A 56328-nucleotide genomic window follows, 5' to 3' on the forward strand; every position below is an offset into this window, starting at 1 on the left:
CGATCGTCTCGGGGTCGTGCTGCAGGTTCTCGGCGAGGCGCTCGAGGTACTGATCCAGCGCCTTCCGCGCGGGATGAGCCGGATCGGCCTTCACCGCAGCGACGAACTTCGTCGCCTCGTGATAGACCGTGTCGTCCACCAGGCGCATCGCGACCGACGGCACCCACGACGGCAGACGCCGCGACACGAGCCCGTCGAAGGATTCGCGGTTCGCGTCGAGCCAGCGGGCGATGCTGTCGACGCCCAGGTCCACCGCGCCGCGGTGGGCGTCGGCGTCCACCACTCGCGACAGCCAGGTGCCGAGCGAAGGACCCCACGACGGGCTCAGCAGGTGCTCGTGGGCCAGGTCGCTGATGAGGTCCTGCACCTCGTCGTCGCTGAGAGCGGTGAGGATGCCGGAGGCCATCGTCGACGCCTCGGCCGCAACCGTCTTCGCATGGGCGGGATCCTGCAGCCACGCACCCGCGGTCCGTGCGATGTTCGTCGACTCGAGCTTCTGGCGGACGACGCCGCCTTCGAGGAAGTTCGTCTCGACGAATTCGCCGAGGGTACGACCGATCTCGTCCTTGCGGCGCGGGATGATCGCGGTGTGCGGGATCGGGATGCCGAGCGGATGCCGGAACAGCGCCGTCACCGCGAACCAGTCCGCGAGCGCACCGACCATGCCGCCCTCGGCCGCCGCGCGGACGTACCCCCACCCCGAGATGTCCTTCTCGAGGATGAACGCGAGGACGAAGATGATCGCCATGAAGACGAGGGCGCCGAGGGCGACCGCTTTCATGGTGCGGAGCCCGCGGTACCGCTGCTGATCAGCGGTGCTCAGCGAGGCGTACGGGATGCGGGCCATTCGGCCATCCTGCCACGGCGCTCCTCAGAGGCCGCGGCGGCTCACGGTTCGATCGGGCCCAACCACGCGTTCGCGAGGGCACTGTGCACCGACTCGGGATCGGAGGGGTGGAACATCCCGGCGAGCACGTCGCGGTACAGCCGGCTCAGCTCATTCCGCGTGAAGAAGGAGGAGCCCCCCGCGACCAGCATCGCCTCGTCGACGACCTGCTTCGCGGTGACGGCGGCGCGGTGCTTGATCGCGGACAGCTTCGGGAACCACATCGCCCCGTGCTCGACGAGGCCGTCGACGTCGGCCGCGAGGGCCTCGACCTGCACCGGGAGGGCGTCGTACGCGAGCGCCATGTCGGCCACGCGCCACCGGATGTCGGGATCCTGGCTGTACGCGCGCCCCGTCTTCTTCGAGGTGCGCGTCCGGGCCGTATCGACGGCGAGGTCGAGTGCTCGCCGGGCGATGCCCGTGTAGACGGAGGCCAGCAGGATCTCGAAGACGCTGAAGATCCCGAAGACGAGCGGGTCCGGACTCGGTCCGACGGGAAGCTTCCGCACGATCCGGTCCGCCGGCGCGACCGCGCCGTGAAGCTCGGTCGTCCGTGACTGGGTGCCCCGCATCCCGAGGGTGTCCCAGTCGTCGCGCGTGACGACGGCGTCGCTCCGCGGGATGAACCCGAAAACGAGTCGGGGGTTGTCGGGGTCGGAGGAGTCGAGGCCGTGGAGCCCCAGGTGCGTCCACACCGGCGCGAGCGACGTGAAGATCTTGGTGCCCGTGAAGGCGTACGAGCCGTCGGGGCGGGGCGCGGCATCCGTGTCGCTGCCGAAGAGGACGAGGTCGTTCCCCGCCTCGCTGATGCCGAAAGCGAAGACCTCACCGCGGGCAGCACTTTCCTGCAGGAACCGGAGCGCGTCGTCGCCGCGGTCCGACATGACCTTCGCGACGCCCGTCCAGACGAGGTGCATGTTGATCGCGAGGGCCGTCGCGGGAGCGGCGCCCGCGAGACGCTGCTGAAGAAGGGAGGCCTCGCGGAGCCCCAGGCCGGCCCCGCCGTGCTCAGCGGGGACGAGGATCGCGAGGTACCCCGCGTCGCGCAGCTCCGCGAGGTCCTCGTCGGGGAACCGGTTCTCGGCGTCCACCGCGGCGGCGCGCGACCGGATGCGTTCGAGCAGGTCGTTCGGCAGGTAGGCCTCGGGTTCGAAGCTCATGGCCGGAGCCCCCACGTGTCGACCGCGTCGAGGAGCGCCTGGGCGGAGGCATCCGGAGCGTCACGGTGGGGTGAGTGGCCCGTGCCCGGAACGACCGACATTGTGACGACCGGGTTTCGGAGGACTTCGTCGGCGAGGGGGCCCGTGAAGATCGAATACACCGCCGGGTCACCGCCGATGACGTGCGTGGGCATGGAGAGTCGGGATGCCGCCTCCCGCACGTCCCACGGGGTGTTCTGCTCACCCGTCTGCTCGACGGCGAAACGGCTCGCCTGGGCGGCGGCGACCGCCTTCAGCTCGATGTCGAGGTCGAGCCACTCGGGGTGAGCGGCGCGGACCGCGGCCTCGGACGTGTCGGCGAAGGCCTGCTCCTGACTGGCGCGCACGGCCTCGCGGTCGGCGTCGACGAGGTGGATCGCGGGGTCGACGAGGACGAGATGGCGGGTCCATGCCGGCGCGCTCGCGGCCGCGAGCGTCGCCGCTGCTCCGCCGAGCGAGTGGCCGAGAACGAGGTCCCACGACGCGGCGCCGACCGGCGCGGTCCGGAGGAGGTCGGTCGCGTACGCCTCGATCGTGTAGTCGAGCGTGCGCGGAGCCGTTCCATGACCACGAAGGTCGACGGCATCGACACGCCATCCGGCGTCGGCGAGGGCGACGGCGTAGCGCCACATGAGGGCGCCGCTCGAGCCGACGCCGTGGACGAGGAGTGCCTGGCGATCGCTGTGGGCGTCGCCCCAGCTCAGCCGGGGGAGTGTGACGGGTGAGGGCATGCTCTCAGCCTAAGACGGGCCGCGCGCTCCCGAGCCAGGACAGGATGGGGGGATGATCTCCACCGACCTGGCACGCGAGCTGCGCGCGAACGGCCTGATCTGGCGCCCCCGCTCCGGCGACCGCTTCCAGCTCGACGAGCCCGAGTTCGAGGCCGATGTCTACACGGTCAGCGACATGACCGTCGAAGCACGCAGCTACCCGACCGGCGACCTGCTCGCCTTCAACGGCACGACCGAATGGGCGCTCGACTCCGTAGCGATCGAGGATGCGCTGTGGCTGCCGTCCGAGACGCAGCTGCGCGAGATGCTCCGTGGCACGTTCCGCTCGCTCCGGCGCCTTCCCGACATCCACGAGGTGGAGATCGAAGTGGATGCCGCGCCCCACGTCTTCCGGCACCCGCAACCGGCTGACGCCTATGCGCAGGCCGTCCTCTTCCTGCTGCATCGCGCCGCGTGAGGCCGGCGGTCCCGCTCAGGTGATGAGCGGGACGGGCTCGGTGTCGGGGATGGGGCTCGCGTCACGGCCGCGGAGATCGGGGAAGCCGCGGACGCAGATGACGGCGACGAGCGCTCCGGCGATGCCGAAGCCGGAGGCGGCGATGAACGCTCCAACCGGTCCGGCGCCGTCGATCAGGAACCCGGCGACGGCCGAGCCGGCGGCCGCGCCGATGAGCTGCCCCGTGCCGATCCAGCCATAGGCCTCAGCCGTTTCGCTGAAGCGCACGCTCGCGCTCGTGATGGCGAACATCACGGCGAGGGCGGGCGCGATGCCGAGTCCGGCGACGAAGAGGGATGCCCCCATCCACCACGCGTTGAGGCTGACGATCACGAGGGTCACGCCGACGGCGACAATCGTGAGGCGGCGCGCCATCGCCCAGCGTCCGATCGGGATGTGCCCGAAGCCGAGCCCGCCGGCGAGACTGCCGACCGCGAAGACAGCGAGCACGATGCCGGCTTCGAGTCCCTCGTGGCCGAAGGTCGCGACGACGCCCGCCTCGACGGCGGCGCACGCACCGATGAGCAGGAACCCGGTGACGGTCGACAGCAGGACGACGGGCTTTCCCAGCACGCGACCGAAGCCGCGGCGGCTGCGCGGGATGCGGACGCGTCCCACCTCGGGCGACGCGATGAACCAGGCGCATCCGCCGATGAGGATGATGACGATCAGGTAAAGCGCGGGAACGGTACCCGCCTGCGTTGCGACGAGGGTGATGAGGACGGGCGCGAAGATCCAGATGATCTCCTGCAGGCTCGCGTCGAGTGAGAAGAGGGGCGTCAGCTGTCGGGAGGTCACGATCTTGGGGTAGATCGTCCGGACGGCGGGCTGGACGGGGGGATTGGCGATTCCGGCGATGAAGCCGAAGACGATGAAGCCGACCATCCCGAACGGGTTGATCGCGAGGGCGAGCACCGCGGCGGCGCAGACGGCGGCCGTGAGGGTGAGGACGCGTCGCATGCCCCAGACGCCCATCCAGCGGCTGGTCACCGGTCCCGAGATCGCCTGGCCGATCGAGAGTGCGGCGAGGACGATTCCGGCGGCGCCGTACGAGCCCGTCGACTGCTCGACGTGGAGGAGGACGGCGAGGCTCGTCATCCCACTGGGGAACCGGGCCGTCAACTGTGCCGCGATGATGCGCGCGACGCCAGGTGCGCGCAGGAGCTCCGAGTATCCCGCCACCCCTCCACCGTACTGCGGGGAGCCGACGTTCCCGATGCCGCTTCCGGGGGCGGTCCGCGACACGCCGACGACACGCCCGGACAGAGGTTTCCCCACGGATGCGATGTCGGAGGCCCCCCGTAGCGTCCCGCCTGTGGACAACTTTCGGAGCCCCGAGTGGTTTCGGGCGGAATCCTGGCCTTTTCGACCCCCGTGCGAAGTTCCGCGATTGGGGATGAATCGGTGGACAACCTGTGTTGTATCTGTGGAGGGATGCGGAAAAACTACACGGATGTAACTACTAGCCCTTGTGGTGCTTCCGGGTGTCCGTACCCATATGTAGTATTGAGCTCCCGGCAGGCCCCAACCCGTCGGAACCAGGCGAACGGGCGGATCACGCCCGCATCCTGCAGACAGATTTCCCCAATCAGACGGACCCGCACCGATGGGTCCACACAGACGAGAGAGAGTCACAGATGGCGATCACCGTGTACACGAAGCCGTCCTGCGTGCAGTGCAACGCGACGTACCGCGCACTGGACTCCAAGGGCATCGACTACGAGATCCTCGACCTCTCCGAGGACCCGGCGGCCCTCGAGCACGTCAAGTCGCTCGGCTACCTCCAGGCTCCGGTCGTCGTCACCGACGAGGACCACTGGTCGGGCTTCCGTCCGGACAAGATCGACGAGCTCGCGTCTCGCCTGGTCTGACCGATGAGCGCGGCCGTCATGACGAACGTGCCGCTGCTCGTCTACTTCTCGAGCGTGTCGGGTAACACCGCGCGGTTCATCGAGAAGCTCGGGATGCCGGCTCGCCGCATCCCGATTCACTCCTCCGACGGCGTTCCTCACATCGAGGAGCCGTACGTCCTGGTCACCCCCACCTACGGGGGAGGCCAAGGCCGGGGAGAAGAGAAGGGCGCGGTACCCAAGCAGGTCGTCCGCTTCCTCAACGATGAGGGCAATCGGAGCCTGATCCGCGGGGTCATCTCCGCAGGGAACAGCAACTTCGGCGAGTCGTTCTGCCTCGCCGGAGAAATCATCAGCCGCAAGTGTCGTGTGCCGCACTTGTATCGCATCGAAGTATTCGGCACGCCTGAGGACGTCGACCGCGTGAGCGGCGGATTGGAAGACTGGTGGAAGCTGCAGTGACCGACAAGGCCTTCAAGACGGAGGTTCGCTTCGAGGGCATGGATTACCACGCCCTCAACGCGATGCTGAACCTGTACGGCGAGGACGGGAAGATCCAGTTCGACGCCGACAAGCGCGCCGCACGGGAGTACTTCCTGCAGCACGTGAACCAGAACACCGTCTTCTTCCACTCCCTGAAGGAGAAGCTCGACTACCTGGTCGAGAAGGAGTACTACGAGGGCGCCGTCATCGACGCGTACCCCTTCGAGTTCATCCAGCAGATCAACGAGCGCGCCTACGCCCAGAAGTTCCGCTTCGACACGTTCCTCGGCGCCTTCAAGTACTACACGAGCTACACGCTCAAGACGTTCGACGGCAAGCGTTACCTCGAGCGCTTCGAGGACCGCGTCGTCATGACCGCCCTCGCCCTCGCCGCCGGTGACCAGGACCTCGCCAACAAGCTCGTCGACGAGATCCTCTCGGGCCGCTTCCAGCCCGCCACCCCGACGTTCCTCAACGCGGGCAAGGCGCAGCGCGGCGAGCTCGTCTCCTGCTTCCTCCTGCGCATCGAGGACAACATGGAGTCGATCGCCCGCGGCATCAACTCCGCCCTCCAGCTCTCCAAGCGCGGCGGCGGCGTCGCCCTGCTCCTGTCGAACATCCGCGAGGCGGGTGCTCCGATCAAGCAGATCGAGAACCAGTCGTCGGGCATCATTCCCGTCATGAAGCTCCTCGAGGACAGCTTCAGCTACGCGAACCAGCTCGGTGCGCGTCAGGGTGCCGGTGCCGTCTACCTGTCGGCGCACCACCCCGACATCATGAAGTTCCTCGACACCAAGCGCGAGAACGCGGACGAGAAGATCCGCATCAAGACGCTGTCGCTGGGTGTCGTCGTCCCCGACATCACGTTCGAGCTCGCCAAGAACGACGAGGACATGTACCTGTTCTCGCCGTACGACGTCGAGAAGGTCTATGGCGTGCCGTTCGGTGACATCTCCGTCACCGAGAAGTACCGCGAGATGGTCGATGACGCTCGCATCAAGAAGACGAAGATCAAGGCGCGCGAGTTCTTCCAGACCCTCGCCGAGATCCAGTTCGAGTCGGGCTACCCGTACATCATGTTCGAAGACACGGTGAACAAGGCCAACCCGATCAAGGGTCGGATCAACATGTCCAACCTGTGCTCGGAGATCCTCCAGGTCAACACGCCGACGACGTTCAACGAGGACCTCTCGTACGACCAGATCGGCAAGGACATCTCCTGCAACCTGGGTTCGATGAACATCGCCCTGGCGATGGACGGCCGCGACCTCGCCGGCACGGTGGAGACCAGCATCCGTGCGCTCAGCGCGGTCAGCGACCAGAGCCACATCCGCTCGGTCCGCTCCATCGAGGACGGCAACGACAAATCGCACGCCATCGGCCTCGGCCAGATGAACCTGCACGGCTACCTCGCCCGCGAGCACGTCCGCTACGGCTCGGAGGAGGGTGTCGACTTCACGAACATCTACTTCTACACCGTGCTGTTCCACGCGCTGCAGGCCTCGAACAAGATCGCCATCGAGCGTGGCCAGGTCTTCGACGGGTTCTGGGACTCGAAGTACGCCAGCGGCGAGTTCTTCGACAAGTACACCGAGCAGGAGTGGAAGCCGGCGACGGCCCGTGTCGAGGAGCTCTTCGAGGGCATCCACGTCCCGACTCAGCAGGACTGGCTCGAACTGAAGGCATCCATCCAGCAGTTCGGCATCTACAACCAGAACCTGCAGGCCGTCCCGCCGACCGGGTCGATCTCGTACATCAACAACTCGACGAGCTCGATCCACCCCATCGCGTCGAAGATCGAGATCCGCAAGGAAGGCAAGATCGGCCGCGTGTACTACCCGGCTCCGTTCATGACGAACGAGAACCTCGAGTACTACGAAGACGCGTACGAGATCGGCTACGAGAAGGTCATCGACACCTACGCCGCCGCTACCCAGCACGTCGACCAGGGCCTGTCGCTGACGCTGTTCTTCAAGGACACCGCCACCACGCGAGACATCAACCGAGCGCAGATCTACGCCTGGCGCAAGGGCATCAAGACGATCTACTACATCCGCCTCCGCCAGATGGCGCTCGAGGGCACCGACATGGCCGAGTGCGTCTCGTGCATGCTCTGACCCGGTCCGAGATTCGATAGAGGAAAAGACATGACTCCCGAACCCCTCAAGCTCCTCGGCTCGGTCCAGGCGATCAACTGGAACCGCATCCAGGACGACAAGGACCTCGAGGTGTGGAACCGCCTCGTCAACAACTTCTGGTTGCCCGAGAAGGTGCCGCTGTCCAACGACATCCAGTCCTGGGCGACGCTCACCCCCGAAGAGCGCCAGACGACGATGCGCGTGTTCACCGGCCTGACGCTCCTGGACACCATCCAGGGCACCGTCGGCGCCGTCTCGCTCATCCCCGACGCGATCACCCCGCACGAGGAAGCCGTCTACACGAACATCGCGTTCATGGAATCGGTGCACGCGAAGAGCTACTCGTCGATCTTCTCGACGCTCGCCTCGACGCCCGAGATCGACGACGCGTTCCGCTGGTCCACCGAGAACGAGAACCTTCAGAAGAAGGCTCGCATCGTCATGGATTACTACCGTGGCGACGAGCCCCTGAAGCGCAAGATCGCCTCGACGTTGCTCGAATCGTTCCTCTTCTACTCGGGCTTCTACCTGCCGCTGTACTGGTCGTCGAAGGCGAAGCTGACGAACACGGCCGACATCATCCGCCTCATCATCCGTGACGAGGCCGTGCATGGCTACTACATCGGCTACAAGTTCCAGCGCGGACTCGAGACCCTCAGCCAGGCCGAGCGCGACGAGCTCAAGGACTACACGTTCTCGCTGCTCTACGAGCTCTACGACAACGAGGTGCACTACACGCAGGACCTCTACGACGGCATCGGCCAGACCGAGGACGTCAAGAAGTTCCTGCACTACAACGCGAACAAGGCGCTCATGAACCTCGGCTACGAGGCGATGTTCCCCGCGACTGTCACCAACGTGAACCCGGCGATCCTGTCGGCCCTGTCGCCGAACGCAGACGAGAACCACGACTTCTTCAGCGGGTCCGGCTCGTCTTACGTCATCGGCAAGGCCGTCGCCACCGAGGACGACGACTGGGACTTCTGAGTCGCACCGTCAGAGCGTGAGCTGCTGACACGACCAACGGCCCCCGGCCCTGCTCTGAGAGCGGATGCCGGGGGCCTTTCGTCGTTCCTGCCCGCATCCTGTCGCGCGCGGCCAGGAGAGCGGCCCTCCGTGCGCGCGGGATCCGGCTCCGCTCGACCTCCCGGCGGGACCGGGGCACTTCGTCCTGTCAAGGCCGCGGATCGCATTCGCACGAATGCTTTAGTCTGGTCTTATCCAACGGGGGGATAAATTCATCGTGTTCTTGCACACATTCGACGCGGACCCATCCACGCTGCTGATCGCCGGTCTGATCGCAGCCGCTTCACTGGTCGGGGTGACGAAAGAAGCGCGACGAGGACGCCGGTTAAGGCGCGCCACGCATCGTGACTGAAGCGCGACACCGCCGCCCTCTCTCTGCCTCGTGGCAGGGCGGGGGCGGTTCTCTGTTCACCGAAGCTGCGGCTGACTCCGATCCGATCTCCGAGACACGCCGCGGGGGGATGCGCGCAGGTCGCCACAGCTGAGACGTAGGCTCTGCGGGGCGGGGGCTCGCTCATCCCCCAAAAGAGCTTCACGACTTAGCGAGACGCGGTCCCCCAACCGCGTTGAGCCCCTCGTCCCCATCTGTCCCGTACATCGTTACGCTTTCGGCGTTGTTCATATCCTGATTTTTTGGGCCGACAGACGTCGACCACTGCTGACACGACAGAAGGCCGCCGGCCCTGCTCCGAGGGCGGATGTCGCGGCCGATCGCTCGTGACGGGTGGGCCCGAACGGCGGGACACGAACCCACACCGACGGTGAGGAGAAAGAATGCCGCCTGAACGGTGGCGTTCAGGCGGCATGGTCAACCATCGACGCTCAGTTCACCGGGTTGACGTTCTTCTTGCAGAGAATCTTCGCGTTCGCCCAGACGCCCTCGACTTGCCCGTCGGAGGGCGAGACGAGAGTGAGCCGGACGCGCATCGAATCGGCGACGCTGATCTTGACGGGTTGGGTCTTGCCGAGCTTCAGTTGCGCGGTGGCGCCCGCCGGCGTGACCCCGTCGACGCTGACGGTGCTCATGCCTGCGCTGTCGGAGGGCGAGTCGTCACTGATACCGACGAGTGCGGAGAGCGACTGGCACTGGAACGACACGTTGAATTCCGACCAGACAACGCGATTGCCGCGTGACTTTCCCAGAATCGCTTCGGGGTAGTACACGCCCGCCATAGTCGTGGGCCGGGAGCGGGGCTCCGCCCACCCCAGAGACGCCTTGTAGTCGACGACCTTCTGTCCCGCGAGCGGGAACCACTTCCACACGGTCGCGGCGCGAGTTGCGGAGGATGCAGCGCGGCTCTTGCTGCCAGCGAAGAGAACCCGATAGCTCGTCGCCCCCACACCGACGGCCTTCACCTTCGCCGCGTACGTCAGCTTCGTCGTCACCGTCGGAGACGCGCTCAGCGTCTGCCATTTGGTGCCGACCTTCGCTTGGACCTTCAGCTTCCACCCCTTGAGGTTGGCGGACGTCTTCCCTGAGATGACGATGTTCTCCCCGGCGACGATCGTCTTGCCGCTCGCGGGTGCGATCTTCGCGACCGTGATCGCCGTTCTCTGTGCCGCCATCGCCGGGCTCGGTGCGGCGAGCAGGCCGATCGCGACGGCTGCGGTGACGCCGGCGACCGCGAAGCGGGATCGCCAGGACGTAGTTGTCTGCATGATGATGCGTTCTCCCCAGAACATGCCGGAGACCCCAGTGACTCCGCGCGCTCGTAGCCTAGGGCTGCGCCGCGCCGCGCCGCCAGCGTTGTTTCGCGGCGCCGCAGTCGCTACCGACTCCGTCGAGCCTCGCGGGGAATCGAGGGCGCGCGTCGCTCGTCTGTGTGACGCACTCGGCTGCGGAACACGATCGCCCCGGCGATGACCGCGACGAGCGAGATGTTGGCCGCAACCCAAGCTGCGGCGATCGTGGACTCAGCGGGCATCGGAGCTCGTGTCGGGACGAAGGATCAAGAAACAGCCTCCGGTTGTGAGCAGGACAGGGCCGACCGGATCCGGTCAACACAGGATTCGGAGCCCTGAAGAGTTCGGATTGGCGTCTCGACAGCGATCCCGGTGTGCGATTTGTTCCCGGCTGGCTGCGCACGCTGCCCGTTGCGTACGCAGCTTCACCGGGATGCCGACGGCTCTGAGCGAGCGCGATGTCGGTCACGTTCGGTGCTCGCTCATCCCCTCAGTGAGCTCCACGATCATCGTGAGCGGCCCCCCAGCCGCGGTGAGCACCTCGACAGAGAATCATTCGGAGTCCGCGGGCGATCGGATTGGATGCCGTTCTCCTCCCGGAGCTCTGTCGCCCCGGCGGTAGCTACAGCCCCAGCTGCGCGCGGACGTCGGCTTTGATGACCTTGCCCGAGGCGGTGCGCGGAAGGTCGGCGACGATCTGGACGCGCTTGGGGAGCTTGTACCGGGCGATCTTGCCTTCGAGGTGGGTGCGCACCGTATCGGTGTCGATCTCCGCGCCGTCCGCGACGGTCACGACCGCGATCGGGACCTCGCCCCAGCGTTCATCCGGAACTCCGATGACGGCGGCGCCGGTGATGCCCGGGATGCCGCTGATCAGCGTCTCGACCTCGGCGGGATACACGTTCTCGCCGCCGGAGATGATCATGTCCTTCGATCGGCCGCAGATGTACAGATAGCCGTCCTCGTCCACGTAGCCGAGGTCGCCGGAGCGGAACCAGCCGTCCGCCGTCCGCGAGGACGCCGTGGCATCGGCGAGCCCGTGGTAGCCGAGGAACACGTTGGGCCCGGAGATCTCGATCTCGCCTGTCTGTCCTGCGGGCAGCACGCTTCCGTCCTCGCCCGTGATGCGGATGTCGGTGAAGAAGTGGGCGAGCCCGACACTGCCCTGCTTGAGGCGGGTCATCTCGGGGGACAGGGACGTGGCTCCCGGCGAGGTCTCGGTCATCCCGTATCCCTGCGAGAACGAGAGCCCGCGCTCCTCCCACGCGACCAGCACGCGCTCGGGGACGGCGGATCCGCCGCACGTCAGGGTGCGCAGGCTCGACACGTCGGAGTTTGCCCACGCCGGGTGATCAGCCATCAGCTGGTACGTGGTGGGGACGCCGGAGATCATCGTGACGCGGTGTCCCTGGATCAGGTCGAGCGCCCGGCCCGCCTCGAAACCTTTCTCGAGCACGAGCGTGCCGCCCTTCAAGAGGATCGGCAGCGCCCCCATGCCGAGGGACGCGACATGGAACAGCGGCGAGATCATGAGGGCGACGTCGGTCGACATCACGTCGTAGTCGATGATCGTGTTGAGCGCGACGGAGGTCAGGTTGTCGTGCGTGAGGACGGCGCCTTTGGCTCGTCCGGTGGTACCCGACGTGTAGATGATCGCGGCCGGCGCGTCCCCGTCGGAGGGGACGGATGCCGGGATGGCCGAAACACCCTCGATCGCGCGCGTGAGGCCGGGCGCGCCGTCGCGACCGGAGACACCGGTGCGGATCACGTGGGCCGGCGTCTCGCCCGCCGCCACCCCTTCGAGCCGGGCGTCGAAGCCCGGGTCGTGGATCAGGACCCGGGCGCCGCTGTCGCTGAGGACGTGCGCGATCTCGGGACCGGCGAGCCGCGTGTTCACCGGGACGAACACGGCGCCGAGGCGCACGGTCCCGAACATCGTCAAGAGGAACTCCGGGCTGTTCTCGCCCAGGAATGCGACTCGGTCCCCGGCACCCACGCCGTGCTCGGCCAAGACGGCGGAGACGCGCTCTGCGCCGTCGGCGAGCTGGGCATACGTGAGGTGCTGGATCTCGCCGAACATCACGGCGACCCGGTCGGGATTGCGGAGACGGCGGCGGGGGAGCCACGCGCCGAGGCCTTGCGTTTTCATCGTGTGCGCATTCCGTGAGATCTCGTCGTTGAGAGCGCAGGCGTCGGGTGCCCGCGGGGTGGTGCGGCCGGGAAGGATGCCCGGCCGCACCGCATCAGCAGAGCTGGATCAGCGGTAGAACCGGTACAGGCCGCGCGCGACGACGGCGGGCTTCGTGCCACCGTCGATCTCGATCGTCTGATCGACGGCGAGCTGGTAACCGCCGGCGACCTCGGCCACCTCGGCTACGACAGCGTTCATGCGGACGCGCGAGCCGACGGTGACGGGAGAGACGAACCGGACCTTGTCGAGGCCGTAGTTGACCTTGGTGCTCACCCCGGTGACGTCGAGGAGCTCGGTCCAGAACGACACGGCCAGCGAGAGGGTCAGGAACCCGTGGGCGATGGCGCTGCCGAACGGACCGTCCTTTGCGCGCTCCGGGTCGGTGTGGATCCACTGGTGATCGTCGGTCGCGTCGGCGAAGCCGTTCACGCGCTCCTGGGTGATCTCCAGCCAGTCCGACCAACCGAGGTCGGTGCCGGCGAGGCCGGCGATGTCGTCGTACGCGATGGTGGTGGTCATGACGTCTCCTTGTCGGGGTGGGGGAGGAGGCCGAACAGCCGTGCCGCGTTGTCGCGGAGGATGCCCGGCATCACCTCGGGCTTGAGTGCGGTCGCCTGGACATCCCGCATCCAGCGGTCGGGGGTGAGGAGGGGGAAGTCGGAGCCGAAGAGGATGCGGCGTTTCAGGAACGAGTTCGCGGCGCGCACCAGCTGGTCGGGGAAGTACTTCGGGCTCCAGCCCGACAGGTCGATCCAGGTGTTGTGTTTGTGCGTCGCGACCGAGATGGCTTCGTCCTGCCAGGGCACCGAGGGGTGCGCCATGATGATCGGCAGGTCGCCGAAGTCCGCGGCCACGGGGTCGAGGAGCATCGGGTTCGACAGTCCGAGCCGCAGGCCCCGGCCGCCCGGCATCCCCGCTCCGATACCGGTCTGACCGGTGTGGAAGAGAGCGACTGCACCGGCACTCTGGAGCACCTCGTACAGCGGGTAGTGCGTCTCGTCGCTCGGGTCGAAGCCCTGCACTGTGGGGTGGAACTTGAACCCGCGCACGCCGGAGTCTTCGATGAGGCGGCGCGCACGATCGACCGCGTCGGGCCGGTTCGGGTCGACGGATCCGAACGGGATGAGGACGTCGTTGTTGCGCGCCGCGCCGTCGGCGATCTCCGCGCTCGACAGCGGCGGGTGGTCGAGATGGGTCCCGGCGTCCACCGTGAAGACGACCGCGGCCATCTTGCGTTCGCGATAGTACGCGGCGACGCCGTCGATGTCGGGCCTCGGCGCGTCCGCGGCGAAGTACGCACTCGCAGCGGCGGCGAGGTCGTCCGGCAAGGACGCGTGGCCGTGACCGTCGACCTCGATGTGCACATGCACGTCGATCGCGGTGAGGCTCTCGACGTCGATCGCCGACTCGTAGCGGGTCATGTCGGTCAGGCGCTCGGCGTGGGCCGCTGCAGGTCTTCGGGCAGGGCCGGGAACTTCTCGCCGACGCTCTGCATGTCGCCCACGGCGTCGAAGAAGCCTTCGGCCAGTGCGTCTGCCGTCCAGCCGCCCTCGCGGTACGCCGTCGCGACGGGCTCGGGGTGGGACCACAGTTGGATGCGGTCGCCGCCGATCCCGATCGCCTGGCCGGTGACCCGGGCTGAGGCATCCGAGGCGAGGAACGCGATGAGGCCGGCGACGTCGTCGGACGTGCCGAAGCCGAGGTCGTGACGGAAGAAGTCCGGCATCGGCTCACCCGCGGCATCCGCCTCGACGGCAGCGGCGAAGTAGGGGACCGTCGCCGTCATGGCGGTCGCGGCGACAGGGATGACCGCGTTCGCGGTGATACCGGCGCGCGAGAGCTCGAGGGCCCAGGTGCGGACCATGCCGACGATGCCCGCCTTCGCGGCGGCGTAGTTGGTCTGGCCGAAGTTCCCGCGCTGGCCGGTCGGCGACCCGATGCAGATGACGCGCCCCGCGATCTCGTTCGCCCGCATGTACGAGGCAGCGGCGCGGACCGTCGTGAACGTGCCGCGGAGGTGCACGTTGATAACGGTGTCGAAGTCGTCGTCGCTCATCTTCCAGAGCACGGTGTCGCGCAGGACCCCAGCGTTGGTGACGACGATGTCCAGGCGTCCGAAAGTGGAGACAGCGGCCTCGACGAGAGCGTCAGCCGTCTCGGTCGAGCCCACGAACGCGGTCACGCCGGTGGCGCGGCCGCCGGCATCCTGGATCTCGCGGACCGCCGCGTCGGCAGTGGCCTCATCGATGTCGTTGATCACGACAGCGGCGCCCTGGCGTGCGAGCTCCTTCGCATACGCGAGGCCCAGTCCGCGGCCCGAGCCGGTGATGATGGCGACTTTTCCTGCAAGCGTCATGGTGACTCCTTCGTCCTGCGACCATGGTGGCACTCAATGATTGCAAAAGTCAATCATTGTGGAGACGTACGGGTTGCTACAGTGTCGGGATGACACCCGCGGCAGCTTCCGAGACCTCCACAGCGGGGCTCGACGCGAGTCCGCTCGTCGACGATCTGGGCTTCCTGCTCGCCCGGGCGAGCGCAACGACGCAGTCGCGGGGCAATGCGGCGCTCGCCGACCACGCCCTCCGGGTGCGCTCGTACTCGGTGCTCGCGCTCGCGGTTTCGGAGCAGCATCCGTCGCAGCGGGAACTCGCCGACTTCCTCCGACTCGACCCCAGCCAGGTCGTCGCGCTCATCGATGACCTCGAGAAGAGCGGTCTCGTCGTCCGCGAGTCGGACCCGCGCGACCGCCGGGCGAACGTCGTCGTCGCCACGCCCGCGGGCCGATCTGCGTACACGGCGGCGCGCGCCTCCGCTCGCGAAGCCGAGCAGCAGTCCCTCCAGGCGCTCAACGCCGCGGAGCGGGCCGAGCTGGCGCGGTTGCTGCGCATCGTCGCGTTTCCCACCGAGTCCTGACGCCGCTCACCACCCGGTGTCGAGCACGCGGGCGAGGGCGTCGACGAAGTAGTCGGCGGACCCCTGCGTGAGCACCATCGGCGGCTTGATCTTGAGCACGTTCTGGTAGTCGCCGGTCGGCTGCATGATGACTCCGAGTTCGAGCAGGCGCGAGCAGATCGCCTCTGTCTCGGCCGTCGCCGGCTCGAGCGTCTCGCGGTCGCGGACGAATTCAAGGCCGAGGTAGAGGCCCGAGCCGTGGACGCGCCCGACGATCGGATGCTCCTCGCCGAGTGCCTCCAGTCGGCGTTTGAGGTGGCGGCCGACTGTGTAGGCGTTGCCGGGAAGGTCGTCGTTCTCGATGACGTCGAGTACCGCCATGCCGATCACGGCGGAGACGGGTGAGCCGCCCGTGGACGAGAAGAAGTACCCTTCGCTCCGGTAGCGGTCGGCGATGTCGCGGCGAGTGATGACGGCGCCGATCGGATGCCCGCCGCCGATGGACTTGGCAACCGCGACCACGTCGGGCACCGCGCCCTGCTGCTCGAAGCCCCAGAACCATTCGCCCAGTCGGCCGAAGCCGACCTGCACCTCGTCGGCGATGGCGATGCCGCCGTGACGCCGGACCGCCGCGTAAACATCTCGCAAATAGCCGTCGGGAAGAGCCACGCCGCCGGCGTTGCCGAAGTACGACTCGCAGATGAATCCGGCGGGAGCCCGGCCCTCAGCGGCCAGCGCGTCGATCACGGCGACCGCTTCCGGAGCGTAACGGGAGGCATCCGCGCCCCGGTGCTCGCCGCGGAACGCGTTCGCCGCAGCGACCGTGTGCACCCAGTCGGGCCGTGTGGTGAGGGCGTTCGGGTTGTCGGCGATCGACGTCGAGATCGCATCGCTCGCGTACGTCCAGCCGTGGTACGCCTCGCGCATGGCGACGATGTCGGAGCGTCCCGTCGACGCCATGGCGAGTCGGACGGCCAAATCGGTCGCCTCCGAGCCGGAGTTGACGAAGAACACGGTGTCGAGTTCGTCCGGCAGCTTCGCCGCGATGCGCTCGGCGTACTCGGCGATCGCGTTGTAGTGGAACCGGGAGTTCGTGTTCAACAGGTGCATCTGCCGGGTGGCTGCCGCGACGACGTGCGGGTGGGCGTGGCCCACCGAGGCGACGTTGTTGACCATATCGAGGTAGACCCGGCCGTCGACGTCGGCGAGGTGCTCACGCCAGCCGCGTTCCATCTGCGGGGGCGTCGAGTAGTAATGCTCCTGGACCTCGGCGAGGACGCGGTGGCGCCGGTCGAGCACGTCGGCGGACGAGGTTCGGGATGCCGTGGGCTCGAGCCCGAGCGCGCCGGTCGGGTCGCCGGCGACGCGGCGCCACGCGGAGGCGAACTCCGGAGTCGTCATCGCGGGCGGAATCGGGCCCGCGGCGGGGTGCCGCTGGGCGAACAGGCGGGTCCGCGCCGGGAGCGAGGTGCCGTCGGCATCTGTCGGAAGTCCCGTGAGGCGAATCGCTTCGTCGCCGTCGGTCCACGTCAGAACGCCGTCCGAGAGGGTGACCGCGCCCGGTGCGAGCGGTGCGGCGGCGGCGAGCCAGAGCGTCACGCCGGTGGGGATCGTCGCCGCCTCGTTGCGCGGACGGACGGTCGATCCCGTGAGGACCGGCTGCCACGCCGGCAGGACGACAGCGCCTGCACCCAGGTCGAGCGCGCGGAGAGCAGCGTCGTCCAGAGTGCTCGGCCGCAGCCAGGCGCCCTCGTCGTTGAGCGGTGAGAGCGTCCCGGCATCGAGGTCGACGCGGGTGTCTGGGAGGGCGAGGACGGGGTCGGCCCGCCACGGCGCGGGTGCGACGGGCCGGCGGCCCAGCGCATCCCGGATGAGTTCCGTGACGACGGCGACCGGCGCGGCGGCGGCGCGCTCGAGGACGCGGAACTCCCGCTCGAGGGCCGTGCTGGCATAGTCGTTGTCCTCATCGAGGCGTACCTGCGCTCGACCACTGAGGACGAGGACCGCACCGCGGAGGACGACGAGTGGCCACAGGGCGACGATCTCGTTCTCGTCGAGCGGCCGGCGGGCGTGGAACGCACGGATCGCGGGCAACGCGCTCGTCACGTCGGCGCCATCGTGGTGCATCACGGAGGAGAGCGTCACAGCCAGCTCGCCCACGCGCCACGACTCCGCCACGTCGCCGAAGTCGATGACCGCGTCGGGGAGGTGCCCGGGGGCCGGCCGGAGGATGTTGTCGTCGGTGATGTCGAAGTGTCCCGCCTGCATCGGCAGGTCGGAGGAGACGGTGTCTAGGGTGGCCAGCGCCTCACGGACCGCCCGTTCGACGAAGCTCCGCACATCGGCATCCGGTTCGCCTGGAAGGAGCGTGTCGACGACGCGAGCGGCGTAGCGGAGGTCCCACTGCAGGATGCGGCCGCTCGCGCGGTGCGTGAAGTCGGCGAGTGCCGCGCTCACCCGCGCCGAGAGCTCGCCCATGCGTTCGACCACGGCGGGGGAGAGGTAGTCCGAGCCCATAAGGGTGCGACCCGAGATGTTCTCGATGACGCGCGCGTGGATGCGGCCCTCGGAAGAGTCCCACCAGGTCGACATCGGGCCGTGCGGTCCCGTGACGATCTTCGGGATGCGGAGCTCCGGGTCTCGTTCCGCGACGAGGGATGCGGCGGCGTCCTGCATCTCGATCTCGCCCTCGCTGAAGACCGGGTTGCTGAGCTTCAAGACGCCGAGCGGCTCGCTGGAGCCTGCCGGGAAGACGCGGAAATTCTGGTCCTGCTGGCTGCCGAGGGAACGAAGGTCGACCTCGATGCCGAAGGATGCCGCGAACAGCTGCGTCACCTCGTCGTCGCCGAGAGTCGGGGTGGGCAGTTCCACCTGTGCGAAGTAGTCGAAGACCTCGGTCACTGCAGCTCCTGATACGGGGGTGGGGAGGGAGAGTTCACCGGTCACAGGGGTGAATCCGGGGTGGTGGCGACGGCGCCGGCGACATTTCCGTCGGCATCGCGGACGACGAGTACGACGAGCGGTCCATACGGGGCGAGCCACTCACTGACAGGGTCGGCGTACGAGTCCGCCGAAACGAGGTGCGAACCCGAGAACCGCTGCCCGCGACGCTCGAGGTCGATCCTCGCACCGTCGACGTAGGCGGCGACGTCCTCGGCGAGTCCGCCTTCGATGACTCCACGCAGGTGGACGCGCGTGGCGCCCCCGGTGTCGACCGTCTCGACGCTGTCTACGCGGATGCACAGATCCCCGTCGGCGACCGCACGAGGCTCATCGAAGAGGGCTTCGTCGGGGAGCGGGGGCGTGCGAGGCGGCGCCATCCGGCGATCACCGAGAGCCTCGATCGCCGCGGCGAGCTGCACGAGTGTCGAATCGCTGTAGGCGGGACCTGCGATGGTGAGGCCCACCGGCATCCGTGTGTCGGCCATGATCCCCATCGGGACCGTCACCGTCGGGATGCCGAGATGCCTCGGTACGAGGTTGCCGTTGGACACCCAGACGCCGTTGCGCCAAGCGATCTCAGCGGACGTCTCATTCACATCGGCATCTGCAGGGCCGACGTCGGACGCGGTCGGGAAGATGACGGCGTCGAAGTGTTCGCCCTGCAGCCAATCTTCGAAGTCGACTCGGCGAGTGTGCTCCAGGCCGCGGAGTCCTTCGGCTACGCCCGCCACGCGCGTCCAGTCCGTCCGCCCGGCAGCGGCGGCGGAGACGTAATCTGCCAGGTCGTACGCGATGTCGAAGTGGTGCACACCGTAGCGGTCCTCGAGCGCGCCCGGCGGGGGCGGGAAGATCAGCGTCGGGTCGACGTCTTCGAGCCGGTTGAGGTGCGGGTCGTCGTTCTGGCGGAGGAACGTGTCGAAGGCGGCCACCGCGAGATCGCCGACTTCGTCGAGGAGGAAGGATCGCGTCACGAAACCACGGTCGACGAAGTCACGACTGTCGGCGTGCAGCTTCTCGTAGTTCTCGACGACCGGGAAGGCGGTCTCGATGATCTCGGCACCCGCAGCGGCGAGATCGTCGCGGAGGGACGACCACAGCTCCATGACCGAGTCACGCGTGCGGATGGGGATCGCGCTGTCGGGATCGGCGTTCACATAGATGCGCGGAACGGCGAACCGTAGCCCCCGCAACGGGAGGTCCTCGAGTGCGGCGAACGACTCCGGGCGCACATCGGAGGGGCGAGGAAGCGGCACCCACGGCTGCGTGCGCCAGAAATCGCCCTCGGTGTCGGGGTCGTCCGCGACCACCGCATCCAGCACGTGCCGCAGGTCCTCGATGGTCCGGGTGTGGGGGACGACGACGTCCATGGTCGGAACCAGCGGCCAATTGCCCCGGACCGAGATCACGCCGCGGGAGGGCGTGTATGCGACGAGCGCGTTGTTCGACGCCGGTGCGCGTCCCGACGACCAGGTCTCCTCGCCCAGACCGAAAGCAGCGAAGCTCGCCGCAGTGGCGGTGCCCGAGCCGTTGGAGGAGCCGGAGCCGAACGCGGACGCCAAGTAGTCGGCGTTGTAGGGGGACTCCGCGCGCCCGTACAGCCCGCGTTGCATTCCGCCTGCCGCCATGGGTGGCATGGTGGTCAGGCCGAGGAACACCGCGCCGGCGTCCCGCAGTCGTGCGACGGCGAAGGCATCATCACCGGCGATGAGATCGGCGAATGCGGGGGAGCCGGCCGCGACGGTCAGCCCGGTCACACGGTAGCTGTCCTTCGCGGTGAAGGGGATGCCGTCGAGGATGCCGCGGGACTCTCCGCGCGCGCGTCGCTGGTCGGCGGCCCGGGCTTCGCTGAACACCGCCGGGTTGATCACGGGGACCGAGGTGAGTCGGATGCCGCTCCGGTCGTACGCGCCGATCCGATTGAGATACCGCGCGACGAGCTCGACGCTCGTCATCGCGCCGCCCTCGAGGGCAGTGTGCAGAGTGGTGATGTCGGCTTCGACGACGCTCCGAGGCATCCCGTTCATGGCTAAAACATACACCGTGGGTTTTGGAGAAGCGAGGCTTTCTGCACCCGCGTGTGCGTAGTCTCGAAGAGACCCGTGAGGAGCCTCGACATCGCCAGACCGCCGCGTCCCCTGCTCAGCAGGGACCTGATCGCTCGAACCGCGCTCGCGCTCGTCGACAAGCACGGCGTCGACGGGGCCAGTATCCGTCGCGTCGCGGCCAAACTCGACGTCAATCCGACCTCGCTCTACAACCACGTCCCGAACCTCGCCGCCATGATCGAGGACGTCCGTGCACTGGTGTCAGCGAACATCGACTCCGCTCCGCTGCGAGAGCTTCCCTGGGAGGAGGGCCTGCGCGCATGGGCCCGGTCGTACCGAGATGCATTCACGGACCACTCCCGCGCCGTTCCGCTGCTCATGACCAACAAGGTCTCGGCCCCCGTCCTCCTCGCCGAGTACGAGGACTTCGCGCTCGCGGCTCGTGCCGTCGGGTGGGCTGATCGAGACATCCTGCCCCTCCTCACCGCGTTCGAGTCGTTCATCCTGGGGAGCGTCCTCGACATGTCAGGGCCGAGTGTCGTGTTCGACCCGGGCGGGCAGGAGGACGCGTTTCCGACGTTCGCCGCGGCGTTCGCGACCCTCGAGGACGAGGACCCTGAGGATCCCGTCGCCTCCCGGGCTTTCGAACTCGGACTCGGCATGCTCATCGCCTCCGCGCGCCCCGGCGACATCGATCCGCTCAGCTCAGCGCGCGACGCTCGCGTGCGCTGAGAGTACGCACAGGCGCCGTCGCGAGCGGCGCGGTGACGTCGAAGGCCGGCCCGCCGGGCACCGACTCCAGAAGCTTCCGCGTGTACGCGTTTTGCGGGTCCGAGAACACCTCTGCCGTCGGCCCCGCCTCGACGACCCGACCGTGCAGCAGCACCATGACGTGGTCGCACAGCTCTTCGACGACCGCGAGGTTGTGTGAGATGAACAGCATCGTGAGTCCGAGTTCTGCGCGCAGGCGAGCGAGCAGGCGCAGCACTTCGGCCTGCGTCGACACGTCGAGCGCCGAGGTGATCTCGTCCGCGATGATGACGTCGGGGTCGACCACGAGTGCCCGCGCGATCGCGATGCGCTGACGCTGTCCGCCCGAGAACTCGTGCGGGTACCGGTCCACCGTGTCCTCGCCGAGCGTCACGGCGGCGAGGGCGTCGACGATCGTGCCGCGGTGGCGGCGGAGGCGCGCGTGGACGGGGTCGATCGCTTCGGCGAGGGTCTGGCCGATCGTGCGTCGGGGGTCCAGCGACGAGAACGGATCCTGCGGGATGTACTGAAGTCTGCGGCGCAACGGCTGCAGGGCCTTCCGTCGCACGGTCGTCAGGTCGGTGCCGTCGTAGACGATCGAGCCGGCGGACGCGCGGTGGATGCCGATGATCGTCTTCGCGAGCGTCGACTTACCCGATCCCGACTCGCCGACGACGCCGACCGCGCTGCCGCGGGCGACGTCGAGGTTCACCTGTGACAGTACTCGGGCGGTCCCGAGGCCCGAGCCGAGATCGACGTCGAGGCCGGTGATGCGGAGGACGGGCGCGGAGTCGACGGTGTCAGACACGGGGGCTCTCCTCGAGAGGGCGGGGCGTGATGGTCAGGGTCGGAGTGGCCTCCAGCAGCGCGCGCGTGTACGGATGCTGCACCTCGCGTCGCTGCAGAGCGTCGACGTCGAGGCGCTCGACGATCTCGCCGCTGCGCATGACGAGAACCCGGTCGCAGAGCGCTTCCACCACCCCGATGTCATGCGAGATGAAGAGGACGGCGGTGCCGTGGTCCTGGTTGAGCTTTCGGAGAGCCCGGAGCACCTCCGCCTGCACGGTGACATCGAGTGCGGTCGTCGGCTCGTCGGCGATCAGGAGCTTCGGGTCGGTGACGAGGGACGAGGCGATGGTGGCGCGCTGCAGCATCCCGCCGGAGAGCTGGAACGGATGCTGATCCATCACCGTCTTCGGGTCGCGGATGCGCATGTCGGTCAAGCCGTCGATGAGCGTGGCCTTGGCCGCGCGACGGGAGAGACCCAGGTGGACGCGGGCGACCTCGGTGAGCTGCGCCGACATGCGCAGCGCCGGGTTGAACGTCGATCCCGGGTCCTGGTAGACGAGGCCGATCTCCTTGGCGAGGCGGCCCCGATGACGGTTCGACAGGAGGTCGAGGTCACCGAGTCGGAGGACGCTCGCATCGACCACGACGCCGTCGGCTTGGAGCCGGGCGAGCGCCATCGCGGTCATCGATTTGCCCGAACCGGATTCGCCCACGAGGCCGAGGATCTCACCGGGTGCGATGTCGAAGCTGATGCCGTCGACGAGCATCTTGCCGCTCGGCGCGCGGACGATGAGGTCGCGAACTTCGACGAGTGCCTCCGGCGACATCGAAGTGCCGCGGGGTGTCGACCGCAGGCCCTTCACCTGTCCGCGACGGGCGCTCCGGGGATCGAGCCACGTGGCCAGTCCATCGCCGGTCAGCATGGCGGCGACGCCCGCGAAGACGAGCATGACGGCAGGACCGACGACTTGCAGCGGCTGGTCGTAGACCGCCGGGAGGCCCTCGTTGAGTAAGCGCCCCCAATCGAAGTCGGGGCTCTGCACGCCGAGGCCGACGAACGACAGGCTCGAGATGTCGAGGAGGGTGAGGGCGAAGCTCGACGCGATCAGGACGAGAAGCGGCCCCGAGATGTTGGGCAGCAGGTGCCGGAAGAAGAGCGCCAGGCGCGGCACACCCAAGAGGCGGGCGGTCCCGACGTAGTCCCGCGTCGCGACGGCACCCGTCATGTTCGACGTGATGCGGGCGAAGCTCGGCACGCCCGCGATCGCGATCGCGATGATGGCGGGCACCATGCCGGCGCCGAGGATCGCCGCGATGACGAGCGCCAGGACGAGAGAGGGGAACGCCACCGTCGAGTCGATGATGCGCAGCACCCATTCCCGCACCCGGCGGCTCCCGACCCAGACCAGTCCGCCGATCAGCACACCGAGGACGACCGAGCCGATGGTCGCCGCGGCAGCCATCAAGAGCGTCAGGCGGGTGGCGACGAGGGTGCGTGCGAGCACGTCGCGACCGAGGTCGTCCGTCCCCATCAGGTGCAGGGGTGACGGGCCGAGTCGGGTATCGGGGGTCACGGTGGTCGCGGCAGTACCCCAGATGAGAGGGGCGATGACCGCGAGGACGACCAGGATGCCGAGCATCGCCAATCCCGCGACGAGGGACACCGGCATCCGCCGACTGCGTCGTTCAGACATGGGACGAACCTCCGAGGGTGCGCGGGTCGATCAGTCCGAGGATGATGTCGATCAGCAGGTTGATGAGGATCGCGAGCGCTCCGACCGTCAGGACGATGCCCTGGATGACGGGGAAGTCGCGGAAGATGATCGCCTGCACGACCTCGAGTCCCAGCCCAGGCAGGCTGAAGACCGTCTCGATCACGATCGCACCGCCGAGCATGCTCGCGAGGATCAGGCCCGTGAGGGTCAGCGTGCTCGTCATCAAGTTCGGGAGGGCGTGCCGCATGTACAGTCGTGCGCCGCTGAGGCGCTTGCCGCGGGCGGTGCGCATGAAGTCCTGATGCAGGACGCCGTAGGTTTCCTGGACCACGACGCGGGCCACCGCGAAGGTCGGCCCCAGCGCGAGCGCCGCGATCGGCAGGACGTAGGCGTCGGGCGTCGCTGCCCCGCCCGCGGGAAAGATCTTCAGCCCGATCGCGAAGACGAGGACCAGCAGCGTGCCGGCCACGTACGCCGGGAACGAGGCGAACAGGCCTGCGACGGCACCGAACCCGACCGAGAGCCAGGGTCGGCGGCCGCCGCGGGTGAGGACGCCCACGGTCATCCCCACCGGAATCGACACCACGATGACGACGGCTATCGCGCCCAGCGCGGTTGTCGCCGTGTATGGCAGCTTCGTGGCGATCGTGTCGGTGACGGGGGTGTTGTAGCGGAAGCTCCGACCGAGGTCGAAGGTGAAGAGTCCCCTCAGGTACTCGACGAACTGCAGCGGAAGCGGGTCGTCGAGGTTCAACCGGTCGCGAAGCGCCGCGAGGGCCGAGGCCGAGGCGTTCGGGCCCAGGATGGCGACGGCGGGGTCGCCGGGGATGAGCGGGACGATCAGGAAGGTCAGGACGACCAGCAGCGCCAGCGACAGCACCAGCCCGCCGAAGCGACGCAGGGCGAATCCGCCCCACGTGCTCCGGGCGAGCCGGCGCACCGCGGTCATCGCCGGTGCGTCGGCGATGACCGCGAGATCGACCCCGGACATCACCGGGTCCCGGCGGTCGCGACCATCGGTGCCTGACGGTGCTGCCAGTCGAAGACCTGCTCCAGCTCCGCTCCGACGCGAAGGAGCGTCGCCTCGTCGTAGGGGCCGCCGACCAGCTGCGCACCCAACGGCACGCCGTGGGAGTCGATGTGGACGGGCAGGGAGATCGCGGGGAGCCCGGAGATGTTGCAGAACGCCGTGAACGAGATCGTCCGGAACTCCGTGAGTCGGGGGCCGGCCGGGTCCTCGTTCCCCTCGTCGTACACCGATCCCACTCGAGGCGTCGGAACAGCGGTCGTCGGCGTGAGGAGGATGTCGAAGTCCCGGCCCCACTGTGCGGCGACCTGGCGCGTCTCCCACTGCAGGAGAGCCGCGATCTCCGCGTACTGGCCCGCGTGGAACATGGTCGCGCGGTCGTAGCGGTACTTGATGTAGGTGTCGAGCTTCTCGGGATCCTCGATGGGGGAGGACCAGGTCGATGCGTTGATGATGAGGTCGGCGAAACCGCGGGTCGCCCGCTCGCTGAACAGGAACGGCGACACCGGTGTGACGTGGTGGCCCAGCGCCTCGAGCGCGCGGGCGGTGATCTCGGCGGCTTCGCGGTTCTGCGGATCGACCTCGACACCCGTGGGAGCCTCGAGCAGCAGGCCCACGCGCAGGCGTGGGCCGGGGGTTCGGATCTCCTCCAGGTAGGGCCGAGCGGGTGCAGGTGCGGAGTACCAGCCGAGGAGGTCGACCTTGGCGATCGCATCGAGGACGCCGGCGGCATCCTCGATCGTCCGCGTGATGGCACCCTCGGTGGTCGAGTGCTCCCACGCCCGGATGTCGTTCGGGATGCGGCCGCGGCTGGGCTTCAGGCCGACGAGCCCCGTCGCCGCGGACGGCACGCGGATGGACCCGCCGCCGTCCGAGGCGTTGGCGATGGGGGCGATGTCCGCCGCGACTGCAGCGGAGGCACCGCCCGACGATCCGCCGGAGGTGTACTCGAGGTTCCAGGGGTTGCGCGTCTTTCCCCACCGCTGGTTCTCCGACGCGGTCAGCGCCCCGAATTCCGGACTGTTCGAGCGGCCGAAGAGGACGAAGCCGGCCTCTTCGATGAGGTCCACCGTGACCTCGTTCTCTTCCGCCACCCTCTCGGTGACGGCGAGGGACGAGTAGGTGACTGGTTGGTTCCTGACGCTGACGAGGTCTTTGATCGGCATCGGCACGCCCTCGAAGGGACGCGACGTGTCGCCCCGGCGGATTCGGTCGTCCGATTCCTGCGCGCGACGGAGCACATCGTCACGGTCGATCCAGACGATCGCGTTCACGTCGGGGTTGGTGGCGTCGAGGCGTTCCAGGTAATGCTGAGCGGTCTCGACTGCCGAGACCTCGCCCGAGCGGATGAGGCGCGCGAGTTCCGTCGCGGAGATGGAGGAGGAGATCATGGTTCTTTTCCTTCGAGAGGTCAGTCGTTGATGCGGAAGATCGGGTCGTCCAGCGCGCCGCCGAGCATCTTGACGCTGAACCCCGGACGGGACGCGTAGATGAAGGCGTCGTTGAGCAGCGGCAGGGTGTCGGAGCGATCGACGAGTGCGCCGACGGTCTCGTCGAGCGCCGCGCAGCGAGCCGCGTCATCGGTCGCCGTGTTCGCCTTCGCGAAGGCCGCATCCGCGCTTTCGTTCTTCACCGCGCCGTAGTTCGTGCCGCCCTGGTCGATCGTGGGACCAGTCAGGTTGAGCAGCGGGCTGGCGAGTGAGCCGAGGAAGTTGAGGTCCGCGAACACGGTCATGTCCCAGTCGCCGGGCTTGGTGACGACGGTCGTGATCCAGCTGCCGACGTCGGTGTTGTCGAGCTGCACGGTCGCCCCGGCCGCGCGGAGCGCCTCGGCGATGTATTCGTTGCCCGCACCGTTCGGGCCGACGATGGTGGGGGCGACGAGGCGGATCGTCTTCCCCGACAGAGCCCTCTTCGCGGCGGCGACATCCTGCGAGGGGATCGTGATCTTGGAGTCTGCGACGCACGAGGTGCCGTCAGCGCCGAGGGAGTTGAGGACCTTGCCGGTGTCGAGCGACGTGACCTTTCCGTACATCGTCCGGTCGATCGCCTCAATGACGCCCTTGCGGGCGGCCTCGTCGGTGAACATGCTGCCTTCGCGTTCGTTGAAGACGAGGTAGCTGTCCGAGAACGGGTTGACGGCGACGTCGTAGCCGGTCTGGCCGGTGAAGCGCTCCATCGTGGTCGCCTGGATCTTGCCGATGTCGAGCTGGCCGCCGAGGATCAGGTTCGCCGTCGCCGTGGAGTCGGGGGAGACCGTGTAGACGAGCTTCTTCGCCGGAGTGCCGGAGATGTCGGTGGACCACTTCGGCCACGCCGTGTAGTCGTCGCGGAGTGCGAACTCGTAGCGGACGCCGGGTTCTGCGGAGGTCAGGGTGTACGGGCCGGATTCACCGCCTGTCGCCGTTCCCTGGGCGAGCTTGGCGGGGTCCTTCAAGCCGGCGGGGCAGATGATGCCGCTGCTGGCGACCGACATGGCGTCGACGAGGTAGGGCCACGGGTTCTCGACCGCGACGGTCACCGTGCCCGCCGCGTCGTCTGCGGCGATCTTCGGGGTGCTGTTGCCCGGTCCGAAGGTGTAGACGACCTGCGTCGAGCCGCTGTCGGGCCGCGCGAAGTACTCGAGCGAGTTCTTCACGATCGTGGGGGTGATCTTGGTGCCGTCGGCACAGGTGGCGTCGGTGCGGATCGTGAAGGTCGCCTCGGTCGGCGTGGACTCCCACGTCGTGGCGAGGCCCGGGACCAGGCCGTCGGCATCCCGTCGCACCAGCGTGTCGTACGCCGTGCGGGCGAGGAGGAAGTCGGGGAGCGACGAGGTGAGCGTCGGGTCGAACGTCGCCGGGATGTCGATCGTCGTCCGGATCGTGTCCGTCTTGGCGGCCGTGGGGCCGGCAGTGGTGGTGCACCCCGTCGCGGTGAGAGCGACGGCGGTGAGGATGGATGCCGCGATGGCGGCGTGCCTCTTGTTCATGATGGGCCTCTCGTGATGGATCGCAGTCGGGCGCTGCGGGTCAGATCAGGACTTCGAAGATGTCGACCGTCGTGGCCTCGCCGCTTGCGTGGGCGCGTCCGACGAAGATCGACCGGGTGAGCCACTGAAGCTCGGGTGCCACCGTGCGAAAGCGCGGTGTGGACTGGAAGTACTCGGGACCGTCGGTGCTCGGACGGACGACACCGACGTTGTACACGTCGATGACGTGCCCGTCGGTCGTGCGGATGAGATAGCGGGCCTCGACGTCGTAGGTGCCGTCGGCGCGAGCGACGCACCAGTCGCCGCCGCCGGGGACGATCTCGCCCTCGACGTCTCCGGACACCGGTCCGCCGGTGATGGGGATGTAGTCGAGGACGTCGTCGCCGCGGCGCTCCAGCGGGATGCCGGGGTCGACGCGCGCGACGATTCGGAAGCTGAACCGCAGGGCGGGCGGTACAGGTGGAGCAGGTGGAGCAGGGGTCATCGAGCTCTCCAGCCGATCGGGAAGTCGCGCCTCGTTGCGCGTTGACCCGAGTATGTCCATAGTGGACGGGCTAGTCAATAGCGTTCACTAAACCGTGACGGTGCTGACTCGCCGTTGTTACACGACGGCGGGAGACCGCGGAATCACGCGGGTGGTGCGACTGCCCAGGACGAGTGGAGCAGCGTGGTGACGCGACTCAGGACCGCGTGGATCTCCGCGATCGCGCTGGCGTCGGGACGCCGGGCGAGACGATCGATCTCGATGCCGGCGAGGACGGCCATCATCAGCACCGCATCTCCTGCGGGATCGAAGGCGCCGAGCCTCGCAAAAGTGTTCTCAAGCTGCCCGCGGAAGGAGAGCTGCCAGGCGCGCGAGCTTCGAGCGAGTCCCGGCCGTCGGCTCGACTCGACGATGAACTCGTACTCCGCGACGAGGTTGTAGTCGGGCGAGGTCAGTCCTTCGACGACGAAAGCGGCCAGGTGTCGGGCCATGTCCTCGGCGGAGTCAGCGGTCTCGATGGCCTCTGCCGTCTGCGCGACACGGCGCAGTTCGCGGTCGAGATGGGCTTCGAACGCTTCGCGGATGAGCTCGTCTTTGCCGGAGAAGTAGTAGCCGAGCGCGCCGAGTGGTGTCCCTGCCTCCGTCGCGAGGCTCCGCATCGACAGCCGGCTGAGTCCATCTCTCCCGATGATGCGCAGCGCCGTGTCGAGGATGTGGCTCTTCCGCTCGATGCCCTTACGGCTCGGCGGCACAGTCAGCGAAGCCACGAGACTCCTTCGGTTGGGACGATCGTCCAAGTATGCCTGGTGAGTCCCACCGCCGCGCTTGACGGCGGGGCAGTCGAGCCACATCATGTGGAACGAACGTTCAATTTCAGACAGAAGGATCGTCATGACCGACCAGATCAGCCGTATCGCCCTCGTGACCGGAGCGGGAAGCGCAGAGGGCATCGGAGCCGCTGCGGCGCTCTTGCTCGGTCGCGCGGGGATGCGCGTCGTCGTCACCTCGACCACCGACCGCATCCAGGACAGAGTCGCCGTTCTCCGGGCCGAGGGAATCGAGTCGGTCGGCGTCGCCGCGGATCTCACCGATCCGGCGGGAGTCAACGCCGTGATGCGAGCGGCCCGCGATGCGTTCGGCGACCCGGACGTCCTGGTGAACAACGCCGGGATGACCTCGGTCGCCGACCCGGACGAGCCTGCCTCCGTCGAGGACATCACGATCGAGCAGTGGCAGGCCTCGTTGGATCGGAATCTCACGACGGCGCTGCGGATGACGCGGGCTGTCGTCCCCAGCATGCGCGCGGCCGGGTACGGGCGCATCGTCAACGTCGCGTCGCTCTCGGGTCCCGTGCAGGCGTACACGGGCGACGTCGCCTATCACGCGGCGAAGGCCGGGATGATCGGGCTGACGCGGGCGTCCGCCGTCGACACCGCGGCGGCCGGTGTCACGGTGAACGCCGTCGCTCCCGGGTGGATCCAGACGTCCTCCTCGAGTGCGCACGAAGTCTCGATGGGTGCCGCGACGCCGATCGGTCGGTCGGGTACACCTCGTGAAGTGGCCGCTGCGATCGCCTTCCTCGCCAGTGAGGGCGCGTCGTACATCACGGGTCAGCTGCTCGTGATCGACGGAGCCAACTCCATCAACGAGGAACGCGCCGTCTGATTCCCCCGTCGTCGCCGGCATAGTCAATGTGCTTCACTATGGAGACACGATGTGTCGACGAGGGCCATCGGCCCGGGATCGGAGGACGGCATGACCGAACCCAGCCGCGCGCGCCGCAAGCGCGGATCGATCAGCCAGACCGAGATCGTCGCTGCCGCCATGCGACTCCTCGACGACGAGGGGGAGTCGGCTCTCACCTTTTCGCGGCTCGGCGCGGAACTGAAGTCTTCGCCGACCGCCGTCTACCGCCACTTCGCCAGCAGGGACGAGCTGGTGGAGGCCATCGCAGACCACCTCGACGGGGTCTCGTTGCACGGTTACGAGCCGACCGACGATTGGCGTGCCGATCTCACCGATCTCGCCTGGCGTGCGTGGCGGACGGCGGCCGCTCACCCGGCGGCGGCGGCCCTCGCGCTCACGACGGTCACGAACGGCATGAATGAGCTGCGGGCGGTCGAGTGGATTCTTCGAGCTCTGGCAGTCGCCGGTCTCGAGGGTCGCCCGGCGGTCCTGCAATACCAGGTGTACGCGACCACCGTCCTCGGCGCTGCCGCCGCTCACGGCGCGCGGCTGGCGAACGCCGGTCCGCGCGAAGTCGCCGAAGGCTGGATCCAGATCTACGCGCCCGCGGACCCTTCGCAGTTTCCGTACGCCGAGGCGGCCAAGGCGGAGCTGGCGCTCGTGAACTACGAGGAAGTCTTCTCGAAACAGCTCGAGATGTACCTGTCAGCCCTCGACCTCGCGACGCGCGACTCCCCGGAGGGTGTCCGCGCCTGACCCTGACCCCTCAGTAGGCTTCGGAGGAGGCTGGAAGGGGTGGGGTATGGGACTGCGCTATGCGCTGCTCGCACTGCTGCGGGTCGGACCCATGTCGGGGTACGACCTCAAAAAGCAATTCTCCCTCTCGGTCGGTCACGTCTGGTACGCCCCCGACTCGCAGATCTACCCGGAGTTGCGCCGCATGGAAGCCGAGGGCCTCATCCGTGCCGAAGAAGCGCCGCGTGGTCCGCGGGCGACTCGTCGCCTGTACGAGGCGACGCCCGAGGGTGACCGGGCGTTCGTCGCCTGGCTCGATGCTCCTCTGGAGTATCAGCGGACCAAGGATGTCGCCCACCTGAAGGCCGCCTATCTCGAGGCCGTCGACGACGGGTCCGCCCGAGCGTTCTACGAACGTCACATCGCCGTGTGGCAGGACGAGCACGATCGGTGGGTCGAAGAGCTGGCGAACATCGACGCGCTCCGGAACCCGATGCTCATCCGGCGACTCGCGGTGACGGCCGAGTCGAACCGCGACCGCACGATCGCGTTCAAGCGGCACACCTATCAGGGGCTCGTCGCGCGCGCCCGCACGGAGATCGCCTGGGCCGAAGACGGACTCGCGCTTCTCAGCTGAGGAGCAGTTCGATCTCCGGCGCCGCTCCTTCCTGGCCGACGAGGCGGGAGACACAGATGCAGATCTTCGACTCGGCATCCCGCTGGCGTTCGCTGTAGAACACGTCGCGGTGGTCGATGCGGCCCTGCAGGCCCAGCACGCGCGCCTCGCAGAGTCCGCACTCGCCCTTCCGGCAGTCGGAGAGGGCGTCGACGCCGGCAGCCTCGAGCGCTTCCAGAAGGGTCTGGTCAGGACTGACCCGGCAGGAGACGCCCGTCGCGGGGATGCGAACCGTGAACGGCTCGGGTGCGAACCACCCGCTGTTGCCGAAGGTCTCGAAGCGAAGCTGGGCGGGCTTGCGTTCCGCCGCGAGCCACTCTCGACGGACGGCATCCATCAGGCGGATCGGACCGCAGACGTACAACTCCGCCGCGGTCGGGACCGACGCGACGAACGCGGCGACGTCGAGCCCGGTGGACTCGTCGCGGATGTGAGGTTCCAGGAGCGCGCCGTGCTCACGACGCAGGTCGTCGAAGTAGGGCATCGCCGCGGCCGACCGGCCGCAGTACGCGAGGCGATACGGTCTGCCGCTTTCGCGAGCCGCCCGCGCCATCTGCACGAGGGCGGTGATGCCGACGCCGCCGGCGAGGAACACGACGGGTTCGCGTCCGCCGCGGTAGGCGAAGTCCTGCAGGGGTTCGGTCACCTCGACCGTATCGCCGGGCCGTAGGGCGTGCATGGCAACCGCGCCGCCCCGCGAGGTCTCGGAGCGGAAGACGCTCAGGGCGAAGGCGCCCTCCTCGCCGACGGGTTCGACGATCGAGTACGACCGTTCGAGAGTGCGCTCCGCGAGGCGGAGTCGGACGTCCACGTGAGCGCCCGGCGGCGTCGGGCGTGGGCGATCGGGTCGCAGGAGGATCCGTTGCACCCGGTCTGCGACGCGGGAGACTCCCTCCACCCGAGCGGTCTGCCAGACGACGGTGTGCGAACTCGCCACGTCAGGCCACCGACGCTGATGGCGCGGAGGTCGGCGGAGCGACCGCGGAGCGACCCTCTGCCGCGAGGAGTCCGTCGAGGATGCGGCGCACCCACATGCCGCCCGCGTCGATGTTCAGGCTGTAGAACTCGTAGCCCGGGTTCGCATCGATCGCGGCCTGCTGGGCGGCCAGCATCCGCTCGTCCTCGCCGAAGACGTTGTGCACACCGTTGCGCAGCTGCGTCGTGATCAGCTGGCTCTCGAGGCGGTAATTGCGTTGGAACGACCAGAAATAGAGGCAGGAGCGATCGGTCTCGGGCGTGATCGTGTTCATCACGTAGCCGTTGACGCCGCGACTGCGGTCGACTTCGGGCGCACCCGTGCCCGCCTCGGCGACGCCGACGTCGATGCGGATGGTCGAGGGCGCTTCGAAGTGGATGATCTGCCAGCGGTCGACGCGTCCCGAGAAACCGGGAAAGCGGTCGCGCATGTTCTTGAGCCAGAAAGGCGGCGGTTCGATGTCTCGCATCCACCGCTCCACGGTGACGGTTCGGTCGGTATGGCTCGTGAGGAAGTCCGACTCGCTCAGCTCGGCCTGACCGATGCTCGATGAGTGGACGAACTCCTCGTGGGTGAGGTCCATCAAGTTGTCGAGCACCAACTGGTAGTTGCACGGCGCGTGGATGAGTTCGCCGTCGCCGGTCCAGGCGGCATCCGTCATCTGATGCATGTCGGGGATGAGATCGGGGTCGGCGAGCTCGGCGTCGCCCGGCCACACCCAGACGTAGCGGAACCGATCGACCGTGGCGAAGGCCGGAACGCGGGCACTCGGGTTGATGGTCTCCTGTGCCGGCATCGACGTGCAGCGGCCCGCGGAGTCGTAGCGGAGGCCGTGGTAGGGGCACTGGATCTCGTCGCGGCCGACGAGGGTGCCCATCGACAGCGGAGCGAGCCGGTGCCAGCATGCGTCCGCGAGGGCGATCGGAGCGCCGTCCTCGGTGCGGAACAGTGCCATCGGCTGGCCCGCGATCGTACGGGCGAGGGGCTTGCGGCCGACCTCGTAGTCCCACGCCGCCACGTACCAGGCGTTCCGGGGGAAGTCGAAGATCTTCGCTGTCGTCGAGCCGACCATGTCACTCCTTCGTGCGAGGCCGTTTACCTATGTTGATAGTGATATCGCGGACCTGGCGAACGCGCAAGAGCAGCCGGCGGGGAGAACGGCCTGTCGGCGACCTAGTCGACTCGGCCGCACCGCGACACGGCGAGGATCTCGAGCGCGGCGGCTCCCGTGCCGGCGCGCTCGGTCACGTCGACGGAGACACCCGATCCCGCGCGATTCAGGCGGGCCGTGGCGAGGGCGACGTCGATGCCGACCGGCTCGACCGCCCAGCCTTCGCCGAGCGCAGTGGGAAGGTCTGCGATGACGGATGCCGCGTCCGCCGTGTCGGGAAGGATCGCCTCGCCCTGCACCGTGGCGAACGACGTTCCCCGCGGGCCCGTGACGCCGCCGGTGCCGGAACTGCACGGCGTGGACGTCGCGTCGCCTGCGGGAGTGTACGTCGAGCCCTTCGGAAGCGCGGCCACGATCTCTGTGACCGCATCCTCGGTCTGCGTACGCACGTCGGTGAAGGCGGGCGCGTCAGCGGGAGCGCAAGCGGTGAGGCTGAGAAGAAGGCAGGTCCCCACGAGCGCCGTTGCCGCGAGGGACCGGAGCGACATCAGCCGCCGCTCTCGGGAGTGAGGGACGTGAGGATCAGGCGGACGTCTTTCAGCACGGTGCCGTTCGCCGACCCATCGCCGCTGAACAGCCGGTTGTGGAGGGTGAGCCCCTGGGAGACCATGGCGGTCACGTTTCCCGTCTCGGTCTCGGTGAAACCCGGGTCGACGATCGTGACGCCGGAGAAATCCTCGGGCCCCACGCCGTAACCGATGTCGCCCATCTGGAACCCGGCGTAGTAGCGGTTGATGTCGTCCTTCGCCTGAGCGGCGTAGTAGGCGGTCCCCGGAACCGTGGTGTATCCATCGGTCGCCCCGACGCCTGCCGCGAGGAACCGGGCATCGAAGCGGGCACCCGCCATCTCGGCGGCGCTACCCACCTGGGACCCGGCGCTGTGTTCGTAACTCAGCGTCGGAAGCCCCGGGAAAGCGGCGTTGATCCCCGTCACGATGCGAGCGTAGTCCGCGCCCGCCGCCGTGGCGATCGTGTTGTTCTGCGGTCCCGATGCGAGGTCGACGGAGATCTGCGGCATGGGGGCGGCAAGGACCGTGAAGGCGAGGATAGGCGCGGACGGATCGTCGTGACGGACCTGCCAGTTCGCGAACGAGGTGACCGGGTCGTCGACCATGAAGCTGCGCAGAGATGCGTTGGTGCCGGGGACGACGAAGAGGATGCGGGTCGCGGTCGCCGCGTCGCCGGCCATCTCCACCAGAGCGCCTCGGCTGGGGGCGAACAGATACAGCTGCACAGCGCCCATGACGACCTTGGTCAGGTAGGAGCGTTCCTGGAGCAGGGGTTCGAGAGCGGGGGACGACGGGGTGGAGTCCGTCTGCGACACGGCATGGGTGAGCATCGCGTCGATCCGACGCAGACGCTCCCGTGCACCGAGCCGGTTCGCACTCACACGAGCCTCGGCCGGGAGCCCGTCGAGGCTCCCGATGACATCGGGAGCGTCCGCCGTCAGGGCCTGCCGCGTCGACGCGGGGAGCTCGCCCCACCAGGCTGCGGCAGCGGCGGGGTCGGTCCGGTCGGCGAGGTGCTGCAGATCATCGGGCGACATGGCCGCCACCGTGCTCATCGGGACCGTTGTGATGTCACCCGAGGGGAGGTGCTGCGCCGTGTCCGCGAGTGCGGGAGGGGCATGCCTGTACGCGGTTACGGCGGCGGCCTCGGGGGCGTGGCTGACCACAGCGAACACCACGGCGGCTGCGGCGAGCGCAGCGGCCGGATGGGTGATCGCGCGCAGCATACCGCTGATAATACGGTGGTGAGGGACCCGGAACGTTTCGCGAATGAGAACTCCCTCATCTCTTCCGCTTCGCGCGCGGAGCGGCTATCGAATCGCGGCGCACAGGATGCTGACCAGGACCGGGGCTGACTCATAGACTTCTGCCGTGCCAGATACCCCCGCAGACGAGGCCCCGCGCTTCAGTCCCGTCATCGCGCTGCTCGCTGTTTCGGCATCGTGGGAGGCGCAGCTCGCCGCTGAGCTGCGAGACCTCGGCATCTCCACTCGCAAGTTCGGACTCCTCGGTCACATCGGCGCCGAGCCGGGTATCTCGTTCTCCGAGCTCGCGCGCCGCTCGCGCATCACGGTGCAGTCCGCTCACGCCGCCGTGCACGCTCTCGTCGACGACGGTCTCGTCGCCGACGCGACGGCGCAGGCCGGCGCGGCGAGCGACCTGAGCGTCACGGAGCGCGGCGCGGAGGTGCTGCGGGACGCGCAGGATCGGCTCGAGCGTCTCGATGACTCGCTGTCGCAGTCGTTGCCCCGCGTGGCGGAGTCGCTCGGCGGCATCCGAGCCGGTGTGATCGAATGACGAAGCGTCGAGGCGAGAGTCGTCGCGTCGGGATGCTGCGAACCGGTGCCCGCGGTGCCCTCGCCGTCGTGCTGACCGCCGCCGGCGTCGCGCATCTCACGATGCTCCGGCGGGGCTTCCGCATCGCCGTTCCCGACTGGGCCACGCGGCTGTTCCGGACGGACAAGGACACGATCGTCGTCGTCTCGGGCGTCGTGGAGGCGGGCCTCGGCGTTGCGCTCGTCGCATTGCCGCGGGAGCGTCGCCGCGTGGGACTAGCGATCGCGGCGCTGTTCGTCGCTGTGTTCCCCGGCAACATCCACCACTGGAGGTCGGGTCGCGACGTTCCGGGGATGGATTCCGACACCAAACGGTTCGTCCGCCTCTTCTTCCAGCCGGTTCTCGTGGCGTGGGCGGTGTGGTCCACTCGGCGATGACGCCAGCCCCGGCATCCTTCAGGTAGGCTTAAGGTGTGTTCCGCACCCCTGCCATGATCTTCCGCATCCTCGCCATCGCCGAGGTCTTCTCCTGGACCCTCCTCATCAGCGCGCTCATCATCCGCGCCGCGGGAGGTCCGGCCGTCGCCGTCACGATCGGCGGCGGCATCCACGGGTTCGTCTTCCTGTCCTACGGCGCGACCGCCCTCCTCGTCGCGCTCAACAACCGCTGGGGTCTCGGCACCTCGGTCCTCGCGGTCGGGTCTGCGATCGTTCCCTACGCCACCGTCCCCGTCGAGATGTGGCTTCGCCGGAGCGGGCGTCTCGCGGGGCAGTGGCGCCTGGAGGAGACGGCGGACCCTCGGGATCGGCGTCCGATCGACCGTCTGCTGCGCTGGTTCCTGCGGCACGCGGGCATCCTCGTCGCGCTCATCGTCGTCGCGGTCGTCGCGCTCTACGTGATCCTGCTGTTGGTGGGGCCCCCGGGCGGACGGTGAGTGTCAGCGACGCGTCGACACCGTCACGGTGAACTTGGCGTCCCGCGTGACCTGACGCGTCGGCCCGACGAGCCGCTCGAGGTCGCCGCGGTAGCGCATCCCCGAATTCCAGACGCACCACAGTTCGCCACCGGGTCGGAGGACCCGCGACGCGTCGGCGAAGAGCCGGAAGGCGAGTCGCTCCGTCAGGGCCGCCCCGCTGTGGAACGGCGGGTTCAGGGCGATGAAAGACGCGGATGCCTCCGGCCGAGCCGTGAGCACGTCGTCGCGGACGACCTCGACCCGTTCCGCCACGCCGTTCGCGGCGGCCGTCGCGCGGGCCGACGCGACTGCGGCCGCGGACTGGTCCGAGGCATAGACGGCGGCGGCGGGATGCCGGAGCGCCAGGTGCGCGGCGACCGCGCCCGTTCCGCACGCGAAGTCGATGAGAGGGTCCTCGGGGGATCCGCCGGCGGGGAAGTCGGGCAGGTGGGCGAGCAGCAGGCGCGTGCCGTGATCGAGGCGGGCTCCCGCGAACGCACCGCCGAAGGCGCGGATCTCCAGGTTTCCCTCACGACCGGCGGCGGGCACCGGTTCGTGTCCTGCGCGCGGCTCGCGGGCGAAGAGGACGCGGGACTTCTGGCGCGCGTGCGAAACGTCGAGGCGCCCGAAGTTCTCGCCGAGGACGTCGTTCATCGCGAGAGTCATGTGCTTCACCCGACCGCCGGCGACCACGACGACCGCGGGGGAGGCGTGGGCGGCGATCAGAGCCGCGATGTCACGAAGAGCGTCGAGGGCGCGGGGCAGGCGGAGCAGGACGACACGAGCGTCGCGGAGGGCATCGGCGTCGAGAGGAACGAGCCGGATGCGGTCGTCCAGTCCGAGCTCGGCGGCGTTCCGGGAGGTCGCACGCTCGCCGGCGAGGGCGTCCTGGTGCACGCGGACGTCTCGCGCGCCGTCGTGCGCCGCCGCCAGTGCGAGAGCACCGTGGGTGTCGCCGATGACGGCGATCGACCCCGCGGGCGCCGCGGCCCGCAGATCGGCGGACTCGTCGAGGATGAGGCGATCGGCGGCATCCGACGCCACCAAGTCGGGGCCTTCGACGTCAGGGCGACGGGACAGCCGCTCGAAGGGGAACGGGGCGGGACTCGTCACCCCACCAGCGTAGGCGAGCGGTCGGGTCGGGACGGGCGGGCACCGGGGGATACTCGAAGGATGAAGACAATCGCTCGCTGGGCTCTCGCCGGCGCCATGGTGTTCGCCGGCCTCAGCCACCTGTTCTGGGCGCGCAAGGAATTCCAGGCGCAGGTCCCCGATCTGGTCACCGACACCCTTCCCATCGATAAGGACGGCGTCGTCGTCGCCTCCGGGGCCGTCGAGATGATGCTCGGCGCCGCGCTCGTGGTGCTCCCGAAGGAGCGGCGCCGCATCGGTATCATCCTCGCCGCCTTCTTCGTGGCGATCTTTCCCGGCAACCTCGACCAGGCGCTGAAGAAGCGCGACGGCTTCCATCTCGACAGCGACACCGCGCGCTGGCGCCGCCTGGCGTTCCAGCCCGTGCTCGTCGCCTGGGCGCTCTGGTCGACCCGCGACTGACGCGTCCGCACGCACGACGACGCCCTCCGCCGAAACCGGCCGAGGGCGTCGTCGTGTCAGGAGGGCATCAGGTGCGCACACCGCCGGTTCGCAGTCGCGACAGCGCATCCACCGTGGCGGCGAGGATCAGCACCCCACCCGTGACGAGCAGGTTGAACCCGGCATCCATCTGCAGCAGGCCGAGCCCGTTGATGATGACCGCGATGACGAGCGCGCCGATGGCCGCGTGGATGAGGCGGCCTCGACCGCCGAACAGGCTCACGCCGCCGACGACGGCTGCGGCGACACCCGAGAGCACGACGTCGCGTCCGACCGCGCCGTCGACCGACCCCACGCGGGTCTGCGCGAACAGCAGCGACACGACGGCGAGGCCCGACGCGGCCACGAAGCACCACCACTTCACCCAGCGCACCTTGATGCCGGCGCGGCGGGCCGCCTCGGCGTTGCCACCGATGGCGTAGACGTAGCGCCCGAACTTGGTGCGGTCGAGGACGAAGGTGCCGATGAAGAGGATCGTCAGCACCACGGGAACGATGACCGGCACCCCCTCGATGGGGATGACCGACTGCGAGCGGTTCAGGTTCAGGACGAACACCGCGGCGCCGCCGAGGATCGCGATGACGGCCAGCTTCGCCCACACGAGTGCCATCGGACGGTTCGGGACTCCGGCGCGGGTGCGGCGCCGACGGTCGAAGAACGAAAGCCCCCCCGAGATCAGGAGCATGACGACCAGCATCGCCCATCCCGCCCAGATCGGCATGCGGCCGCTCTGCAGAGCGAGGAGCTCGGGTGCCTGGATCGGGTACAGTCCGCCCGCGCCGATGATGAGGAGCGCGAGGCCCTGATAACCGAGGAACAGGCCCAGCGTGACGACGAACGACGGGATGCCGATCCTCGCGACGAGGAATCCGATCAGCGCTCCCGTGGCGAGACCGATCAAGAACCCGATTGCGAGGGCGAGGGGCCAGGGGACGTCGAACTTCACGTTCAACACCGCGAACAAGGCGACACCCACACCACCGGTGACGCCGGCGGACAGGTCGATCTCGCCGAGGAGCAGGACGAACACGAGCGCCATGCCGAGGACGACAAGCGACGCGGCCTGGCTCATGAGGTTCGCGAAGTTGACGGGGGTGAAGAAGAACCGGCTGAGGAAGCTGAAGAGGATCACGAGCAGGATGAGCCCGCCGACGGCGGGCAGGGCGCCCATCTCGCCGCCGCGCACACGCTGCAGCCACGCGTTGATCTGGTCGCCCACGCCGCCTTCGACGCCGCTGCCGATGAGGTCGCTCGCGACGGGATCGGGTGCCGCCGCGGTTCGGGTGCTGGTGCTCATGCGTCGCCTCCGACGGGGATGGTGGATGTGCCGACGAGCTGAACGCCCGGGGGCACCTTTGTTCCGGTGATGTAGCCGACGATCTCGTCGCGGTTCGACCCGGCGGTCGGGACCTGGGCGACCATCTGGCCGAGGTAGAGAACGGCGATGTCGTCCGCGACGGCGAACACATCGGCCAGGTTGTGGCTGATGAGGACCACGGCGACGCCCTGATCGGCGAGGCGACGGACCAGGTTCAGGACCTGCTCGGTCTGGGCGACGCCGAGGGCGGCGGTGGGCTCGTCGAGGATGACGACGCGGGCCTTCTTCAGAACGGCACGGGCGATGGCGACCGTCTGGCGCTGGCCGCCGGAGAGGCTCGACACCTTCTGGCGGACGCTCTTGACCGTTCGGACCGAGAGCGACCTGAGGGTATCGGAGGCTTCCTTCTCCATCCGCCCCTCGTCGAACGTGCCTCCGATGACTTCCTCGCGGCCGAGGAACATGTTCTGGACGATGTCGAGGTTGTCGCACAGGGCGAGGTCCTGGTACACAACCTCGATGCCCAAGGCGCCCGCCTCGCGCGGTGTGCGGAGATGCTCCTCGTGGCCGTCGACGAGGATCTGGCCGGTGTCGTAGGGCTGCACACCGGCGAGGCCCTTGATGAGGGTGGACTTTCCGGCGCCGTTGTCGCCAACGAGCGCGGTCACCGTGCCGGGTCGGACCTTGAGGTCGACGCCCTTCAGGACGCTGACGGGGCCGAAGGACTTGGTGACGTGCCGGAGTTCGATGATGGGTTCGCTCATGCGGGTTCTCCTGAGGAATCGAGGGGGTCGCGCAGACATGGGGGAGTGGGGATGCCGCGAGCCGCGGCATCCCCACTCCCGTCAGGTCACTTGACGCCGAACTCGGTGCACTTGTCGGCGAGGCTCACGCCGGCGATGTCGCCGGAGCAGACGTCATCGACCGAGGCGTCGCCGGCGGCGACGACGTCCTTGACCTTGTCGGGTCCGACGAGCTCGGGGGTGACGGCGATGTAAGGTGTGCCGTCGTCGAGCTTCTGATCGGCGGTGGGCTTCTCACCCTTCAGGAGGGCCGTGGCGAGCTCGATGGCCGCTTCGGCTTCGACCTTGACCGGCTTGTAGACCGTCGCGGTCTGCCATCCCGTGAGGATGTTGCGCAGGCCCTCGACGTTGGCGTCCTGGCCGGACACGGCCACACCCTTCAGGTCGCGGTCCTGGAGCACCTTGATGACGCCGTCGGCGTTCGTGTCGTTGGCAGCCCAGACGCCGTCGACCTTGCCGCCGTTGGCGGTCAGTGCCTGCTCGAAGTTGGTCTGGCTCTTCGCGCCGTCCCAGACCCCCGGAGGCTCAGCGACCGGCTTGATGCCCGCGGCTTCCATGACCTCCTTGGCGCCCTTCAGGAACATCGCGGCGTTGCCGTCGGTGGGGTCTCCGCCCATGTAGTAGACGGCTGCCGTCTTCGGGTCCTTGCCGGCGGTCTTCAGCCCGTCCAGGACGGTCTGGCCCTCGAGCTTGCCGACCTCGACGTTGTCGAAGGAGACGTAGTAGTCCGCGCCCGTGAAGGGGCGGTCGTACGCGATGACCGGGATGCCCTGGCTCTTGGCCTTGGCGGCGACGCCCGCAGCGGCGCCGTTGTAGTCCACGAGCATCATGACGCCGCAGCCCTGCGTGAGCTGCTGGTCGGCGATGGTCGTGTACTTGGCCGTGTCACCCTGTGCGTTCTGGATGTCGACCTCGAAGCCGGCGCTCTTGAGGCCCTCGTCGAGGTACTTGCGGTCGAAGTTCTCCCAGCGGGGCGAGGACGCCGCGTCGGGGAGGATGACGCACGCGCGGCCGGCTTCAGCGGGAGCCGCTCCGCCACTCGAACCGGCGGGCGCGGGGGTGCTCGTGCTGGAGCAGCCGGCGAGCAGGAGTGCTGCGGCCCCGAGGGCTGCAGCAACGGACAGGGACTTCTTCATCGTTCGCCTTTCGACAGTGAAATCGAGCGTGCGCGACATCGCGCTTGAGGAAGATCTTGTTGTGTTCACGAAATGAAGTCAAGATGTGAACATAACGCTTTCGTCACCGTCGACGGCCGGCCCGAACCCTCTCTCGACGCGGTGATCGGCGCGCCCCCCGGGCTACGTCCGTCCGGTGCCCAGGCGGCTGCGGCGGGTCACGGCATCCAGCGCCACGGCGAAGACGAGGACGGCCCCCGTGACCATGTACTGCACCGCGGAGCTCAGGTTGATGAGCGTCAGTCCCGACGAGATCGCCTGGATCACAACGACCCCCAGGAGCGCTGCGAACGCCGATCCGCGCCCGCCGAAGAGCGACGCCCCGCCGATGATCGCCGCCGCGATGGCATTGAGGTTGGTGTCGGCGGCACCGGTGCTCTGGTTCGCGGCGGCGAGCCGGGCTGCGGCGAGGACCCCGCCGGTCGCGGCGAGGGCCGAGCAGAGCATGAACACCGACAGCACGACGCGGTCCACACGGATGCCGGCGCGCCGCGCCGCTTCGATCGATCCGCCCACGGCGAAGACCGAACGCCCCCAGCGGGTGCGTGTCAGCGCGAGGTGGGCGACGACCACGAGGACGACGAAGAGCACGAACATCAGCCCCACGCCGCGGGAGAGGTTGAGGTACCAGGACCCGCCGACGAGTCCGACGAGAAGCAGTGCGCCCCGCACGACGATGACCACCGTGCGCGTGCTTTCGAGCTCCGCAGCCGCACGGCGACGAGCTCGGCTGAGGAGGGTGGCGGTGTAGGCCACGGCCGTCGCCGCCGACAGCACGTACGACACCCAGGCGGGCAGGTACATCTGCTGGGCGAACTGCACGATCCAGGAGTCGAACGGGAGGTTGATCGAGCCGGCATCGCCGAGCACCCACAACTGCACACCCAGCAGGCCGAGCAGACCCGCGAGGGTCACGACGAAACTCGGGAGCCCGAGCGTCGTCCGGAGGACTCCGTAGATCGCCCCGACGACGCACCCGGCGGTGATCGCGGCACCGATCGCGAGGGCGAACGGCCACTGCAACTGCACCCCTCCCACGGTCAGGATCGCGGCGGCGACGCCCGACATCGACCCGACCGACAGATCGATCTCGCCGATGAGGAGCACGAAGACGATGCCGAGCGAGATCGTCCCCATCGCGGCGCACTGCATGAGCAGATCGCTGAGGTGGCGGCTCGTCAGGAAGACCGGGTTGAGCGCCTGGAAGACGATCGCGATGACGACGAGGGCCAGCACCACCGGCATCCGTCCGACGTCCCCCGAGCGCACCCGACTCACGGCGAGGCTCAGGAGGCTCGCCTCGCGGTTCACCGGTCACCGTCCAGGCGGCGTCGTGCTCCGGCGAGGGGGATGACGGGAGCGTGGGGCACGTCCGGAGGCACGACCGGCCGTGCGGCGTCGAGGGCGCCGGTGATCGCGGCGATCAGGACTTCGCTCGTCGCGGTTTCGGCGTCGAACTCGCCGTTGTTCCGACCGAGTCGGAGGACGACGATGCGGTCGGCGACGGCGAGGACGTCGGTGAGGTTGTGGCTGATCAGGACGACGCCGTGTCCTCGGTCCCGGAGGCGTTCGATCAGGTTCAGCACCTCTGCCGTCTGGGCGACGCCGAGCGCGGCCGTCGGCTCGTCGAGGATCACGATGCGCGGCTCGCCGATGAGCGATCGCGCGATTGCGACCGTCTGACGCTGGCCGCCGGAGAGGGTCGACACCGGCACCCGGACGGAGGGGATCTTGGCGGCGAGCTCGCGCAGCAGCATCCAGGTCCGCTCCTCCATGCCGACCTCGTCGAGGCGGCCACGTTCGAGCAGCTCCCGGCCGAGCCAGAGGTTGGCCACGACGTCGAGGTTCTCGCAGAGCGCCAGATCCTGGAAGACGGTCGCGATGCCGAGGTCCTGCGCGTCGGCGGGGCTCGAGAGCTGGACGATCTCGCCGTCGAGTTCGATCGTGCCGGCATCCGCCGGGTGGACGCCGGCGAGAACCTTCACGAGCGTGGACTTGCCCGCCCCGTTGTCGCCGACGAGGGCGACGACCTCGCCCTCACGGACGCGGAAGTCGACCCCGTTCAGTGCTCGAACGGCACCGAAGCGCTTGTCGATCCCGCGCATCGCCAGGACGTGGTCGCCGGTGCGGCGAGGGGAGACGCTCACGCGGGGTGCTCTCATTCCAGGCCTGCGGCGGCGCAGGCCTCTGCGTAGGCGGGAGTACAGATGTCCGCGACGGTCCAGAAGCCGTCTGCGACGACGGTGGAGGCGATGTCGTCGACGGTCACGGCGACCGGGGTGAGGAGGGTGGAGGGGATGCCGTCGATCGTCGTGTCGCCCTTCGGCCGCTCTCCGGCGGCCAGCGCCGTCGCGACGTCCGCGGCGATGGTCGCCTGCTCTCGGATCGCCTTGTAGACGGTCATGTACTGGTCTCCCGACACGATCCGCTGCAGCGCCGTGAGCTCGGCATCCTGTCCGGTCACGATCGGGAACGGCGACACGTCGGCGGCGCGGAGGGCCGCGATCGCACCGCTGGCGGTGCCGTCGTTCGCGGCGTACACGGCGGCCACCTCGTCGCCGTATTGCGCCAACTGCCCGGCGACCCAGGCCTGCGCCTTGTCGGGGCTCCAGTCTGGCGTGCCGTACTCGGCGAGGACGTCGAGACCCGCCTCGGTGATGACCCGGCGCGCACCGTCGCGGAACTGCGCGGCGTTGCTGTCGGTGGGCGCCCCGTGCACCATGAGGACGCCACCATCGGCGCGACCCTCCTTCTCGAGCCCCGTCACGAGGGCCTCCGCCTGCAGTTCGCCCACGCGCTCGTTGTCGAAGGAGACGTAGTACGCGGGCTTCCCACCGCCGATGATCATCCGGTCGTAGGCGATGACCGGCACCCCCTCGGCTGTCGCGGCGGCCAGGATGGATGCCGCGGCTCGCCCGTCGACCGGATCGAGGACGAGGACGGCGGCTCCGGCGGCGAGAGCGGACTCCGCCTGCTGCTGCTGGCGTGCGGCATCCTGATCGGCGTTCGTGTAGAGCACCTGCGCATCGCCGAGCTCGGCGATGCGTTTCTCGAAGACGGGCCGGTCGAACGTCTCGTACCGCGCGGTCTTCTTGTCGGGCAGGAGGAGGGCGATCGTCGTCTGCGTCGAGGAGTTGTCCGGAAGAGCGCACCCCGACAGGGCGGCGGCTGAGGCCGCCCCCAGGAGGACAGCGGCGAGGAGCCGCTTCATGCGGGGAACGCGACCAGATCGGCGTCGACGGCCACGTGGTCGAGTGCAAGGGCGATGGCTCCCCGGGTCTCGGCCCACTCGCCGAAGTCGGAGGCGACGATCTCGGGTACCCCGCCGCCCAGGACGGAGCGTTCAAGAGCATGGCGGAGCGGCGCGAGGAGGATCTCGCCCGCTCGAGCGAGCTCGCCCCCGACGACGATGCGCTCGGGGTCGATGAGGTTGCAGAGGCTCGCCGCGGCGATGCCGATGTGGCGGCCGGCATCCGCGATCGTGCGCTGCGCCGCCGGCACACCGTCTCCCGCAGCCGTCACGAGATCGCGGAGGCGGTGGATGCCGTCGGCGTCGCCAAACCCGACGAGGAGCGCAGGTCCGGCGGCCACCGTCTCGAGGCAGCCGCGGTTGCCGCAGCGGCAGCGGGCGCCGTTCTCATCGATCGTCATGTGGCCGATCTGACCGGTGCGGCCGCTCGCGCCGCGGAACAGCTCGCCGTCGACGAGAAGACCCGCGCTGATGGAGTGGCCGACCGTGACGTAGACGGACGAGGACGCGCCGCGCGCAGCTCCCTCGCGAGCCTCGGCGAGGGCGCCGAGGTTCGCCTCGCTGTCGACGTGGACGGGACGGCCGATGCGCGCCGAGAGGCTCCGTGCGATGTCGATCCCGTCCCAGCCGGGAAGGAGCCCCGGGGTCGAGATGACGGACGACCGCGGATCGACCGGGGCAGGGATGGCGAGGCCGACGGCGAGCAGATCGGACAGCGATCCGCCGAGTCCTTCGACCATGTCGCCCAGCAGCAGGCTGAGCCGGTCGAGCTCGGCGTCGTGGCGGTGGTCGATCGCGAGGGGGAGCGAGGTCTCCGCGACGACCGAACGCGTCGCGTCGGCGATCGCTACGTGGAGTTTGCGCGTCGAGAAGTGTGCTCCGGCCACCAGGCCCACCTGGCGCGCGAGCGAAACCAGGGTCGCGCGGCGCCCGCTCCGCGACGTGAACGAGGTGTGCAGGACACCCGAAGCGGTGAGTTCCTTGACGATGTTCGACACCGTCGCGGGGGAGAGGCCGGTGGCGCCGGCGAGCTCGATCTGCGTCAGGCGCCCATGCCTCTTGAGCGAATCGAGCAGTCGCGCACGATTCGCCTCTCGCAGTGAGGACTGCGAGCCGGGCGGAGTTGACCGGCGAGCCACGGGGCCACCCTACCCTGCGGGGTGGCCGGCACGCGGTCCTTCGGGTGTCAGGCGCTCTCGACGGCGCGCACGCGGACGATGTTCGTCGTCTCGTCGAGCTCGGCGATCTTCGGGTGATCCTTCACGAAGTCCGAGAACGAGCGATGTCCATGCGCCTTCTCGCTGAACGACGGATCCATCCGCTTCATCAGGTTCTTCACCGCGGACAGGTGCACCCATTCCTCGTCGGTCCGGACGTGCTCGAGGCGGAGGGCGCGCGAGAGCAGCTGCTCCACGGGGTCGATGGCCGCCTTGCGACGGCGGCGGCCCGTGGCCGGCGCCGTCTCGGGGGCCGGCTCGGGTTCGGGGACGGCGACCCCGGGCAGAGCGTCGTAAGCGTCGAACTGGTCGCAGGCGGCGGCGAGCGACTTCGCCGTAGAGCCTGCGACGCCCACGGCGACGACGTAGCGGCCGAGGCGCTTGCAGCGCTGTGCGAGGGGCACGTAGTCGCTGTCGCCGGCGACGATGACGACATGGGTGAGGTCCTCGAGCCGGAACAGATCCTCGACGGTGTCGACGGCGAGGCGGATGTCGGCGCCGTTCTTCGCGTACGCCGCGGCCGGGAAAAGCTGCACCAGGTCGACGGCGCGGGCCACGAGCTGCTGTCGGTAGAGCGCGTTGACCGGAGACGACCAGTCGGCGTAGGCGCGAGTCAGCACGAGCGTGCCGAAGGAGGCCGCGTAGTCCATGATCGCGCCGACGTCGATCATCGCAGCAGCCAGCCGGCCGGCGATCTCCTGCTCGTCGGGATCGGCCGCGATCCGCTGACGATCGCGCGAGTAGCTGTTCCGACCGTGCACCCGGTCGTACCAACTCATGACGATGTTGTCGAAATCGAGGTAGACCGCAACGCGAGGAATGGAGGAATCCGGCATCCCCCCAGTCTTACAGCTTGTGCCGTGTCACCGCCGGTGCCGCGAGGGTGTTCCGGGAACGTCGTCGCTGAGTCCGAGGACGAAAGAAAGGATGTCGCGTGCGGGAGCGGGCCGTGCAGGGCCGCGGCCGAGCGCCCAGCCGTCATCGCTCGCGAGCAGGGCGGAGCCGGCCACGGCCGCCCGTCGATCGAATGGCATGCGCGTGACGGCATACAGCGCGACCGCCCCGCTCGTCGCGGGTGCGATCGCCACCGGGCGGTCGCCCGCGAGCACCAGGAGCGCCCGCGTTGCGGTGACCAGTGAGCGGATGCGGACGCGACGACCCGCTCGGATCGCGTCGGCAACGTCGGAGAGGGACGGATCGTCGGAATGCGGGAGCCCCGCCTCGTCCAGGAACGCGAGTTGGTCTTCCGTCGTCGGCGCGAGGGGAGCGGCGGACGTCACGACCTCCGCGAGCGCCTCTCGCCAATCACTCGTCACTGCGGACTCGTCGACGCGTTCCCGATTGCTCAGGGGGAGGTGGCGCGACATGTCGGACATAGCGGTCAGCATAGGTTGCTCGCGCGGCCCGCGTGGATGTGACAAGAACCGCTGTCACATCCACCTCCGGAGACCGCAGCGGCGGTGGAGGACGCGACGTGCATAATGGGCCTGGGTCCGTGTGACCGTGAACATAGGCGTTGGGGGACCGATGAGCGAGGAAGCCGGCGGCCGGCGGGCGAGTATCCGCGACGTCGCGCGCCTGGCGGATGTGTCCCATCAGACCGTGTCCCGCGTGCTGAACGATCACCCGAGCATCCGACCGGAGACTCGAGACCGCGTCCTCGCGGCAATGCAGGAGCTTTCGTACAGCCCGAATCGTGCGGCCCGAGCGCTCGTCACGAGTCGATCGCGCACCATCGGGATCCTCGCCGCGTCATCGACGCAGTACGGGCCGGCGTCGTCGATAGCCGCCATCGAAGCCGCGGCACAAGCACGCGGGTACTGGGTGTCGACGGCGAACATCGATGCGAGCGACCCGCAGTCCATTCCCGACGGGCTCTCGTACCTGATGGCGCAATCCATCGAGGGACTCGTCGTCATCGCGCCCCAGGTCCGGGTGATCCGCGTCCTCGCCGCCCAGGCGGTCGATGTGCCGTACGTGACGCTGCAGTCCACCGACATCGACGCCGGACACACGCTCGCCGTCGATCAGATCGCCGGTGCGCGCCTCGCGACGCGCCACCTCATCGAGCTCGGTCACCGGTCGATTTACCACCTGGCCGGTCCCCAGGACTGGATGGAGGCGGAGTCCCGCATGCGGGGCTTCCTCGAGGAGATGAGCGCGTGGGACATCTCCACGACAGCGCCGATCCTCGGCGATTGGACCGCTGACTTCGGCTACTACGCCGGCCGCGAATTGCTCGGTTATCGGGACTTCACTGCCATCTTCTCCTCGAACGACCAGATGGCGCTGGGGCTCTTGCATGCCATCCGCGACGAGGGGCTGGACTGTCCCAGAGACGTCAGCATCGTGGGATTCGACGACATACCCGAGGCCGGACACTTCTGGCCGCCGCTCACGACCGTGCGTCAGGACTTCGCCGAACTCGGTCGGCGCTGCGTGGAACTGCTCCTCGACGGATCGTCCTCCGCGACCGTCCCGACGCTGACACCGGACCTCATCGTCAGGTCGTCCACCGCTCGCGCCGCAGCCCTCTGACGCCTTCCGCGCGTCGTGTTGACAGGGTGGCGTCCTGGGGTGCATAGTCATGCGATGTGAACGGTCACATGACCGCCGCCGACGTGGGCGACGGCGACCGGGCAGGACAAAGGAGTCGGGCATTGGTGTCGAGGGACGACGCGGAGCGGTACGCGAGCGGGGTGAAGACCGAGGTGACCGTCGCGCGCATCCGCGAGCGAGTGGCATCCCTCTTGGTCGACCTCGCCGGCCGCGGAGTGACGTCGACGACACTGTCGGAGAGAGTCCCCGGCGCAGACCTGTTCGTGACGCGCCCGGTCGACTCCGACGACGAGCTTGCACCCGAGAAGATGATCGTCGTCTCGCTGGCCGGCGTTCCGGTTTCGGGCACGCCCGGCGAAGACGGCGTCCTGCCTGCCGACATCGAGCTGTACGCGGCCATCCTCCGGGAATCGGATGCCGCTGCTGTCGTCCACCTTGAATCCGGCCACGCCGCCGCCTGGGCGGCGCGCGGCGAAGCGATCCCCTGTCTGACGGCGCAGGCCGCACGGGAGTTCAGGGGAGCCGTGCCGATCGTCGACGGCCCCTCGGTCGAGGCGTCCGTCGTCCTCGGCGCGCTCCGCTCGGGCGCTTCCGGCGCCGTCCTCGTGACCGGACTCGGGGCGTTCTGCGTCGCGCCGAGCGCACGGGAGGCGGTCCGTCTCGCGCAGGTGCTCGAGGGCGTGGCGCGCACCGCCCGTCTGGCCGGCACGGCGGGAGACCTCGTCCCCCTCGAGAAAGACGCCGTCTCGCAGCTCTCCCGGAATGCTCACGCACTCCGCTCCACGACCACCGAAGGCCGCCGGTAGCCCGTAACCGGGCGCGGTCACCCAGAAAGACCCTCACCAGGGGCAATGCGCACAACCGAACACCACGACACCGAAGTCCAGGGAAAGGGACCACAGTGAAACTCAAGAGGATCATCTTCGTCGGCATCGCAGCCGGCGCGCTCGCGCTCACCGCGTGTGCCGGCGGAACGACCGCCGGCGGCAGCGGCTCGGGCGGCGGCAAGGGCGACGGCGGCCTGATCGGCGTCGCGATGCCGACCAAGAGCTCCGAGCGCTGGATCCAGGACGGCAACGCCGTCAAGAAGGCGCTCGAGGACCAGGGGTACAAGGTCGACCTCCAGTACGCCGAGGACGACATCCCCACGCAGGTCTCGCAGATCGAGAACATGATCACGAAGGGTGCCGAAGCGCTCATCGTGGCCTCGATCGACGGCACCACCCTCACGGAGGCCCTGCAGAACGCCGCTGACGCCGACATCCCCGTCATCGCCTACGACCGTCTGATCAAGGGCACCGAGAACGTCGACTACTACGCGACGTTCGACAACCAGCTGGTCGGCAACCAGCAGGCGTGGACCGTCCTCAACGGTCTCGGTCTGACCGACCTCGAAGGCAAGCCGGTCGCCGACGCCCCCAAGGGTCCGTTCAACATCGAGCTGTTCGCCGGATCGCTCGACGACAACAACGCGTTCTTCTTCTTCAACGGCGCCATGGACGTCCTGAAGCCATACATCGAAGACGGCACGCTCGTCGTCAAGTCGGGCCAGACGAGCATCGAGCAGGCAGCGACGCTCCGCTGGGACGGCGAGACCGCTCAGAGCCGCATGGAGGACATCCTCACGGCCAACTACAGCGACGGCACGAAGGTCGACGCGGTTCTGTCGCCCTACGACGGCATCTCGCGCGGCATCATCTCCGCGTTGTCCGACGCCGGCTACTCCGTCGGCGACGAGTGGCCGATCATCTCGGGCCAGGACGCCGAGGTCGACTCGGTCAAGGCGATCCTGAGCGGCGAGCAGTACGCCACGATCTTCAAGGACACGCGCGAGCTCGCGAAGGTCGCCGCCGGCATGGCCGTCGACGTCCTCAACGACGAGAAGCCCGAGGTCAACGACGAGAAGACGTACGACAACGACGTGAAGGTCGTTCCGTCGTACCTGCTCGCTCCGGTTCCCGTCGTCAAGGACAACGTGAAGTCGGCCCTGGTCGACACCGGCTACTGGACGGCGGACGAACTGGGTCTGTGACGCGGCTCGGCTGACCACCATTCGCGTCGGCGGCGGGTTCGCCCGCCGCCGACGCACCCCATCCCCCACCACGGAAGTCGGAGATCGTGACCGAGACCATCCTCGAGATGCGCGGCATCACCAAGACGTTCCCGGGCGTGAAGGCGCTCTCGAACGTCAACTTCGCCGTCGGGCGCGGCGAGATCCACGCCATCTGCGGCGAGAACGGCGCCGGCAAGTCGACCCTCATGAAGGTCCTGTCGGGTGTGTACCCCCACGGCACCTACGACGGCGAGATCCATTACGCCGGCGACGTCGTCGAATTCAAGAACCTGCGCGACAGTGAAGCGCGCGGCATCGTCATCATCCATCAGGAGCTGGCGCTCAGCCCCTACCTGTCGATCGCCGAGAACATCTTCCTCAACAACGAGCGCAAGGGTGCTGGCGGGCTGATCGACTGGAATCAGACCAACTTCCAGGCGGCCGCGCTCCTGAAGCGCGTCGGTCTGCGCGAGAACCCCACGACGAAGGTCAGCCAGCTCGGCGTCGGCAAGCAGCAGCTCGTGGAGATCGCGAAGGCGCTGTCGAAGGAGGTCAAACTCCTCATCCTCGACGAGCCGACCGCGGCTCTGAACGACGAGGACTCCGACCACCTGCTCGAGCTGATCCTCAGCCTCCGCGAGGAGGGGATCACGTCGATCATCATCAGTCACAAGCTCAACGAGATCAAAAAGGTCGCCGACACCGTCACGGTCATCCGCGACGGCAAGACGATCGAGACGATCGCGAAGTCCGACGTGACCGAAGACCGCATCATCAAGGACATGGTCGGCCGTGACCTCGAGCACCGCTACCCCGACCACGAGCCGCAGATCGGCGACGAACTGCTGCGCGTCGAGAACTGGACGGCGTACCACCCGCAGGACCCCTCCCGCGTCGTCGTCGACGACGTGTCGATCACCGTGCGCTCCGGTGAGATCGTCGGCATCGCGGGACTCATGGGCGCGGGGCGCACCGAGTTCGCGATGAGCCTCTTCGGCCACAGCTACGGCACCCGCATCTCGGGCAAGGTGTTCATGCGCGGCAAAGAGATCCGCACGCGGACCGTCTCAGAGGCCATTTCGAACGGGCTGGCTTACGCGACCGAGGACCGCAAGACCTATGGCCTCAACCTCATCGACGACATCAAGCGCAACATCTCGATGGCATCGCTGAAGAAGCTCGAGAAGGCAGGGTTGGTCGACGACAACGAGGAGTTCGCCGTCGCCAACCAGTACCGCAAGAGCATGAACATCAAAGCGCCGACCGTGCTCGCCAAGACCGGGAAGCTCTCGGGCGGCAACCAGCAGAAGGTCGTCCTCTCGAAGTGGATCTATTCGGATCCCGAGGTGCTGATCCTCGACGAGCCGACGCGAGGGATCGACGTCGGAGCGAAGTACGAGATCTACACGATCATCAACAAGCTCGCCGCAGCCGGGAAAGGCGTCATCGTCATCTCGTCGGAGCTTCCCGAGCTCCTCGGTATCTCGGACCGCGTCTACGCGCTCTCAGAGGGCCGCATCACCGGTGAGATGCCGATCGGCGAAGCAACCCCCGAACACGTCCTCAAGCTCATGACCATGGAGAAGCCCCGCTGACGGGGCAGGAGACACACATGTCGAACACCACCACAACGACGGAAACCGCCGCCGGCGGCGGTATCAATCCGCCCGACAACCGCGTCACCCGCTGGGTGACGACCGTCCTGTCCGACCTCGGCCGCAACGGCATCTTCATCGCGCTAATCGCTGTCGTCGTCCTGTTCGCGATCCTGACCGACGGCATCCTGCTGCGGCCGCAGAACATCTCGAACCTGGTCGTCCAGAACGGGTACATCCTCGTCCTGGCCATCGGCATGGTCATGATCATCATCGCCGGTCACATCGACCTCTCGGTCGGCTCCGTCGCCGCCTTCATCGGCGCCGTCTCGGGCGTCCTGGCGGTCGACATGGGCCTGCCCTGGGGGCTCGCGATCATTCTCTCGCTCCTGATCGGCGCGCTCGTCGGCGCCTGGCAGGGCTTCTGGGTCGCGTATGTCGGCATCCCGGCGTTCATCGTGACGCTCGCGGGCATGCTCATCTTCCGCGGCCTGGCCCTCGTCGTTCTCGGCAACCAGAACATCGGCTCGTTCCCGACCGAGTACCGCTCGCTCGGCAACGGCTTCCTCGGCGGGCTGTTCGGAGAGTCCGACCCTGACGTGTTCACACTCGTCGTCGGCGCCGTCGCCATCGTCGCCCTCGCCGTGCAGCAGGTCCGCACGCGGCTCGGCCGGCAGAAGTACGACCAGGACGTCGACCCGCTGTTCTGGTTCATCCTCAAGCTCGCGCTCATTGCCGTGGTGATCGGATGGTTCACGTTGGCCCTCGCCTCGTACAAGGGCATCCCGGTCACGCTCATCGTGCTGGCCGCTCTCGTGATGATCTACGGCATCGTCATGAACCGCAGCGTCTTCGGCCGCCACATCTACGCCATCGGCGGCAACCGCCACGCGGCGGAGCTCTCGGGCATCAAGACGCGCCGCGTCGACTTCTGGCTGTTCGTCAACATGGGCGTCCTGGCGGCTCTCGCGGGCCTCATCTTCACGGCCCGTCTGAACCTCGCCGGCCCGAAGGCGGGTGAGGGCTTCGAGCTCGAAGCGATCTCGGCCGCCTTCATCGGTGGCGCGGCGGTCCAGGGTGGCGTCGGCACCATCGGCGGCGCCATCATCGGTGGCCTCATCATCGGTGTGCTGAACAACGGCATGTCGATCATGGGCATCGGCATCGACTGGCAGCAGGCGGTCAAGGGTCTCGTCCTGCTGTTCGCCGTCGCGTTCGACGTCTACAACAAGCGACGGGCCGGTCACTGACATGACGAAGCCCTCGAAGCCCGCTTCCGAGTTGGAGCGTCCTCGCCCCACGACGGCACGCATCACGATGTGGATCTGCGGCGGCGCCGTCGGCATCTACATGGTCGTCAGCGGCCTGGTCGGCGCTCTCACGACCGGCTGATCGGCCGCGCGATTCGTCAGCCGCATCCCCTCTTTCCCCTGTGGAGGAGGGGATGCGGCGTTTCACCGCTGACTCATAGACTCGGGCGCATGCCCTTCGTGATCTCGCTCCTCGTGCTGGCGGGGATGATCTTCGCGCTCATCGACATCATCACGCGGGACCAGAGCCTCGTGAAGCACATGCCGAAGACGGTGTGGCTGTTCGTCGTCATCCTGCTGCCCTTCCTCGGAACGGTGCTGTGGTTCGCGATCGGTCGCGAGTACCCGCAGCGCGAGGTTCGTCGGGCGCCGCAGTTCGCGCCATGGGCGAGCGAACCGCCGGCCGCACCGACGCGGACGCCCGACGCCCGGTCGACCGAGCAGCAGCTCGCCGACCTGGAGCGCGAGATCGCGGAGGAGCGCCTGCGCGCCGAGCTCGCGCGGCGACGCCGGGAGCTCGGCGACCCGGCCTGAGGCCGCTGTCTCGAGCGGTCAGGACCGCGGGTACTCGACGCCGATCTGACGGCGGATCTCGTCGAGCGTGCCCATGATCGCGACGCTCTCCGCGATCGGCAGGAGGTCGCCGTCGGTGCGTCCTTCGGCGATGAGCTTCTCGGCGTAGAGCGCTTGGAACTGCATGCCGCGACCCTCGATCTCGGTGTGGAACTCCTCGACGAGCGTGCCGTCGAGGTCGAACACGCGGAAGGAAGTCGGTGCGTAGAAGACGCCGTCGATCTCGATGCGTCCCTTCGTGCCGACGATCTGCGCGGCGTTCGCGCCGGCTGCGCGCGAGGACGTGAGCAGGGACGAGACCCCACCCGACGCGTGGCGGACCGAGATCGCCACATCGGTGTCGGCCCCGGTCTCACCGAGGCGGGCCGTCGCGCGGATCTCGTCGGGCTCGCCGAGGATGTCCCACGCGAACGACACCGGGTAGATGCCGAGATCGAGGAGGGCGCCGCCGCCGAGCGACAGGTCGTTCAGGCGGTGGGCCGGGTCGGTCGGAAGGTTCTGGGTGTGGTCGGCGCTCAAGAGACGCACTTCGCCGATGACGCCCGCGTCGAGGATCTCGCGGAGGCGCACCATGTGGGGGAGGTACCGGGTCCACATCGCCTCCATCGCGAGGAGGCCGTGGTCGGCCGCCAGATCTCGGATCGCGACCGCCTGGTCTGCGTCGAGGGTGAGTGGCTTCTCGATCAGGACGTGCTTGCCGTGCGCGAGCGCGAGGGCCGCGGCCGGGAGGTGATGACTGTGCGGCGTCGCGATGTAGATGATGTCGACCTCGGGGTCGGCGGCGAGCTCCTCATACGATCCGTGAGCCCGGGGGATGCCGTAGGTCGTCGCGAACTCCTGCGCAGACTCGAGCCGACGGGAGCCGACGGCGCTGACGGTGCGGCCGGCCGTGTTCAGATCGGCGGTGAAGGCGTGCGCGATGCCACCGGTGGCCAGGATTCCCCATCGAAGAGCGGTCATGTCCCGAGCCTATCGGCGGCGCGCGTCGACCGGATCTAGAGTCGGATCGTGGCCCGCACCCCCGACTCCGCCCTCGGCCGCTTCCGCGAGCTCCTCCGGATCCCGACGGTGTCCCTCGACCCGGACGATCCCGAGGCGGACGGCAGTGCATTCGTCCGGTTCCGTGACACGCTCGAGACCCTCTACCCGGCCGTGCACGCCTTGCTCGAGCGGGAGGTGGTCGCGGGCTACTCGCTGCTCTACCGCTGGCGCGGGACGGATGCTGCATCCCCGCTCGTCCTCATGGCGCACATCGACGTCGTCCCCGTCGTCCCGGCGGAGTGGGACCACGACCCGTTCGGCGCCGAGCTCGTCGGCACGGGCGACGCCGCGGAGGTCCACGCACGCGGCGCGGTCGACGACAAGGGGTCGCTCGTCGCGATCCTGGAGGCGCTCGAGTCGCTCGTCGCGGAGGGGTTCACACCGAGCCAGGACGTCTATCTCGCTTTCGGACACAACGAAGAGGTCGCCGGAGACGGCGCACAGGCCATCGTCGAGGTGCTTCGTGCCCGTGGCGTACGCCCCTCCCTCGTGCTCGACGAGGGTGGCGCCGTGGTCGAGGGAGCCCTGCCGCGAGTCATGGTCCCCACGGCTGTCATCGGAGTCGCCGAGCGCGGGGTCATGACTGTGCACCTGACCGCCCGCGAGCTCGGCGGGCACGCGTCGACGCCCCCGCGCGAGCCGGCCACCGCGCGGCTGGCCCGCGCGGTGCTGCGGCTGCACCGGCGACCCTTCCCGACGCGTCTCGTGGCACCCGTCCGCGCGATGTTCGAGACGGTCGCGCCCCACACCGCCGGCCCCCTCCGCCACGTCTTCGCGAGCATCGGGATGACCGGGCGCGTCCTGGTGAAGGTCTTCCCCCGCCTCGGCCCCGAGCTCAACGCGCTCGTCCGGACGACCGCGGTCGTCACCGAGCTCACGGGTGCGACCGGCGCCAACGTGCTGGCGACGTCGGCGCGCGCGAGCGTCAACGTGAGACTGCTGCCGGGCGACACAGCCGCGTCGGCGGTCCGCCGCATCCGGAAGGTCGTCGGCGACCCGCTTATCGAGGTCGACGTGGTCTCGGCATCCGAGCCCTCACCCGTTTCACCGTGGTC

The 56328-nt window shown here is 68.5% G+C and carries 55 protein-coding genes and 1 pseudogene (2 of these 56 only partly in view); 22 read left to right on the top strand and 34 right to left on the bottom strand.

The window, feature by feature from the left end:
- The 3 genes in view from MO1_RS05235 to MO1_RS05245 are tightly spaced (at most 41 nt apart) and all read right to left on the bottom strand, a layout consistent with a single transcriptional unit that may run on beyond the window.
- A protein-coding gene (locus MO1_RS05235; protein ID WP_060915398.1) for a DUF445 domain-containing protein crosses the window boundary here: on the bottom strand, positions 1–847 show its 5' portion. Its footprint begins 425 nt before the window's first position; the window shows 847 of its 1272 coding nt (coding positions 1–847); the start codon lies at positions 845–847; its stop codon lies off the left edge, out of view.
- A 41-nt stretch (positions 848–888) separates the two neighbouring features.
- Complete coding sequence (locus MO1_RS05240; protein WP_060915467.1) at positions 889–2046, bottom strand: acyl-CoA dehydrogenase family protein; 1158 nt, start codon at positions 2044–2046, stop codon at positions 889–891.
- Positions 2043–2816, bottom strand: coding sequence for an alpha/beta fold hydrolase (locus MO1_RS05245; protein WP_060915399.1), 774 nt, complete (start codon positions 2814–2816; stop codon positions 2043–2045). The genes MO1_RS05240 and MO1_RS05245 overlap by 4 nt, the downstream gene beginning before the upstream one ends.
- Before the next feature lie 52 nt (positions 2817–2868).
- On the opposite strand from MO1_RS05245, the gene MO1_RS05250 reads away from it, so the two are divergent.
- Positions 2869–3273 (top strand): hypothetical protein, encoded by a 405-nt coding sequence (locus MO1_RS05250; protein WP_060915400.1) that lies wholly within the window; start codon positions 2869–2871, stop codon positions 3271–3273.
- A gap of 15 nt (positions 3274–3288) precedes the next feature.
- On the opposite strand, the gene MO1_RS05255 is transcribed toward MO1_RS05250, so the two are convergent.
- Positions 3289–4494, bottom strand: coding sequence for an MFS transporter (locus MO1_RS05255; protein ID WP_060915401.1), 1206 nt, complete (start codon positions 4492–4494; stop codon positions 3289–3291).
- A 455-nt stretch (positions 4495–4949) separates the two neighbouring features.
- Between MO1_RS05255 and MO1_RS05260 the strand changes: the two genes are divergently transcribed.
- From MO1_RS05260 to nrdF, 4 genes are read left to right on the top strand one after another with little or no spacing between them, the layout of a single operon-like run.
- Positions 4950–5183: a redoxin NrdH gene (locus tag MO1_RS05260; RefSeq protein WP_036312128.1), complete on the top strand. Its 234-nt coding sequence runs from the start codon at positions 4950–4952 to the stop codon at positions 5181–5183.
- A gap of 3 nt (positions 5184–5186) precedes the next feature.
- Positions 5187–5624: a class Ib ribonucleoside-diphosphate reductase assembly flavoprotein NrdI gene (nrdI, locus tag MO1_RS05265; RefSeq protein ID WP_036312129.1), complete on the top strand. Its 438-nt coding sequence runs from the start codon at positions 5187–5189 to the stop codon at positions 5622–5624.
- Positions 5625–5662: 38 nt separating this feature from the next.
- The gene (gene nrdE / locus MO1_RS05270) at positions 5663–7762 is read left to right on the top strand and encodes a class 1b ribonucleoside-diphosphate reductase subunit alpha (protein WP_209436043.1); all 2100 of its coding nucleotides are present in this window, start codon (positions 5663–5665) and stop codon (positions 7760–7762) included.
- Between the two features lie 30 nt (positions 7763–7792).
- Positions 7793–8770: a class 1b ribonucleoside-diphosphate reductase subunit beta gene (gene nrdF, locus MO1_RS05275; protein WP_060915403.1), complete on the top strand. Its 978-nt coding sequence runs from the start codon at positions 7793–7795 to the stop codon at positions 8768–8770.
- A gap of 861 nt (positions 8771–9631) precedes the next feature.
- Here nrdF and MO1_RS05280 read toward each other — a convergent pair.
- From MO1_RS05280 to MO1_RS05300, 6 genes are all read right to left on the bottom strand, one after another.
- Positions 9632–10492 (bottom strand): NPCBM/NEW2 domain-containing protein, encoded by an 861-nt coding sequence (locus MO1_RS05280; protein ID WP_060915404.1) that lies wholly within the window; start codon positions 10490–10492, stop codon positions 9632–9634.
- 86 nt (positions 10493–10578) lie between these two features.
- Positions 10579–10734, bottom strand: a complete 156-nt coding sequence (locus tag MO1_RS14590; protein ID WP_154673399.1) for a hypothetical protein — start codon at positions 10732–10734, stop codon at positions 10579–10581.
- A 380-nt stretch (positions 10735–11114) separates the two neighbouring features.
- Positions 11115–12641 (bottom strand): acyl-CoA synthetase, encoded by a 1527-nt coding sequence (locus MO1_RS05285; protein ID WP_060915468.1) that lies wholly within the window; start codon positions 12639–12641, stop codon positions 11115–11117.
- A 108-nt stretch (positions 12642–12749) separates the two neighbouring features.
- Positions 12750–13202: a MaoC family dehydratase gene (locus MO1_RS05290; RefSeq protein WP_060915405.1), complete on the bottom strand. Its 453-nt coding sequence runs from the start codon at positions 13200–13202 to the stop codon at positions 12750–12752.
- Complete coding sequence (locus MO1_RS05295) at positions 13199–14104, bottom strand: amidohydrolase family protein (protein ID WP_060915406.1); 906 nt, start codon at positions 14102–14104, stop codon at positions 13199–13201. Before MO1_RS05295 ends, MO1_RS05290 begins: the two co-directional genes overlap by 4 nt.
- 5 nt (positions 14105–14109) lie before the next feature.
- Entirely contained in the window at positions 14110–15039 is a 930-nt protein-coding gene (locus MO1_RS05300) for an SDR family oxidoreductase (protein WP_060915407.1), read from the bottom strand.
- Between the two features lie 89 nt (positions 15040–15128).
- Here MO1_RS05300 and MO1_RS05305 point away from each other — a divergent pair, with 89 nt between their 5' ends.
- The gene (locus MO1_RS05305) at positions 15129–15599 is read left to right on the top strand and encodes a MarR family winged helix-turn-helix transcriptional regulator (RefSeq protein ID WP_060915408.1); all 471 of its coding nucleotides are present in this window, start codon (positions 15129–15131) and stop codon (positions 15597–15599) included.
- Between the two features lie 6 nt (positions 15600–15605).
- Here the strand turns inward: MO1_RS05305 and MO1_RS05310 are convergent, their stop codons facing one another.
- Together MO1_RS05310 and MO1_RS05315 are read right to left on the bottom strand one after the other, a co-directional pair.
- Positions 15606–18479 carry an aminotransferase gene (locus MO1_RS05310; RefSeq protein ID WP_060915409.1) on the bottom strand — a complete coding sequence of 958 codons (2874 nt, stop codon included), beginning with the start codon at positions 18477–18479 and terminating at the stop codon, positions 15606–15608.
- Between the two features lie 389 nt (positions 18480–18868).
- Positions 18869–20536: pseudogene (locus MO1_RS05315) on the bottom strand (amidase); the annotation flags it as partial.
- 84 nt (positions 20537–20620) lie between these two features.
- On the opposite strand from MO1_RS05315, the gene MO1_RS05320 reads away from it, so the two are divergent.
- Entirely contained in the window at positions 20621–21298 is a 678-nt protein-coding gene (locus tag MO1_RS05320) for a TetR/AcrR family transcriptional regulator (RefSeq protein ID WP_060915411.1), read from the top strand.
- Here MO1_RS05320 and MO1_RS05325 read toward each other — a convergent pair.
- From MO1_RS05325 to MO1_RS05355, 7 genes are all read right to left on the bottom strand, one after another.
- Positions 21267–22124 carry an ABC transporter ATP-binding protein gene (locus MO1_RS05325; protein WP_060915412.1) on the bottom strand — a complete coding sequence of 286 codons (858 nt, stop codon included), beginning with the start codon at positions 22122–22124 and terminating at the stop codon, positions 21267–21269. The two genes, MO1_RS05320 and MO1_RS05325, sit on opposite strands and share 32 nt — an antisense overlap.
- On the bottom strand, positions 22117–23799 hold the full coding sequence (locus MO1_RS05330; RefSeq protein ID WP_060915413.1) for a dipeptide/oligopeptide/nickel ABC transporter permease/ATP-binding protein: 1683 nt from the start codon (positions 23797–23799) through the stop codon (positions 22117–22119). Before MO1_RS05330 ends, MO1_RS05325 begins: the two co-directional genes overlap by 8 nt.
- Positions 23792–24811, bottom strand: a complete 1020-nt coding sequence (locus MO1_RS05335; protein WP_060915414.1) for an ABC transporter permease — start codon at positions 24809–24811, stop codon at positions 23792–23794. The genes MO1_RS05330 and MO1_RS05335 overlap by 8 nt, the downstream gene beginning before the upstream one ends.
- A complete protein-coding gene (locus MO1_RS05340) occupies positions 24811–26238 on the bottom strand; it encodes an amidase (protein WP_060915415.1) in 1428 nt (475 codons plus the stop codon). The genes MO1_RS05335 and MO1_RS05340 overlap by 1 nt, the downstream gene beginning before the upstream one ends.
- 20 nt (positions 26239–26258) lie before the next feature.
- Positions 26259–27818 carry an ABC transporter substrate-binding protein gene (locus MO1_RS05345; protein ID WP_060915416.1) on the bottom strand — a complete coding sequence of 520 codons (1560 nt, stop codon included), beginning with the start codon at positions 27816–27818 and terminating at the stop codon, positions 26259–26261.
- 40 nt (positions 27819–27858) lie between these two features.
- Positions 27859–28302 (bottom strand): DUF3237 domain-containing protein, encoded by a 444-nt coding sequence (locus tag MO1_RS05350; protein WP_060915417.1) that lies wholly within the window; start codon positions 28300–28302, stop codon positions 27859–27861.
- 143 nt (positions 28303–28445) lie between these two features.
- On the bottom strand, positions 28446–29069 hold the full coding sequence (locus MO1_RS05355; protein ID WP_060915418.1) for a TetR/AcrR family transcriptional regulator: 624 nt from the start codon (positions 29067–29069) through the stop codon (positions 28446–28448).
- 124 nt (positions 29070–29193) lie between these two features.
- Here MO1_RS05355 and MO1_RS05360 point away from each other — a divergent pair, with 124 nt between their 5' ends.
- The 3 genes from MO1_RS05360 to MO1_RS05370 all read left to right on the top strand — a co-directional run bounded on the left by MO1_RS05360 (position 29194) and on the right by MO1_RS05370 (position 31360).
- A complete protein-coding gene (locus MO1_RS05360) occupies positions 29194–29967 on the top strand; it encodes an SDR family NAD(P)-dependent oxidoreductase (protein ID WP_060915419.1) in 774 nt (257 codons plus the stop codon).
- Between the two features lie 90 nt (positions 29968–30057).
- Positions 30058–30744 carry a helix-turn-helix domain-containing protein gene (locus MO1_RS05365; protein WP_060915469.1) on the top strand — a complete coding sequence of 229 codons (687 nt, stop codon included), beginning with the start codon at positions 30058–30060 and terminating at the stop codon, positions 30742–30744.
- Positions 30745–30790: 46 nt separating this feature from the next.
- On the top strand, positions 30791–31360 hold the full coding sequence (locus MO1_RS05370; RefSeq protein ID WP_060915420.1) for a PadR family transcriptional regulator: 570 nt from the start codon (positions 30791–30793) through the stop codon (positions 31358–31360).
- On the opposite strand, the gene MO1_RS05375 is transcribed toward MO1_RS05370, so the two are convergent.
- The 4 genes from MO1_RS05375 to MO1_RS05390 form a co-directional block, all read right to left on the bottom strand.
- Positions 31353–32336 carry a PDR/VanB family oxidoreductase gene (locus tag MO1_RS05375; protein ID WP_060915421.1) on the bottom strand — a complete coding sequence of 328 codons (984 nt, stop codon included), beginning with the start codon at positions 32334–32336 and terminating at the stop codon, positions 31353–31355. The two genes, MO1_RS05370 and MO1_RS05375, sit on opposite strands and share 8 nt — an antisense overlap.
- A 1-nt stretch (position 32337) precedes the next feature.
- The gene (locus MO1_RS05380; RefSeq protein WP_060915422.1) at positions 32338–33447 is read right to left on the bottom strand and encodes an aromatic ring-hydroxylating dioxygenase subunit alpha; all 1110 of its coding nucleotides are present in this window, start codon (positions 33445–33447) and stop codon (positions 32338–32340) included.
- Positions 33448–33548: 101 nt separating this feature from the next.
- The gene (locus MO1_RS05385) at positions 33549–34034 is read right to left on the bottom strand and encodes a hypothetical protein (RefSeq protein WP_036312139.1); all 486 of its coding nucleotides are present in this window, start codon (positions 34032–34034) and stop codon (positions 33549–33551) included.
- Complete coding sequence (locus tag MO1_RS05390; RefSeq protein ID WP_060915423.1) at positions 34034–35281, bottom strand: hypothetical protein; 1248 nt, start codon at positions 35279–35281, stop codon at positions 34034–34036. The genes MO1_RS05385 and MO1_RS05390 overlap by 1 nt, the downstream gene beginning before the upstream one ends.
- Positions 35282–35426: 145 nt before the next feature.
- On the opposite strand from MO1_RS05390, the gene MO1_RS05395 reads away from it, so the two are divergent.
- From MO1_RS05395 to MO1_RS05405, 3 genes are read left to right on the top strand one after another with little or no spacing between them, the layout of a single operon-like run.
- The gene (locus MO1_RS05395) at positions 35427–35852 is read left to right on the top strand and encodes a MarR family winged helix-turn-helix transcriptional regulator (protein WP_235186119.1); all 426 of its coding nucleotides are present in this window, start codon (positions 35427–35429) and stop codon (positions 35850–35852) included.
- A complete protein-coding gene (locus tag MO1_RS05400; protein WP_060915424.1) occupies positions 35849–36268 on the top strand; it encodes a DoxX family protein in 420 nt (139 codons plus the stop codon). The genes MO1_RS05395 and MO1_RS05400 overlap by 4 nt, the downstream gene beginning before the upstream one ends.
- Positions 36269–36303: 35 nt before the next feature.
- The gene (locus MO1_RS05405) at positions 36304–36765 is read left to right on the top strand and encodes a DUF3817 domain-containing protein (RefSeq protein WP_060915425.1); all 462 of its coding nucleotides are present in this window, start codon (positions 36304–36306) and stop codon (positions 36763–36765) included.
- Between the two features lie 3 nt (positions 36766–36768).
- On the opposite strand, the gene MO1_RS05410 is transcribed toward MO1_RS05405, so the two are convergent.
- Complete coding sequence (locus MO1_RS05410; protein ID WP_060915426.1) at positions 36769–37899, bottom strand: class I SAM-dependent methyltransferase; 1131 nt, start codon at positions 37897–37899, stop codon at positions 36769–36771.
- A 60-nt stretch (positions 37900–37959) separates the two neighbouring features.
- On the opposite strand from MO1_RS05410, the gene MO1_RS05415 reads away from it, so the two are divergent.
- Positions 37960–38340 carry a DoxX family protein gene (locus tag MO1_RS05415; protein WP_036312144.1) on the top strand — a complete coding sequence of 127 codons (381 nt, stop codon included), beginning with the start codon at positions 37960–37962 and terminating at the stop codon, positions 38338–38340.
- Between the two features lie 67 nt (positions 38341–38407).
- Here the strand turns inward: MO1_RS05415 and MO1_RS05420 are convergent, their stop codons facing one another.
- The 9 genes from MO1_RS05420 to MO1_RS05460 all read right to left on the bottom strand — a co-directional run bounded on the left by MO1_RS05420 (position 38408) and on the right by MO1_RS05460 (position 47518).
- A complete protein-coding gene (locus tag MO1_RS05420; protein WP_036312145.1) occupies positions 38408–39676 on the bottom strand; it encodes a sugar ABC transporter permease in 1269 nt (422 codons plus the stop codon).
- A complete protein-coding gene (locus MO1_RS05425; protein WP_036312146.1) occupies positions 39673–40461 on the bottom strand; it encodes an ATP-binding cassette domain-containing protein in 789 nt (262 codons plus the stop codon). Before MO1_RS05425 ends, MO1_RS05420 begins: the two co-directional genes overlap by 4 nt.
- Before the next feature lie 86 nt (positions 40462–40547).
- On the bottom strand, positions 40548–41636 hold the full coding sequence (locus tag MO1_RS05430; RefSeq protein ID WP_036312147.1) for a sugar ABC transporter substrate-binding protein: 1089 nt from the start codon (positions 41634–41636) through the stop codon (positions 40548–40550).
- Between the two features lie 162 nt (positions 41637–41798).
- Complete coding sequence (locus MO1_RS05435) at positions 41799–42986, bottom strand: sugar ABC transporter permease (protein ID WP_060915427.1); 1188 nt, start codon at positions 42984–42986, stop codon at positions 41799–41801.
- The gene (locus MO1_RS05440; RefSeq protein ID WP_060915428.1) at positions 42983–43822 is read right to left on the bottom strand and encodes an ATP-binding cassette domain-containing protein; all 840 of its coding nucleotides are present in this window, start codon (positions 43820–43822) and stop codon (positions 42983–42985) included. The genes MO1_RS05435 and MO1_RS05440 overlap by 4 nt, the downstream gene beginning before the upstream one ends.
- Before the next feature lie 11 nt (positions 43823–43833).
- Entirely contained in the window at positions 43834–44886 is a 1053-nt protein-coding gene (locus tag MO1_RS05445) for a sugar ABC transporter substrate-binding protein (RefSeq protein WP_060915429.1), read from the bottom strand.
- Entirely contained in the window at positions 44883–46064 is a 1182-nt protein-coding gene (locus MO1_RS05450; RefSeq protein ID WP_235186120.1) for an ROK family transcriptional regulator, read from the bottom strand. Before MO1_RS05450 ends, MO1_RS05445 begins: the two co-directional genes overlap by 4 nt.
- 47 nt (positions 46065–46111) lie before the next feature.
- On the bottom strand, positions 46112–46978 hold the full coding sequence (locus MO1_RS05455; RefSeq protein WP_036312151.1) for an NYN domain-containing protein: 867 nt from the start codon (positions 46976–46978) through the stop codon (positions 46112–46114).
- A gap of 27 nt (positions 46979–47005) precedes the next feature.
- Entirely contained in the window at positions 47006–47518 is a 513-nt protein-coding gene (locus MO1_RS05460) for a hypothetical protein (protein ID WP_060915470.1), read from the bottom strand.
- A 151-nt stretch (positions 47519–47669) separates the two neighbouring features.
- Between MO1_RS05460 and MO1_RS05465 the strand changes: the two genes are divergently transcribed.
- The 7 genes from MO1_RS05465 to MO1_RS05490 all read left to right on the top strand — a co-directional run bounded on the left by MO1_RS05465 (position 47670) and on the right by MO1_RS05490 (position 54193).
- Positions 47670–48680 carry a LacI family DNA-binding transcriptional regulator gene (locus MO1_RS05465; RefSeq protein WP_036312152.1) on the top strand — a complete coding sequence of 337 codons (1011 nt, stop codon included), beginning with the start codon at positions 47670–47672 and terminating at the stop codon, positions 48678–48680.
- 68 nt (positions 48681–48748) lie between these two features.
- Complete coding sequence (locus MO1_RS05470; protein WP_255209230.1) at positions 48749–49507, top strand: class II aldolase/adducin family protein; 759 nt, start codon at positions 48749–48751, stop codon at positions 49505–49507.
- A 95-nt stretch (positions 49508–49602) separates the two neighbouring features.
- The gene (gene chvE, locus MO1_RS05475) at positions 49603–50733 is read left to right on the top strand and encodes a multiple monosaccharide ABC transporter substrate-binding protein (protein ID WP_036312154.1); all 1131 of its coding nucleotides are present in this window, start codon (positions 49603–49605) and stop codon (positions 50731–50733) included.
- Between the two features lie 86 nt (positions 50734–50819).
- Positions 50820–52349, top strand: a complete 1530-nt coding sequence (gene mmsA, locus MO1_RS05480) for a multiple monosaccharide ABC transporter ATP-binding protein (RefSeq protein WP_036312155.1) — start codon at positions 50820–50822, stop codon at positions 52347–52349.
- 17 nt (positions 52350–52366) lie between these two features.
- Entirely contained in the window at positions 52367–53599 is a 1233-nt protein-coding gene (mmsB, locus tag MO1_RS05485) for a multiple monosaccharide ABC transporter permease (RefSeq protein WP_036312156.1), read from the top strand.
- A 1-nt stretch (position 53600) separates the two neighbouring features.
- Complete coding sequence (locus MO1_RS14715; RefSeq protein WP_164499368.1) at positions 53601–53741, top strand: hypothetical protein; 141 nt, start codon at positions 53601–53603, stop codon at positions 53739–53741.
- 89 nt (positions 53742–53830) lie between these two features.
- Entirely contained in the window at positions 53831–54193 is a 363-nt protein-coding gene (locus MO1_RS05490; RefSeq protein ID WP_036312157.1) for a PLD nuclease N-terminal domain-containing protein, read from the top strand.
- Between the two features lie 18 nt (positions 54194–54211).
- Here the strand turns inward: MO1_RS05490 and MO1_RS05495 are convergent, their stop codons facing one another.
- Complete coding sequence (locus MO1_RS05495) at positions 54212–55192, bottom strand: Gfo/Idh/MocA family protein (RefSeq protein ID WP_036312159.1); 981 nt, start codon at positions 55190–55192, stop codon at positions 54212–54214.
- Between the two features lie 48 nt (positions 55193–55240).
- On the opposite strand from MO1_RS05495, the gene MO1_RS05500 reads away from it, so the two are divergent.
- On the top strand, positions 55241–56328 hold the 5' portion of the coding sequence (locus tag MO1_RS05500) for a M20/M25/M40 family metallo-hydrolase (protein ID WP_060915431.1). 256 nt of this gene lie beyond the right edge of the window; the window shows 1088 of its 1344 coding nt (coding positions 1–1088); its start codon is at positions 55241–55243; its stop codon lies beyond the right edge, outside the window.

The sequence above is a fragment of the Microbacterium oleivorans NBRC 103075 genome, assembly GCF_001552475.1.
Lineage (GTDB): Bacteria > Actinomycetota > Actinomycetes > Actinomycetales > Microbacteriaceae > Microbacterium > Microbacterium oleivorans.

What these genes read in the sequence shown, in the direction of transcription:
- MO1_RS05240 (WP_060915467.1), bottom strand. Translation starts at nt 2,046, where the DNA reads ATGAGCTTCGAACCCGAGGCCTACCTGCCGAACGACCTGCTCGAACGC.
- MO1_RS05245 (WP_060915399.1), bottom strand. Translation starts at nt 2,816, where the DNA reads ATGCCCTCACCCGTCACACTCCCCCGGCTGAGCTGGGGCGACGCCCAC.
- MO1_RS05250 (WP_060915400.1), top strand. Translation starts at nt 2,869, where the DNA reads ATGATCTCCACCGACCTGGCACGCGAGCTGCGCGCGAACGGCCTGATC.
- MO1_RS05260 (WP_036312128.1), top strand. Translation starts at nt 4,950, where the DNA reads ATGGCGATCACCGTGTACACGAAGCCGTCCTGCGTGCAGTGCAACGCG.
- nrdI (WP_036312129.1), top strand. Translation starts at nt 5,187, where the DNA reads ATGAGCGCGGCCGTCATGACGAACGTGCCGCTGCTCGTCTACTTCTCG.
- nrdE (WP_209436043.1), top strand. Translation starts at nt 5,663, where the DNA reads ATGGATTACCACGCCCTCAACGCGATGCTGAACCTGTACGGCGAGGAC.
- nrdF (WP_060915403.1), top strand. Translation starts at nt 7,793, where the DNA reads ATGACTCCCGAACCCCTCAAGCTCCTCGGCTCGGTCCAGGCGATCAAC.
- MO1_RS05280 (WP_060915404.1), bottom strand. Translation starts at nt 10,492, where the DNA reads ATGTTCTGGGGAGAACGCATCATCATGCAGACAACTACGTCCTGGCGA.
- MO1_RS14590 (WP_154673399.1), bottom strand. Translation starts at nt 10,734, where the DNA reads ATGCCCGCTGAGTCCACGATCGCCGCAGCTTGGGTTGCGGCCAACATC.
- MO1_RS05285 (WP_060915468.1), bottom strand. Translation starts at nt 12,641, where the DNA reads ATGAAAACGCAAGGCCTCGGCGCGTGGCTCCCCCGCCGCCGTCTCCGC.
- MO1_RS05290 (WP_060915405.1), bottom strand. Translation starts at nt 13,202, where the DNA reads ATGACCACCACCATCGCGTACGACGACATCGCCGGCCTCGCCGGCACC.
- MO1_RS05295 (WP_060915406.1), bottom strand. Translation starts at nt 14,104, where the DNA reads ATGACCCGCTACGAGTCGGCGATCGACGTCGAGAGCCTCACCGCGATC.
- MO1_RS05300 (WP_060915407.1), bottom strand. Translation starts at nt 15,039, where the DNA reads ATGACGCTTGCAGGAAAAGTCGCCATCATCACCGGCTCGGGCCGCGGA.
- MO1_RS05305 (WP_060915408.1), top strand. Translation starts at nt 15,129, where the DNA reads ATGACACCCGCGGCAGCTTCCGAGACCTCCACAGCGGGGCTCGACGCG.
- MO1_RS05330 (WP_060915413.1), bottom strand. Translation starts at nt 23,799, where the DNA reads ATGTCTGAACGACGCAGTCGGCGGATGCCGGTGTCCCTCGTCGCGGGA.
- MO1_RS05335 (WP_060915414.1), bottom strand. Translation starts at nt 24,811, where the DNA reads ATGTCCGGGGTCGATCTCGCGGTCATCGCCGACGCACCGGCGATGACC.
- MO1_RS05340 (WP_060915415.1), bottom strand. Translation starts at nt 26,238, where the DNA reads ATGATCTCCTCCTCCATCTCCGCGACGGAACTCGCGCGCCTCATCCGC.
- MO1_RS05345 (WP_060915416.1), bottom strand. Translation starts at nt 27,818, where the DNA reads ATGAACAAGAGGCACGCCGCCATCGCGGCATCCATCCTCACCGCCGTC.
- MO1_RS05350 (WP_060915417.1), bottom strand. Translation starts at nt 28,302, where the DNA reads ATGACCCCTGCTCCACCTGCTCCACCTGTACCGCCCGCCCTGCGGTTC.
- MO1_RS05360 (WP_060915419.1), top strand. Translation starts at nt 29,194, where the DNA reads ATGACCGACCAGATCAGCCGTATCGCCCTCGTGACCGGAGCGGGAAGC.
- MO1_RS05365 (WP_060915469.1), top strand. Translation starts at nt 30,058, where the DNA reads ATGACCGAACCCAGCCGCGCGCGCCGCAAGCGCGGATCGATCAGCCAG.
- MO1_RS05370 (WP_060915420.1), top strand. Translation starts at nt 30,791, where the DNA reads ATGGGACTGCGCTATGCGCTGCTCGCACTGCTGCGGGTCGGACCCATG.
- MO1_RS05380 (WP_060915422.1), bottom strand. Translation starts at nt 33,447, where the DNA reads ATGGTCGGCTCGACGACAGCGAAGATCTTCGACTTCCCCCGGAACGCC.
- MO1_RS05385 (WP_036312139.1), bottom strand. Translation starts at nt 34,034, where the DNA reads ATGTCGCTCCGGTCCCTCGCGGCAACGGCGCTCGTGGGGACCTGCCTT.
- MO1_RS05390 (WP_060915423.1), bottom strand. Translation starts at nt 35,281, where the DNA reads ATGCTGCGCGCGATCACCCATCCGGCCGCTGCGCTCGCCGCAGCCGCC.
- MO1_RS05400 (WP_060915424.1), top strand. Translation starts at nt 35,849, where the DNA reads ATGACGAAGCGTCGAGGCGAGAGTCGTCGCGTCGGGATGCTGCGAACC.
- MO1_RS05415 (WP_036312144.1), top strand. Translation starts at nt 37,960, where the DNA reads ATGAAGACAATCGCTCGCTGGGCTCTCGCCGGCGCCATGGTGTTCGCC.
- MO1_RS05420 (WP_036312145.1), bottom strand. Translation starts at nt 39,676, where the DNA reads ATGAGCACCAGCACCCGAACCGCGGCGGCACCCGATCCCGTCGCGAGC.
- MO1_RS05425 (WP_036312146.1), bottom strand. Translation starts at nt 40,461, where the DNA reads ATGAGCGAACCCATCATCGAACTCCGGCACGTCACCAAGTCCTTCGGC.
- MO1_RS05430 (WP_036312147.1), bottom strand. Translation starts at nt 41,636, where the DNA reads ATGAAGAAGTCCCTGTCCGTTGCTGCAGCCCTCGGGGCCGCAGCACTC.
- MO1_RS05445 (WP_060915429.1), bottom strand. Translation starts at nt 44,886, where the DNA reads ATGAAGCGGCTCCTCGCCGCTGTCCTCCTGGGGGCGGCCTCAGCCGCC.
- MO1_RS05455 (WP_036312151.1), bottom strand. Translation starts at nt 46,978, where the DNA reads ATGCCGGATTCCTCCATTCCTCGCGTTGCGGTCTACCTCGATTTCGAC.
- MO1_RS05460 (WP_060915470.1), bottom strand. Translation starts at nt 47,518, where the DNA reads ATGTCCGACATGTCGCGCCACCTCCCCCTGAGCAATCGGGAACGCGTC.
- MO1_RS05465 (WP_036312152.1), top strand. Translation starts at nt 47,670, where the DNA reads ATGAGCGAGGAAGCCGGCGGCCGGCGGGCGAGTATCCGCGACGTCGCG.
- MO1_RS05470 (WP_255209230.1), top strand. Translation starts at nt 48,749, where the DNA reads ATGACCGCCGCCGACGTGGGCGACGGCGACCGGGCAGGACAAAGGAGT.
- mmsB (WP_036312156.1), top strand. Translation starts at nt 52,367, where the DNA reads ATGTCGAACACCACCACAACGACGGAAACCGCCGCCGGCGGCGGTATC.
- MO1_RS14715 (WP_164499368.1), top strand. Translation starts at nt 53,601, where the DNA reads ATGACGAAGCCCTCGAAGCCCGCTTCCGAGTTGGAGCGTCCTCGCCCC.
- MO1_RS05490 (WP_036312157.1), top strand. Translation starts at nt 53,831, where the DNA reads ATGCCCTTCGTGATCTCGCTCCTCGTGCTGGCGGGGATGATCTTCGCG.
- MO1_RS05495 (WP_036312159.1), bottom strand. Translation starts at nt 55,192, where the DNA reads ATGACCGCTCTTCGATGGGGAATCCTGGCCACCGGTGGCATCGCGCAC.